This is a genomic window from Mycolicibacterium tokaiense (genome assembly GCF_010725885.1).
GTDB lineage: Bacteria > Actinomycetota > Actinomycetes > Mycobacteriales > Mycobacteriaceae > Mycobacterium > Mycobacterium tokaiense.
The window spans coordinates 4,604,638-4,660,961 of sequence record NZ_AP022600.1; the positions used below are offsets into that span (position 1 = coordinate 4,604,638).

52 protein-coding genes (2 of these 52 only partly in view) are annotated in these 56,324 nt (G+C 69.2%); 36 read left to right on the forward strand and 16 right to left on the reverse strand.

Annotation, left to right across the window (positions count from 1 at the left end; all coding sequences use genetic code 11):
* From G6N58_RS22425 to G6N58_RS22435, 3 genes are all read right to left on the reverse strand, one after another.
* Positions 1 to 246, reverse strand: partial view of a DeoR/GlpR family DNA-binding transcription regulator gene (locus G6N58_RS22425; protein ID WP_068916752.1) — the 5' end (the start) only. It extends 555 nt beyond the left edge of the window; 246 of the gene's 801 nt are visible here — the first part of the coding sequence; its start codon is at positions 244 to 246; its stop codon lies off the left edge, out of view.
* Between the two features lie 9 nt (positions 247 to 255).
* Positions 256 to 1,299 (reverse strand): substrate-binding domain-containing protein, encoded by a 1,044-nt coding sequence (locus G6N58_RS22430; protein ID WP_163908324.1) that lies wholly within the window; start codon positions 1,297 to 1,299, stop codon positions 256 to 258.
* A 95-nt stretch (positions 1,300 to 1,394) separates the two neighbouring features.
* On the reverse strand, positions 1,395 to 2,051 hold the full coding sequence (locus G6N58_RS22435) for a class II aldolase/adducin family protein (RefSeq protein ID WP_172544950.1): 657 nt from the start codon (positions 2,049 to 2,051) through the stop codon (positions 1,395 to 1,397).
* Positions 2,052 to 2,174: 123 nt separating this feature from the next.
* Between G6N58_RS22435 and G6N58_RS22440 the strand changes: the two genes are divergently transcribed.
* The gene (locus G6N58_RS22440; RefSeq protein WP_163908326.1) at positions 2,175 to 3,677 is read left to right on the forward strand and encodes an FGGY-family carbohydrate kinase; all 1,503 of its coding nucleotides are present in this window, start codon (positions 2,175 to 2,177) and stop codon (positions 3,675 to 3,677) included.
* A 16-nt stretch (positions 3,678 to 3,693) separates the two neighbouring features.
* A complete protein-coding gene (locus G6N58_RS22445) occupies positions 3,694 to 5,073 on the forward strand; it encodes a DNA polymerase IV (RefSeq protein ID WP_115277236.1) in 1,380 nt (459 codons plus the stop codon).
* Here G6N58_RS22445 and G6N58_RS22450 read toward each other — a convergent pair.
* Complete coding sequence (locus tag G6N58_RS22450) at positions 5,038 to 5,967, reverse strand: asparaginase (RefSeq protein WP_115277235.1); 930 nt, start codon at positions 5,965 to 5,967, stop codon at positions 5,038 to 5,040. The two genes, G6N58_RS22445 and G6N58_RS22450, sit on opposite strands and share 36 nt — an antisense overlap.
* 45 nt (positions 5,968 to 6,012) lie before the next feature.
* Here G6N58_RS22450 and lspA point away from each other — a divergent pair, with 45 nt between their 5' ends.
* From lspA to dnaE, 5 genes are all read left to right on the forward strand, one after another.
* Complete coding sequence (lspA, locus tag G6N58_RS22455) at positions 6,013 to 6,615, forward strand: signal peptidase II (RefSeq protein ID WP_115281340.1); 603 nt, start codon at positions 6,013 to 6,015, stop codon at positions 6,613 to 6,615.
* A complete protein-coding gene (locus tag G6N58_RS22460) occupies positions 6,612 to 7,535 on the forward strand; it encodes an RluA family pseudouridine synthase (protein WP_068916757.1) in 924 nt (307 codons plus the stop codon). The genes lspA and G6N58_RS22460 overlap by 4 nt, the downstream gene beginning before the upstream one ends.
* Positions 7,535 to 8,449, forward strand: coding sequence for an EamA family transporter RarD (gene rarD, locus G6N58_RS22465; protein WP_115277234.1), 915 nt, complete (start codon positions 7,535 to 7,537; stop codon positions 8,447 to 8,449). Before G6N58_RS22460 ends, rarD begins: the two co-directional genes overlap by 1 nt.
* A complete protein-coding gene (locus G6N58_RS22470) occupies positions 8,449 to 9,057 on the forward strand; it encodes a SecDF P1 head subdomain-containing protein (RefSeq protein ID WP_115277233.1) in 609 nt (202 codons plus the stop codon). Before rarD ends, G6N58_RS22470 begins: the two co-directional genes overlap by 1 nt.
* Before the next feature lie 67 nt (positions 9,058 to 9,124).
* The gene (dnaE, locus tag G6N58_RS22475) at positions 9,125 to 12,673 is read left to right on the forward strand and encodes a DNA polymerase III subunit alpha (protein WP_115277232.1); all 3,549 of its coding nucleotides are present in this window, start codon (positions 9,125 to 9,127) and stop codon (positions 12,671 to 12,673) included.
* 120 nt (positions 12,674 to 12,793) lie between these two features.
* Here dnaE and G6N58_RS22480 read toward each other — a convergent pair whose 3' ends face one another.
* Positions 12,794 to 13,033, reverse strand: a complete 240-nt coding sequence (locus G6N58_RS22480; protein ID WP_115277231.1) for a hypothetical protein — start codon at positions 13,031 to 13,033, stop codon at positions 12,794 to 12,796.
* Positions 13,034 to 13,132: 99 nt separating this feature from the next.
* Here G6N58_RS22480 and ilvA point away from each other — a divergent pair, with 99 nt between their 5' ends.
* From ilvA to G6N58_RS22495, 3 genes are all read left to right on the forward strand, one after another.
* The gene (gene ilvA, locus G6N58_RS22485) at positions 13,133 to 14,416 is read left to right on the forward strand and encodes a threonine ammonia-lyase IlvA (RefSeq protein ID WP_163908330.1); all 1,284 of its coding nucleotides are present in this window, start codon (positions 13,133 to 13,135) and stop codon (positions 14,414 to 14,416) included.
* 111 nt (positions 14,417 to 14,527) lie between these two features.
* Positions 14,528 to 15,466 carry a methionyl-tRNA formyltransferase gene (locus G6N58_RS22490; protein WP_163908332.1) on the forward strand — a complete coding sequence of 313 codons (939 nt, stop codon included), beginning with the start codon at positions 14,528 to 14,530 and terminating at the stop codon, positions 15,464 to 15,466.
* A gap of 16 nt (positions 15,467 to 15,482) precedes the next feature.
* Positions 15,483 to 16,367 carry an ATP-grasp fold amidoligase family protein gene (locus G6N58_RS22495; protein ID WP_115281339.1) on the forward strand — a complete coding sequence of 295 codons (885 nt, stop codon included), beginning with the start codon at positions 15,483 to 15,485 and terminating at the stop codon, positions 16,365 to 16,367.
* A gap of 15 nt (positions 16,368 to 16,382) precedes the next feature.
* Here the strand turns inward: G6N58_RS22495 and treZ are convergent, their stop codons facing one another.
* Genes treZ through sucT form a run of 4 tightly spaced genes read right to left on the reverse strand, consistent with a single transcriptional unit; the run spans position 16,383 to position 24,794 of the window.
* Complete coding sequence (gene treZ, locus G6N58_RS22500) at positions 16,383 to 18,110, reverse strand: malto-oligosyltrehalose trehalohydrolase (protein WP_115277230.1); 1,728 nt, start codon at positions 18,108 to 18,110, stop codon at positions 16,383 to 16,385.
* Entirely contained in the window at positions 18,103 to 20,403 is a 2,301-nt protein-coding gene (gene treY / locus G6N58_RS22505; RefSeq protein WP_115277229.1) for a malto-oligosyltrehalose synthase, read from the reverse strand. Before treY ends, treZ begins: the two co-directional genes overlap by 8 nt.
* Before the next feature lie 6 nt (positions 20,404 to 20,409).
* Positions 20,410 to 22,596, reverse strand: a complete 2,187-nt coding sequence (gene glgX / locus G6N58_RS22510; protein WP_115277228.1) for a glycogen debranching protein GlgX — start codon at positions 22,594 to 22,596, stop codon at positions 20,410 to 20,412.
* A gap of 44 nt (positions 22,597 to 22,640) precedes the next feature.
* Positions 22,641 to 24,794 carry an acetyltransferase SucT gene (gene sucT / locus G6N58_RS22515; RefSeq protein WP_172544949.1) on the reverse strand — a complete coding sequence of 718 codons (2,154 nt, stop codon included), beginning with the start codon at positions 24,792 to 24,794 and terminating at the stop codon, positions 22,641 to 22,643.
* Positions 24,795 to 24,864: 70 nt separating this feature from the next.
* On the opposite strand from sucT, the gene G6N58_RS22520 reads away from it, so the two are divergent.
* From G6N58_RS22520 to G6N58_RS22535, 4 genes are read left to right on the forward strand one after another with little or no spacing between them, the layout of a single operon-like run.
* Positions 24,865 to 26,169 (forward strand): adenosylmethionine--8-amino-7-oxononanoate transaminase, encoded by a 1,305-nt coding sequence (locus tag G6N58_RS22520; RefSeq protein WP_172544948.1) that lies wholly within the window; start codon positions 24,865 to 24,867, stop codon positions 26,167 to 26,169.
* A 31-nt stretch (positions 26,170 to 26,200) separates the two neighbouring features.
* Positions 26,201 to 27,343 (forward strand): 8-amino-7-oxononanoate synthase, encoded by a 1,143-nt coding sequence (locus tag G6N58_RS22525; protein WP_115277226.1) that lies wholly within the window; start codon positions 26,201 to 26,203, stop codon positions 27,341 to 27,343.
* The gene (bioD, locus tag G6N58_RS22530; protein WP_115277225.1) at positions 27,334 to 28,026 is read left to right on the forward strand and encodes a dethiobiotin synthase; all 693 of its coding nucleotides are present in this window, start codon (positions 27,334 to 27,336) and stop codon (positions 28,024 to 28,026) included. Before G6N58_RS22525 ends, bioD begins: the two co-directional genes overlap by 10 nt.
* A gap of 7 nt (positions 28,027 to 28,033) precedes the next feature.
* The gene (locus tag G6N58_RS22535) at positions 28,034 to 28,546 is read left to right on the forward strand and encodes a 2'-5' RNA ligase family protein (RefSeq protein WP_068916771.1); all 513 of its coding nucleotides are present in this window, start codon (positions 28,034 to 28,036) and stop codon (positions 28,544 to 28,546) included.
* On the opposite strand, the gene G6N58_RS22540 is transcribed toward G6N58_RS22535, so the two are convergent.
* Positions 28,543 to 29,112 carry a TetR/AcrR family transcriptional regulator C-terminal domain-containing protein gene (locus G6N58_RS22540; protein WP_115277224.1) on the reverse strand — a complete coding sequence of 190 codons (570 nt, stop codon included), beginning with the start codon at positions 29,110 to 29,112 and terminating at the stop codon, positions 28,543 to 28,545. The genes G6N58_RS22535 and G6N58_RS22540 overlap by 4 nt on opposite strands.
* A gap of 55 nt (positions 29,113 to 29,167) precedes the next feature.
* On the opposite strand from G6N58_RS22540, the gene bioB reads away from it, so the two are divergent.
* From bioB to G6N58_RS22555, 3 genes are read left to right on the forward strand one after another with little or no spacing between them, the layout of a single operon-like run.
* On the forward strand, positions 29,168 to 30,175 hold the full coding sequence (gene bioB, locus G6N58_RS22545; protein ID WP_115277223.1) for a biotin synthase BioB: 1,008 nt from the start codon (positions 29,168 to 29,170) through the stop codon (positions 30,173 to 30,175).
* Positions 30,176 to 30,199: 24 nt separating this feature from the next.
* A complete protein-coding gene (gene bsaP, locus G6N58_RS22550; RefSeq protein ID WP_115277222.1) occupies positions 30,200 to 30,445 on the forward strand; it encodes a biotin synthase auxiliary protein BsaP in 246 nt (81 codons plus the stop codon).
* Between the two features lie 56 nt (positions 30,446 to 30,501).
* Positions 30,502 to 31,086, forward strand: coding sequence for a DUF2567 domain-containing protein (locus G6N58_RS22555; protein WP_115281337.1), 585 nt, complete (start codon positions 30,502 to 30,504; stop codon positions 31,084 to 31,086).
* Here G6N58_RS22555 and G6N58_RS22560 read toward each other — a convergent pair.
* Positions 31,060 to 32,442, reverse strand: coding sequence for a lipase family protein (locus tag G6N58_RS22560; RefSeq protein ID WP_115277221.1), 1,383 nt, complete (start codon positions 32,440 to 32,442; stop codon positions 31,060 to 31,062). The genes G6N58_RS22555 and G6N58_RS22560 overlap by 27 nt on opposite strands.
* 64 nt (positions 32,443 to 32,506) lie before the next feature.
* Positions 32,507 to 33,202 (reverse strand): NUDIX hydrolase, encoded by a 696-nt coding sequence (locus G6N58_RS22565; RefSeq protein ID WP_115281336.1) that lies wholly within the window; start codon positions 33,200 to 33,202, stop codon positions 32,507 to 32,509.
* 45 nt (positions 33,203 to 33,247) lie between these two features.
* Between G6N58_RS22565 and nadA the strand changes: the two genes are divergently transcribed.
* The 4 genes from nadA to G6N58_RS22585 all read left to right on the forward strand — a co-directional run bounded on the left by nadA (position 33,248) and on the right by G6N58_RS22585 (position 38,633).
* Positions 33,248 to 34,285, forward strand: a complete 1,038-nt coding sequence (gene nadA, locus G6N58_RS22570; protein ID WP_068916777.1) for a quinolinate synthase NadA — start codon at positions 33,248 to 33,250, stop codon at positions 34,283 to 34,285.
* Positions 34,282 to 35,859, forward strand: a complete 1,578-nt coding sequence (locus G6N58_RS22575) for an L-aspartate oxidase (RefSeq protein ID WP_115277220.1) — start codon at positions 34,282 to 34,284, stop codon at positions 35,857 to 35,859. Before nadA ends, G6N58_RS22575 begins: the two co-directional genes overlap by 4 nt.
* Positions 35,859 to 36,716: a carboxylating nicotinate-nucleotide diphosphorylase gene (gene nadC, locus G6N58_RS22580; protein ID WP_115281335.1), complete on the forward strand. Its 858-nt coding sequence runs from the start codon at positions 35,859 to 35,861 to the stop codon at positions 36,714 to 36,716. The genes G6N58_RS22575 and nadC overlap by 1 nt, the downstream gene beginning before the upstream one ends.
* Positions 36,717 to 36,980: 264 nt before the next feature.
* A complete protein-coding gene (locus G6N58_RS22585) occupies positions 36,981 to 38,633 on the forward strand; it encodes a DUF222 domain-containing protein (RefSeq protein ID WP_115277219.1) in 1,653 nt (550 codons plus the stop codon).
* 12 nt (positions 38,634 to 38,645) lie between these two features.
* On the opposite strand, the gene G6N58_RS22590 is transcribed toward G6N58_RS22585, so the two are convergent.
* Positions 38,646 to 39,281 carry a LysE family transporter gene (locus G6N58_RS22590; RefSeq protein ID WP_115277218.1) on the reverse strand — a complete coding sequence of 212 codons (636 nt, stop codon included), beginning with the start codon at positions 39,279 to 39,281 and terminating at the stop codon, positions 38,646 to 38,648.
* Positions 39,282 to 39,360: 79 nt separating this feature from the next.
* Here G6N58_RS22590 and hisD point away from each other — a divergent pair, with 79 nt between their 5' ends.
* From hisD to G6N58_RS22635, 9 genes are all read left to right on the forward strand, one after another.
* Positions 39,361 to 40,689 carry a histidinol dehydrogenase gene (gene hisD / locus G6N58_RS22595; RefSeq protein ID WP_115277217.1) on the forward strand — a complete coding sequence of 443 codons (1,329 nt, stop codon included), beginning with the start codon at positions 39,361 to 39,363 and terminating at the stop codon, positions 40,687 to 40,689.
* On the forward strand, positions 40,686 to 41,822 hold the full coding sequence (locus G6N58_RS22600; protein ID WP_068916782.1) for a histidinol-phosphate transaminase: 1,137 nt from the start codon (positions 40,686 to 40,688) through the stop codon (positions 41,820 to 41,822). Before hisD ends, G6N58_RS22600 begins: the two co-directional genes overlap by 4 nt.
* Complete coding sequence (gene hisB / locus G6N58_RS22605; protein WP_115277216.1) at positions 41,819 to 42,442, forward strand: imidazoleglycerol-phosphate dehydratase HisB; 624 nt, start codon at positions 41,819 to 41,821, stop codon at positions 42,440 to 42,442. Before G6N58_RS22600 ends, hisB begins: the two co-directional genes overlap by 4 nt.
* Positions 42,439 to 43,056, forward strand: a complete 618-nt coding sequence (gene hisH, locus G6N58_RS22610; RefSeq protein WP_115277215.1) for an imidazole glycerol phosphate synthase subunit HisH — start codon at positions 42,439 to 42,441, stop codon at positions 43,054 to 43,056. The genes hisB and hisH overlap by 4 nt, the downstream gene beginning before the upstream one ends.
* A 5-nt stretch (positions 43,057 to 43,061) precedes the next feature.
* Positions 43,062 to 43,790: a bifunctional 1-(5-phosphoribosyl)-5-((5-phosphoribosylamino)methylideneamino)imidazole-4-carboxamide isomerase/phosphoribosylanthranilate isomerase PriA gene (priA, locus tag G6N58_RS22615; RefSeq protein ID WP_068919826.1), complete on the forward strand. Its 729-nt coding sequence runs from the start codon at positions 43,062 to 43,064 to the stop codon at positions 43,788 to 43,790.
* Complete coding sequence (locus tag G6N58_RS22620; RefSeq protein WP_115277214.1) at positions 43,787 to 44,593, forward strand: inositol monophosphatase family protein; 807 nt, start codon at positions 43,787 to 43,789, stop codon at positions 44,591 to 44,593. The genes priA and G6N58_RS22620 overlap by 4 nt, the downstream gene beginning before the upstream one ends.
* Positions 44,590 to 45,378, forward strand: coding sequence for an imidazole glycerol phosphate synthase subunit HisF (gene hisF / locus G6N58_RS22625; protein WP_068916786.1), 789 nt, complete (start codon positions 44,590 to 44,592; stop codon positions 45,376 to 45,378). Before G6N58_RS22620 ends, hisF begins: the two co-directional genes overlap by 4 nt.
* Positions 45,375 to 45,719 carry a phosphoribosyl-AMP cyclohydrolase gene (hisI, locus tag G6N58_RS22630; RefSeq protein WP_115277213.1) on the forward strand — a complete coding sequence of 115 codons (345 nt, stop codon included), beginning with the start codon at positions 45,375 to 45,377 and terminating at the stop codon, positions 45,717 to 45,719. The genes hisF and hisI overlap by 4 nt, the downstream gene beginning before the upstream one ends.
* 70 nt (positions 45,720 to 45,789) lie before the next feature.
* Positions 45,790 to 46,887: an ABC transporter substrate-binding protein gene (locus G6N58_RS22635; RefSeq protein WP_115277212.1), complete on the forward strand. Its 1,098-nt coding sequence runs from the start codon at positions 45,790 to 45,792 to the stop codon at positions 46,885 to 46,887.
* A gap of 13 nt (positions 46,888 to 46,900) precedes the next feature.
* Here the strand turns inward: G6N58_RS22635 and G6N58_RS22640 are convergent, their stop codons facing one another.
* Together G6N58_RS22640 and G6N58_RS22645 are read right to left on the reverse strand one after the other, a co-directional pair.
* The gene (locus G6N58_RS22640; RefSeq protein ID WP_115277211.1) at positions 46,901 to 48,277 is read right to left on the reverse strand and encodes an FAD-dependent oxidoreductase; all 1,377 of its coding nucleotides are present in this window, start codon (positions 48,275 to 48,277) and stop codon (positions 46,901 to 46,903) included.
* 29 nt (positions 48,278 to 48,306) lie between these two features.
* Entirely contained in the window at positions 48,307 to 48,768 is a 462-nt protein-coding gene (locus G6N58_RS22645; RefSeq protein ID WP_163908334.1) for a peroxiredoxin, read from the reverse strand.
* A gap of 51 nt (positions 48,769 to 48,819) precedes the next feature.
* On the opposite strand from G6N58_RS22645, the gene G6N58_RS22650 reads away from it, so the two are divergent.
* The 6 genes from G6N58_RS22650 (at position 48,820) to lgt (ending at position 55,981) form a co-directional block, all read left to right on the forward strand.
* Entirely contained in the window at positions 48,820 to 50,349 is a 1,530-nt protein-coding gene (locus G6N58_RS22650) for an anthranilate synthase component I (RefSeq protein ID WP_115281334.1), read from the forward strand.
* Between the two features lie 2 nt (positions 50,350 to 50,351).
* Positions 50,352 to 50,963, forward strand: a complete 612-nt coding sequence (locus tag G6N58_RS22655) for a TIGR02234 family membrane protein (protein ID WP_115277209.1) — start codon at positions 50,352 to 50,354, stop codon at positions 50,961 to 50,963.
* A gap of 67 nt (positions 50,964 to 51,030) precedes the next feature.
* Positions 51,031 to 51,849, forward strand: coding sequence for an indole-3-glycerol phosphate synthase TrpC (gene trpC / locus G6N58_RS22660; protein WP_115277208.1), 819 nt, complete (start codon positions 51,031 to 51,033; stop codon positions 51,847 to 51,849).
* A gap of 36 nt (positions 51,850 to 51,885) precedes the next feature.
* The gene (trpB, locus tag G6N58_RS22665) at positions 51,886 to 53,154 is read left to right on the forward strand and encodes a tryptophan synthase subunit beta (protein WP_068916793.1); all 1,269 of its coding nucleotides are present in this window, start codon (positions 51,886 to 51,888) and stop codon (positions 53,152 to 53,154) included.
* Positions 53,151 to 53,948: a tryptophan synthase subunit alpha gene (gene trpA, locus G6N58_RS22670; RefSeq protein WP_115277207.1), complete on the forward strand. Its 798-nt coding sequence runs from the start codon at positions 53,151 to 53,153 to the stop codon at positions 53,946 to 53,948. Before trpB ends, trpA begins: the two co-directional genes overlap by 4 nt.
* The gene (gene lgt / locus G6N58_RS22675; RefSeq protein WP_115277206.1) at positions 53,945 to 55,981 is read left to right on the forward strand and encodes a prolipoprotein diacylglyceryl transferase; all 2,037 of its coding nucleotides are present in this window, start codon (positions 53,945 to 53,947) and stop codon (positions 55,979 to 55,981) included. Before trpA ends, lgt begins: the two co-directional genes overlap by 4 nt.
* Before the next feature lie 6 nt (positions 55,982 to 55,987).
* Here lgt and G6N58_RS22680 read toward each other — a convergent pair whose 3' ends face one another.
* On the reverse strand, positions 55,988 to 56,324 hold the 3' portion of the coding sequence (locus G6N58_RS22680; RefSeq protein WP_115277205.1) for a DUF427 domain-containing protein. The gene runs 158 nt beyond the window's last position; only the last 337 of its 495 coding nucleotides appear in the window; the start codon falls outside the window, past its right edge; its stop codon occupies positions 55,988 to 55,990.

A 56,324-nucleotide genomic window follows, 5' to 3' on the forward strand; every position in this document is an offset into this window, starting at 1 on the left:
GCGGTAGGCGTCGTTGGATTCCACGGTGGAAGACGGCAGCGCCGTGGCGACCCCGCGCGCCTTGCGCAGGACGTTCTGGGCCTCGAGCCGGTCCAGATCGCGATGAATGGTCATGACGCTGACGTCGAACATCCGGGCCAGATCCTCGATGGCGACGGACCCCGCCGCCATCACCGCATCGGTGATCTCGCGGTGGCGCTCTTCCTGCCGCGCCGCCGCCTTGCCGTTCTGACCCGGACTGCTCACAGCCCGACTCTAGTTCTCGTTGGCCATGTCGCCGCTGGCGATGTTCTTGTCGATCACCTCGGGCAGCCGGTCCAGCAGGGCCTGCCGGTCGGTGACGACGTTGCCGAGCACCTCGTCGATGTTGGTCGAATCCACCGGCGGCATGGTGTAGATGAACTTGCGCGACATGTCCTCACCGTCGGCCACCCGTGTGGCGACGCCCAGGCCGCCGGCCAGTTCGACGGTGCCGTGCTGCAGTGAGGTGCCGATGAAGTCGCCACTCTTGACGGCGTTGAGACCGTCCTCGATGCCGTCGATGCCCACGATCGGGATGGCCAGCCCGGATTCCTTGATGGCCTGCAGCGCGCCCAGTCCCATGTCGTCGTTCTGGGCGACGATGCCGTCGATTTCGGGCCCGAACGCGGTGATCCAGTTGCGCATCTTGTTCACCGCGATGTCGCGGGTGTTGTCGCCGGTGTCCATGGCCAGCACGTTGATCCCCGGATTGGCGGCCAGCACCTCCTGATTGCCTGCGGTGCGGTCGATTTCGTACGACGAGCCCAGCTTGGTCTGCAGCACCACGATGTTGCCCTGACCGCCCAGGTGATCGACCATCTGCTGCATCTGCTGCCGGCCGGCAGCCACGTCGTCGGGCAGGACGGTGGCCGCCAGGCCGCTGCTGTCGGCCAGGGCGGCGTTGACGGCCAGCACCGGGACGCCCGCGTTGTTGGCCGAGGTGATCTGCGGGCCCAGCGAATCCGCCTGCACCGGAACGATGATGATGGCGTCGACGCCCTGGCTGATGTACTGGTCCACCTGGTCGGCCTGGGTGCTCACGTCGCCGCCGGCCGACTTCCACACCAGGTCGATGTCGTTGGCGTCGGCGTAGGTCTGCATGCCGCTCTGGCCCGCGGTGATGAACGAGCTCATGTCATAGACCGTGACGCCGATGGTCTTGCGGTCGCTGTCGGCACTGGTGTCGCCGGCGCCGCAGGCGGTCACCGCGCCCATGGTCAGCACCGCTGCTCCCGCCAGTACCGACAGCATCCGTGGCCGCACTCTCCGAAATGTCATCTCGCCCCTTCGTGCTGGAGTTCTTCACATTTTGATGTGAGAAATCACATGCTAGCCGTGATGTATATCAAGTCAAGGGCGGGATGTGGGTGGTGTCACGCCGGCCGGGGCTGACCGTAGGTGCCGAACTTCTCCACCACCCGGTCCAGCTCCGCGGGGCTGATCTCGCGGGGGCTGCCGACGGCGGCGGCCCGTAGCCAGACGTCGCAGAGCCACTCCAGCTGGCTCACCTTGTCGAAGGCGTGGCCCAGCGAGTGGGAGTAGGCGATGGTGCCGTGGTTGGCTAGGATCGTGGCACTGCGCCCGCGCAGCGCGGCGGCCATCGCGTCGGCCAATTCCGGTGTGCCGTACGTGCAGTAGGGCGCCACCCGAACCTGGCCACCGAACATGGCCAGCTGGTAGTGCACCAGCGGCACCTCGTCGCGCAGCAGCGACAGTGCCGTCGCCGCCGCCGAATGGGTGTGTACCACGGCGGCGGCGTCGGAGTCGGCGTAGCAGCGCAGGTGCATCGGCAGCTCACTGGTGGGCTTGAGGGAACCGGCCACCACGGTGCCGTCCAGGCGCACCACCGGGATGTCCTCCGGCGTCATGGTGGCGTAGTCGACCCCCGACGGCGTCACCGCGATCAGGTCGTCCACCCGCAGCGAGATGTTGCCGGAGGTGCCCACGACCAGGCCGTCGGAGGTCAGTCGCTGGGCGTACTGCACCACCTCGGCGCGGGCCGAGTCTAGGTTGGTGGGTGCGGAGGTCACGGTGGCGCCTTTCGTCGAGAGACAACGGGCCGCGGCACGCGGTCCCGCGCAAGCATCTAACACAATGCATGTTATAACTAACACTGTTGCATGGATCACTGTGTCACGAGGAGGACCTCGCCGATGGCCGAACGCGATCTGGTGCTCGCCGTCGACTGTTCGACCAGCGGTGCCAAGGCCGTGGTGTTCGGGCCGGACGGGCGCTCACTGAGTTCGGGCCGGGCCACGTTCACGATGGCCAAGACACCCGAAGGCAGGCACGAGCAGAACGCGCACGACTGGTGGCGCACCACCAGCGCCGTGATCGCCCAGGCCATGGCCGGGGTCGACCGCACCCGGGTGGCCGCCATGACGGTGACCCACCAGCGCGAGACGTTCGTCTGCGTCGACGCCGCGGGTGAACCGCTGCGCCCCGCGATCGTGTGGGCGGACAACCGGTCCGTCCCGCAGGTCGAGGAGTTCGGCTCCGACGAGACCCACCGCATCTCCGGCCGCGTCCCGGACATCACCCCGGCCATTTTCAAACTGGCCTGGCTCAACCAGCACGAGCCCGCCATGCTGCGCTCGGCCACCCGCGTCGCCGACGTGGCGGCCTACCTGCACTGGCGGCTGACCGGACGCTGGATCACCAGCGCCTCCAGCGGCGACTCGCTGGGACTGATGGACCTGGCGTCGCGGCAGTGGTCCCCGACACTCTGCGAGATTGCCGGTGTCGAGATCCACCAGCTGCCCGAGATCGCCACGCCCGGAACCGTCATCGGCGCGGTCGACGGCGCGGTCGCCGAGCAGCTGGGCCTGACTCCCGGCACGCCGGTGATCGCCGCGGCCGGCGACGGCCAGTGCGCCGCCCTGGGCACCGGCGTCTCCGACGCCGACACCATGTATCTCAACGTCGGCACCGCCCTGGTCGCCGGCTACGTCTCCCCGGAGTACCGCTGGTCCCGCAAGTACCGCACGGTGCTCGACGCCGCCGGACAGGGGTTCCTGCTGGAGGCCTTCACGCTCTCGGGCGCCTACCTCATCACCTGGTTCGTCGACACCTTCGCGCCCGCCCTGCTGGCTCAGGGCGCCGACCCGTCCTGCGCGGCCCGCGAACAGGACCTGGAAGCCGGTGCCGCGTCGGTGCCGCCGGGCAGCGACGGCCTGTTCACAGTCCCGTATTGGAACGGCTCGCAGACGCCGTACTGGGAGGGCAACGCCCGCGGCACCGTGCTCGGCTGGTCCGGCATCCACACCGGCGCGCACTTCTACCGCTCGATCCTGGAGGGGTCCGCCTTCGAGGTGCGGCTGCAGGTGGAGGGCGTGATCGCCGACACCGGCGTCCCCGTGCGCCGGTTCCTGGCCACCGGCGGCGGCTCCCGCAGCCCGCTGTGGTCGCAGATCATCGCCGACGTCACCGGAATCCAGGTCGACATCTGCGCCGAGACCGAGACCACGGCGCTGGGCGCGGCGATGATGGCCAGCTGCGCCGCGGGCATCCACCCCGACCTGCGCACCGCCGCGGCGGCCATGACCCGCACCGTGCAGTCCATCGCCCCGCAGCCCGCGGTGGCCCAGCAGTACGACGAGCTCTACAAGCGCTACCTCACGATCTACCCGGTGGTGCGGGAGATCTGTCAGCGCTGAAGCCTACGATGCCCTCGTGAGCGACAGGTGGGTCCTGCACCTGGACATGGACGCCTTCTTCGCCTCGGTCGAGCAGCTCACCCGGCCCACCCTGCGCGGTCGCCCGGTGCTGGTCGGCGGGCTCGGCGGGCGCGGCGTGGTGGCCGGCGCCAGTTACGAGGCGCGGGTGTTCGGAGCGCGCTCGGCGATGCCCATGCACCAGGCCCGCCGCCTGGTCGGTACCCACGCCGTCGTGCTGCCCCCACGCGGTGTCGTCTACGGCGTGGCCAGCCGACGGGTGTTCCAGACCATCCGCGCGGTGGTCCCGGTGCTCGAACAGCTGTCCTTCGACGAGGCGTTCGGCGAGCCGGCCGAGCTGGCCGGCGCCGACGCCGCTGCCGTCGACGCGTTCTGCGAGCAGCTGCGCGCGCGGGTACGCGAGGAGACCGGCCTGGTGGCCTCGGTGGGTGCGGGGTCGGGCAAGCAGATCGCCAAGATCGCCTCGGGGCTGGCCAAACCCGACGGCATCCGGGTGGTCCGTCGCACCGAGGAACGGCTGCTGCTCGACGGGCTCCCGGTGCGCAAGCTCTGGGGCATTGGCCCGGTGGCCGAGGACAAATTGCACCGCCTCGGCATCGAAACCGTGGGCCAGTTCGCCGCTTTGGCGGAATCCGAGGCCGCCAGCATCCTCGGCGCCACCGTCGGGCCCGCCCTGCACCGGCTGGCCCGCGGCATCGACGACCGCCCGGTCGCCGAGCGCGCCGAGGCCAAACAGATCAGCGCCGAATCGACCTTCGCCGCCGACCTGATCACCCTCGAACAGCTGCGGGAGGCCACCGGCCCCATCGCCGAACACGCCCACCGCCGGCTGCTGCGCGACGGCCGCGGCGCCCGCACCGTCACGGTCAAGCTCAAGAAGTCCGACATGAGCACGCTGACCCGCTCGGCCACGCTGCCGTACGCGACGGCCGAGGCGTCCACGCTGACCGCCACCGCCCGCAAGCTGCTGCTGGACCCCGTCGACATCGGCCCGGTCCGGCTGCTCGGAGTGGGATTCTCCGGCCTCTCCGACGTCCGGCAGGAATCCCTGTTCCCCGACCTCGACCAGGGCGAGCCGGCGGAGATCACCATGGGGGAGTCGCGGCTGCCGCTGCCCGGTCCCGCGATCGGCGCCCGGCGCATCGGCGATGACGTCCGCCACCCCGAGTTCGGGCACGGCTGGATCCAGGGCGCCGGCCATGGCGTCATGACGGTGCGCTTCGAGACCCGGGCCGGGGGTCCCGGCTTCGCCAGGACGTTCCCCGTCGACAGCGCCGACGTGCTGGGCGCCAATCCGGTGGACAGCCTGGACTGGCCGGACTACGTCGACGAGATCGAGGCCTCAGCCGAACCGGGAGATGATCTCGGCGGGCGGTGAGTCGGCCGCCAACGCGGCCATCAGCAACACCCTGGCCTGCGGTGGCCGCAGCCGCGACGCCACCAGCGCCCCGGCGTCGACCAGCGCGCGGCCGGGTCCGTACCCGGGGCTGACGTGCCCGCCGGGTACCCGGGTGGACACCACCACCGTGACACCGTCGGCGCACAGCCGAGCCACCCCGTCGATCACCGCGGGCCCGGCATTGCCCGACCCCAGCGCCTCGAGCACCAGCCCGCGCGCGCCCGCGGCCACGAACGCCTCCATCGCCGTCGCGTCGGCACCGGCGTACACCGTCACCACGTCCACCCGCGGCGCCCCGGCGGCGCGCAGCCGGCCCAGGTACAGGCGTTCCTTGGCGGCCACCTGTGCCACCTCACCCGCGGTCACCGTGCCCACCAGCCTCCCGGCGAACCCGGTCAGGTCGGTGGTGGCCACCTTCTGCAAGCCCAACGGCTGCAACACGTTTCCGGCAAAGCAGACAGCGACTCCCGGCACCGTCGCCGCGGCGGCCACCGCCAGCGCGTCACGCAGATTGCCCGGACCGTCCGCATCGGGGGCATCGGCACTGCGCTGAGCGCCGGTCAGAATCACCGGAGCCGGGCTGTCATGGGTGAGCTCCAGCCACAGCGCCGTCTCCTCCATGGTGTCGGTGCCGTGGGTGATCACCACCGCGTCGGCACCGCCGGCCACCGCGGCGCGCACCGCGTCGGCGATGACGTCCCATTCGGCCGGACCCAGCGCGGAGGAGTCGACCGACATCAGCTCCACGGTCTCGACATCCACACCGGCGGCGGCGACCAGGTCGGTCGCGCTGCGAGTGGGCCGTTTCACCCCGTCGGCGTCGGTGCTGGTGGCGATGGTGCCTCCGGTGCTGATCACGGATAGCCGCGGCATGCGCCGATCATGCCTGACGCGGGGCGGGCTCCGGCCTAGGGGATGATGGTCGGCGTGAGTGATGAGACACCCGACTCCCCGGAGCCGGCGGCCGAGCCTGCCGGACCGCAGGCCGCGGCTGCCACCGCACCGCCACCGCGCAAACGGTTGACGCTGCTGTTGTCGGTGGCGGCCGTGGTGTGGGTGCTGGACGTCATCACCAAGATCGCCGCCGTGCACTACCTGACCCCGGGCCAGCCGGTCTCGATCATCGGCGACACCGTCACCTGGACTCTGGTGCGCAACTCCGGGGCCGCGTTCTCGATGGCCACCGGCTACACCTGGGTGCTGACGCTGGTGGCCACCGGCGTGGTGGTCGGCATCATCTGGATGGGCCGTCGGCTGGTCTCGCCCTGGTGGGCGCTGGGACTGGGAATGATCCTCGGCGGCGCGCTGGGCAACCTGGTGGACCGGTTCTTCCGCTCGCCCGGGCCGCTGCGCGGCCACGTGGTGGACTTCCTGTCCATCGGCTGGTGGCCGGTGTTCAACGTGGCCGATCCGGCGGTCGTCGGCGGGGCCATCCTGCTGGTGGTGCTGTCGTTGTTCGGATTCGACTTCGACGCTCCTGCCCGCCGCAAGGCGGAACCCGATCCCGAGCCGCAGACATGACCGAACGCGCGATGCCGGTCCCCGAGGGTCTGGCGGGCCTGCGCGTCGACGCCGGGCTGGCACGGCTGCTGGGCCTGTCGCGGACCGTCGCCGCCGAGATCGCCGAGGGCGGCGGGGTGTCGCTCGATGGCGCCCCGGCGGGCAAGTCGGACAAGCTGAGCGCGGGAGCCTGGCTGGAGGTCCGGTTGCCCGAGGCGCCGCCCCCGGTGGAGAACGTGCCCGAGGAGATCGAGGGCATGGCCATCTTGTACTCCGATGACGACATCGTCGCCGTCGACAAACCCCCCGGGGTGGCCGCGCACGCCACCGTCGGCTGGCACGGCCCCACCGTGCTGGGCGGGCTGGCCGCCGCCGGCTTCCGGATCAGCACCTCGGGCATTCACGAGCGCCAGGGCATCGTGCACCGCCTCGACGTCGGCACCTCCGGGGTGATGGTCGTCGCGCTCTCCGAACGGGCCTACACGCTGCTGAAGCGGGCGTTCAAGGAACGCACCGTGGACAAGCGCTACCACGCGCTGGTGCAGGGCCATCCCGATCCGAGCAGCGGCACCATCGACGCACCCATCGGCCGCCACCGCGGGCACGACTGGAAATTCGCGGTCACCGAGGACGGCAGGCACAGCGTCACCCACTACGACACCGTCGAGGCGTTCCAGGCCGCCAGCCTGCTCGACGTGCACCTGGAGACGGGCCGCACCCACCAGATCCGGGTGCACTTCGCCGCGCTGCACCACCCCTGCGCCGGCGACCTGACCTACGGCGCCGATCCGACGCTCGCCAAACGCCTCGGGCTGCAGCGCCAATGGCTGCACGCCCGGTCGCTGGCCTTCGCGCACCCCGCCGACGGCCGCCGCATCGAGATCACCAGCCCCTATCCCGCTGACCTGCAGCACGCGCTCGACGTCCTGGCTGCGCACTAGTGCCTCGATCTGCCCCGTCCGCGGGACTGCTCTACGGGCTGGGCGCCTACGGCGCCTGGGGGTTGTTCCCGGCCTTCTTCCCGCTGCTGCAGCCCGCCGGGGCGTTCGAGATCCTGGCCCAACGCATCGCGTGGACGTGTGTGTTCATGGTCATCGTGCTGGCCGTGGTGCGCCGCCTCGGCGACCTGCGCCGGATCTCCGGCCGGACCTGGCTGCAGCTGCTGCTGGCCTCGGTGCTGATCTCGGTGAACTGGCTGACCTACATCTACGCCGTCAACAACGGCCATGTGGTCGACGCCGCGTTGGGCTATTTCATCAACCCCCTGGTCAGCGTGGCCGTCGGGGTGCTGCTGTTCAAGGAGCGACTGAACCGGGCGCAGATCTGCGCCCTGGTGATCGCCGTGGCGGCGGTGCTGACGCTGGGGGTGCAGTTCGGCGCGCCGCCGTGGATCGCGCTGGCCCTGGCGTTCTCGTTCGGGCTCTACGGCGCGGTGAAGAAGGTGGTGCCGACGGACCCGCGGGTCAGCGTCGGGGTGGAGGCGGCCATCGCCGCGCCGGTGGCCCTGGTCTACCTGGGGGTCATCGAGGCCACCGGCGCCGGCCACTTCGCCAACTCGGGCTCCACCCACATCGTGTTGACCATCGCCTCCGGGGTGCTGACTGCGGTGCCGCTGCTGCTCTTCGGCGCCGCGGCGCAGCGACTGCCGCTGGTCACCCTCGGCCTGCTGATGTACATCACCCCGGTCATGCAGATGACATGGGGCATCCTGGTGGGTCATGAACCGATGCCGCCGTTGCGCTGGGTGGGCTTCGCGCTGATCTGGCTGGCGCTGGCGGTGTTCAGCACCGATGCGATCCTGCGGGCGAGGCGGGCCCGGACGTCGGCGACCGGACGTGGTACACAACTCGTGTGATGGACCAGCGCACCCGCGCCGCGGCCGACCGCAGACGCAAGTTCACCATTGCCATCGTGGCCGCGGTGGTGGGCGTGGCCATCGTGGTGCCCATCGCGGGTTCGCTGCTGGTGCAGATGTTCAGCTCCGACGCGGCCTCCGAGCAGAGCAACCAGACGCCGACGTCCACGGCGCCGCCGGTGTACACCATCAAGCCGCTCTCGGTGCGTCCGGTGATCGCGGTGGAGGGCGTGCTGCCGGAGACCTGCCCGCCGCCGGGACCGTCGGATCCGGCCGTGGAGGTGCGCGTCTGTGACTTCACCCGCACGGCTCTCTACACGCTGGGGCCGCAGGGGGTGGCGCTGCAGTTGGTCCGGGTGGACTCGCTGCTGTCGCCGATCACGAACGGCTACATCGTCCAGGTCGCGATGAACAGCGAGTCGGCGTCGGCGTTCGCCGACTACACCAGGACCCAGGTCGGCAAGCAGATCGCGTTCGTGCGCGCGTCGACGGTGGTGTCCGCGCCGCAGATCTCCGAGGCGGTGGTCGGCGACCTGTTGCAGCTGTCCGGCAACCTCACCGAGCAGCAGTCCGACGAGATGGCGCGGCTGCTGCAAGACGAGACCTGACGCCACGCGCGACACGTCGTCCGACACGCCCGACGGTGTCGGTGCCCGGCCCTAGACTGGGCGGCCTATGGGTACCAATGACTCCTTCGTGCATCTGCACAACCACACCGAATACTCGATGCTCGACGGTGCCGCGAAGGTCAAACCCATGCTCGCCGAGGCGCAGCGCCTCGAGATGCCCGCCATCGGCATGACCGACCACGGAAACATGTTCGGCGCCAGCGAGTTCTACAACGCGGCCACCTCGGCGGGCATCAAGCCGATCATCGGTATCGAGGCCTACATCGCCCCGGCGTCGCGCTTCGACACCAAGCGCGTGCTCTGGGGGGATCCGAGCCAGAAGTCCGATGACGTCTCCGGCAGTGGTTCGTACACGCACATGACGATGGTCGCCGAGAACGCCACCGGTCTGCGCAACCTGTTCAAGCTGTCGTCGCTGGCCTCGTTCGAGGGCCAGCTGGGCAAGTGGTCGCGCATGGACGCCGAGATCATCGCCGAGCATGCCGAGGGCATCATCGCCACCACCGGCTGCCCGTCGGGGGAGGTGCAGACCCGGCTGCGCCTCGGTCATGTCGATGAGGCAATCGCCGCGGCGGCCAAGTGGCAGGAGATCTTCGGCAAGGAGAACTTCTTCCTGGAACTGATGGACCATGGCCTCGACATCGAGCGCCGGGTCCGCGAAGGGCTGCTGGAGGTCGGCAAGAAACTCGGCATCCGGCCGCTGGCCACCAACGACTGCCACTACGTCACCCGCGACGCCTCCCAGAACCACGAGGCGCTGCTGTGCATCCAGACCGGCAAGACCCTCTCGGATCCCAACCGGTTCAAGTTCGACGGCGACGGCTACTACCTGAAGTCGGCGGCCGAGATGCGGGCGCTGTGGGATGCCCAGGTGCCCGGCGCCTGTGATTCCACGCTGCTGATCGCCGAGCGGGTGCAGCCCTACACCGATGTGTGGGCGCCCAAGGACCGGATGCCGGTGTTCCCGGTGCCCGAAGGCCACGACCAGGGGTCCTGGCTCACCCACGAGGTGATGACCGGGTTGTCCCAGCGCCGCTTCCCGGGCCAGGAGGTACCCCAGGAGTACGTCGACCGGGCCAACTACGAGATCAAGGTCATCTGCGACAAGGGTTTCCCGGCCTACTTCCTGATCGTGGCGGACCTGATCAACTACGCCCGCTCGGTCGGCATCCGGGTGGGTCCGGGCCGAGGTTCGGCGGCGGGTTCGCTGGTGGCCTACGCCATGGGCATCACCAACATCGACCCCATCCCGCACGGTCTGCTGTTCGAGCGGTTCCTCAACCCGGAACGCCCGTCGGCTCCCGATATCGACATCGACTTCGACGACCGTCGCCGCGGTGAGATGCTGCGGTATGCCGCCAACAAGTGGGGCAGTGACAGGGTGGCCCAGGTCATCACCTTCGGCACCATCAAAACCAAAGCAGCGCTGAAGGATTCGGCGCGGGTGCATTACGGTCAGCCCGGCTTCGCGATCGCAGACCGCATCACCAAGGCGCTGCCGCCGCCCATCATGGCCAAGGACATCCCGGTGTCCGGCATCACCGATCCCAACCACGAGCGGTACAAGGAAGCCGCCGAGGTGCGCGCGCTGATCGACACCGATCCCGATGTGCGCACCATCTTCGAGACCGCCCGCGGGCTCGAGGGCCTGGTCCGCAACGCCGGTGTGCACGCCTGTGCGGTGATCATGAGCTCCGAGCCGCTGATCGACGCCATCCCGCTGTGGCGCCGGCCGCAGGACGGCGCTGTCATCACCGGCTGGGACTACCCGTCGTGTGAGGCCATCGGCCTGCTGAAGATGGACTTCCTGGGTCTGCGGAACCTGACGATCATCGGCGACGCGATCGAGAACATCAAAGCCAACCGCGGTGAAGACCTGGATCTGGAGTCGCTGGAACTCGACGACCCCAAGGCCTACGAACTGTTGGGCCGCGGCGACACGCTGGGGGTGTTCCAGCTCGACGGCAGCGCCATGCGGGATCTGCTGCGGCGCATGCAGCCCACCGAGTTCAATGACATCGTGGCGGTGCTGGCGCTGTACCGCCCCGGCCCCATGGGCATGAACGCCCACAACGACTACGCCGACCGCAAGAACGGCCGTCAGCCCATCAAGCCCATCCACCCCGAGCTGGAAGAACCGCTCAAGGAGATCCTGGCCGAGACCTACGGCCTGATCGTCTACCAAGAGCAGATCATGTTCATCGCCCAGAAGGTCGCCTCGTACTCGATGGGCAAGGCCGATGCGCTGCGCAAGGCCATGGGCAAGAAGAAGCTGGAGGTCCTCGAAGCCGAGTACAAGGGCTTCAAGGAGGGCATGACGAACAACGGGTTCTCCGAGGCCGCGGTGAAAGCGTTGTGGGACACCATCCTTCCGTTCGCCGGTTACGCGTTCAACAAGTCCCACGCCGCCGGCTACGGCCTGGTGTCCTACTGGACCGCCTACCTCAAGGCCAACTATCCGGGCGAGTACATGGCGGGCCTGCTCACCTCCGTCGGCGACGACAAGGACAAGGCCGCCATCTACCTCGCCGACTGCCGGCGCCTGGGCATCACGGTGCTGCCGCCGGATGTCAACGAGTCGGTGCAGAACTTCGCCTCCGTCGGTGACGACATCCGGTTCGGCCTCGGCGCCGTGCGCAACGTCGGAGCCAATGTGGTTGCCTCCCTGGTGAACACCCGCAAGGAGAAGGGCAACTTCACCGACTTCTCGGACTATTTGAACAAGATCGACATCGCCGCCTGCAACAAGAAGGTGACGGAATCACTGATCAAGGCCGGTGCGTTCGACTCCCTCAAGCACCCCCGGAAGGGGCTGTTCCTGGTGCACACCGACGCGGTTGATTCCGTGCTGGGCACCAAGAAGGCCGAGGCCATGGGGCAGTTCGATCTGTTCGGTGGGGGAGACGACGACGGCGGCACGGACGCGGTGTTCACTATCCGGGTGCCCGACGAGGAGTGGGAGGACAAGCACAAGCTCGCCCTCGAGCGCGAGATGCTGGGTCTCTACGTCTCGGGCCACCCCCTCAACGGCATCGCCCACCTGCTCGCCGCGCAGGTCGACACCCAGATCCCGGCGATTCTGGAGGGTGCCATCCCCAACGACACCCAGGTGCGCATCGGCGGCATCCTGGCGTCGGTGAACCGGCGGGTGAACAAGAACGGACTGCCGTGGGCGTCGGCGCAAATCGAGGATCTGGCCGGTGGGGTCGAGGTGCTGTTCTTCCCGCAGACCTATTCGGCGTTCGGGGCGGACATCGCCGACGACGCGGTGGTGCTCGTCGGCGCCAAGGTCGCCATCCGGGATGACCGGATCTCGTTGATCGCCAACGAGCTGGTGGTGCCGGACTTCTCGAGTGCCCAGGCGAACCGGCCGATCGCGGTCAGTCTGCCCACCCGCCAGTGCACCATCGACAAGGTCACGGCGCTCAAGCAGGTGCTGTCGCGACATCCGGGCACCTCGCAGGTGCATCTACGGTTGATCAGCGGCGAGCGGATCACCACGCTGGAATTGGATCAGTCGCTGCGGGTCACGCCGTCGTCGGCGCTGATGGGCGACCTCAAGGCGCTGCTCGGACCGGGCTGCCTGGGCGGCTGACACTCCACCCGCCTGGGCGTAGCTTGTCCCGCGGGGAATGCGGCGCGAGTGGCTGTCGATCGACGCGTGCTCCTGCGGGAGTCATCCCCGCGTGGGTCGCCGGTGTCCGGGACCCGTCAGTCAGCGAGTGCGGTGGGCGTGTCCCGCGGTCAGCCACACCAGGGTGGCTGCGGCCGCGCCGCCGAGGACTGCGGGTGAGGCGGTGGCAGTGACCACGAACACGGCGGTGAAGACCACCAGTCCGAGCACGAGCGCCCACACCTTGTAGGCAGGCCAGGGGACACCGGCCACCATGATCTCGCCCACCCCGAGCTCCGGGGTGGGGCCTGCTGCGTCCCGGAAGTGCTCGGCGGTGGTCATCTGTTCACGATAGCTCGCAGACAAAGTTTCGGCTACCCGAAACCCCGGATCGGGGTCAGCCTTTTTCTGGCCGTGACACCCGCGTGGCACCATTGATCGGTGTCTGCTGAACTGAGCCAGGATCCCCGTACGGTTTCGCCGCTGTCCGCGGCGGACATCGACGCGGCGGCTCAGCGTATTGCCGGCGTGGTGAGCGCCAGCCCACTGCAGTTCAGCGACCGGCTGTCGCAGCTCACGGGCGCGCTGGTGTACCTCAAACGCGAGGACCTGCAGTCGGTGCGGTCCTACAAGCTGCGCGGCGCCTACAACCTGCTGATGCAGCTGACGCCGGAAGAGATCGCGGCCGGGGTGGTGTGCTCCTCGGCCGGCAATCACGCGCAGGGTTTTGCGCTGGCGTGCCGGTCCATGGGCATCCACGGCCGGGTGTACGTGCCGGCCAAGACGCCCAAGCAGAAGCGTGACCGCATCCGCTACCACGGCGGCGACTTCATCGAGCTGATCGTCGGTGGAGCCACCTACGACCTGGCAGCCGAAGCCGCCCGCGACGACGTGGCCCGTACCGGAGCCACCCTGGTCCCGCCGTACGACGATCCGCGCACCATGGCCGGCCAGGGCACCATCGCCGTGGAGATCCTCGACCAGCTCGACGGCGAGCCCGATCTGGTGATCGTGCCCGTCGGTGGCGGGGGCTGCATCAGTGGCATCACCACCTACCTGGCCGACCGGACCAGCCGCACCGCGGTGCTGGGTGTCGAACCCGCGGGGGCGGCGTCCATGGTGGCGGCCATGGCGGCCGGTGAACCCGTCACCCTCGACCATGCCGACCAGTTCGTCGACGGAGCCGCCGTCAACCGGGCCGGGGCCAACCCTTTCGCCGCACTGTCGGCCGTCGGCGACATGGTGTCGCTGACCACGGTCGACGAGGGCGCAGTGTGCACCGCCATGCTAGACCTCTACCAGAACGAGGGCATCATCGCCGAACCGGCGGGAGCGCTGTCGGTGGCGGGGCTGTTGGAGGCGGACGTGACGCCGGGCTCGGTGGTGGTGTGCCTGATCTCCGGCGGCAACAACGACGTGTCCCGCTACGGCGAGGTGCTGGAACGGTCCCTGGTGCATCTGGGACTCAAGCACTACTTCCTGGTGGACTTCCCGCAGGAGCCGGGGGCGCTGCGCCGCTTCCTGGACGAGGTGCTTGGACCCCACGACGACGTGACACTCTTCGAGTACATCAAGCGCAACAACCGCGAGACCGGAGAGGCGCTGGTGGGCGTCGAGCTGGGTTCGGCGGCGGGTCTGGAGGGCTTGCTGGAGCGGATGGAGGCCTCGGAATGCCACGTCGAGGCACTGGAGCCGGGCTCGCCGGCCTACCGCTACCTGACCTGAGCCACAACACAACGCGTTGGTAGCTTAGCCAAACCTAACCTGATCTGGTTGACTGTCCGCTGACAGGCAGCTGTCCACAGCTGCTCCATAGCTCAGTCGGGGGTTCGGTCCATGCGCGTCGTCTTCTTCGGTTTCCAGACCTGGGGAGTCCGGACACTGCACGCTCTGCTCGATCTGAACCACGACGTTCCGCTGGTGGTCACCCATCCGTCCAGCGCGCAGACCTACAAGGCCATCTGGTCGGACTCAGTGGAGGAGCTCGCCGGCGACCGCGGTATCCCGGTGCACCTCACCGACCGCATCGACGGCGAGACCGTCGATCTGGTGAAGCGAGCCGAGCCGGACGTCATCGTGGTCAACAGCTGGTACACCTGGATGCCCGCCGAGCTCTACGACCTCCCCCCGCACGGCACCCTGAACTTCCACGACTCGCTGCTGCCCAAGTTCACCGGCTTCTCCCCGGTGCTGTGGGCACTGATCAGCGGTGAGAGCGAATTCGGGCTGACGGTGCACCGGATGGACGAGGGCCTGGACACCGGCGACATCCTGGTGCAGCGCGCGTTGCCCATCGGCCCGTGCGACACCGGCACCGATCTGGTGCTGCGGGGCATGGAGCTGATCCCGGGGGTTCTCGACGAGGCGTTGACGGCGCTGGCCGGCGGCAGCCCGGCCTGGCAACCGCAGGACAAGGCGCAGCGGACCTACTTCCACAAGCGCTCCGATGTGGACAGCCGGCTCGACCTGTCCTGGCCGGCAACCGATCTCGAACGGTTCGTCCGGGCCCTGTCGGCGCCGTACCCCCGCGCCTACACCCACTACCGGGGCCGACGCATCGAGATCCTGGAGGCCAGGGTGTCGCAGGCGCGCTACGGCGGCACCGCAGGCCGGGTGATCGTGCAAGAAGGCGGTGGCGCTGTGGTGTGCGGACCGCAGCCCTTTCGCGGCACCAACGCGGGTCTGGTCATCACCCGGGTGCGCACCGCCGACGGTACCGAACACGAGGGCGCGGAGTTCTTCCTGCCCGGCGGCTACCTCACCGAAGCGCCCTGAGGCAGAAGTGCCCGAGATGCTGCTGCGGGACCGGCCCGCCCCTGCCTTCGTCGAGGCCATCAGCCGCCGCCTGCTCGGTGCGCTGCCCGTGCCGGCACTGCGCCACTTCAAGCACTGGCAGATGATCGGCACGTTCGGCGACTTCCAGAACCCGACCACGTTCAACGAAAAGGTGAACTGGCGGATCCTCTACGACCGCCGCGACCGTATCGCCGCCGCCTGCGACAAGCTGCGGATGAAACAGATGGCCCGGGCCGCGTACCCGGGTACCGATCTTCTGATACCCGAAACATTCTGGGCGGGAACAGATCTGCGTGACGCACCGGCTCTGGCGACGCTGCCGCCGTGTGTGCTGAAACCCAACCACAGCAGCGGTCAGGTGATCCTGGACCCGCAGCAGCACGACTTGACCGAGCTGACCCGCCGCACCGCCGAGTGGTGGACCCGCACCCCGGTCGAACTGGGGGAGTGGGGCTACACCCAGGCCCAGCCGCTGCTGCTGCTCGAACAGCGCATCCCCGCCCCGGACGCAGCCGGGTTACCCGACTACAAGTTCTACGTCTTCGACGGCCGGGTCGAGCTGATCCAGGTCAACCGGGGCCGGTTCGGCGCGCAGACCGCCACCTTCCTCGACGCCCGGTGGAACCGGTTGCCGGTCAAGTGGCGGATCATGGACGTCGCCGACGAGCCACAGCCGCCCGAGTTGGACGCCATGCTCGACCTGGCGTCCGCACTCGGGGCGGACTGGGACTTCGTCCGCGTCGACCTCTACGCCGTCGACGGTGCCGTCTGGTTCGGCGAATACACCCCGTATCCCGGCGGCGGCCTGCTGCGTTACGACCCGATCGACTTCGATCGCGAACAGGGGCTGTGTTGGAAGCTGCCGGACCTCGCCGGCTGACCTCCGCCGGTCAGTTCAGCGCCGCAGCACCGCGAACGAATGTGCTTGCAGCACCGTGCTGTCCGCGCCGATCTCCGGGTCGCCCCAGGCCAGCAGCACTTCACCGGTGACCGGCACCGCCACCGCGTTCTCACCGAGGTTGCAGGCGATGTCCAGCCCACCGCGGCGCAGCACGATCCAGCGCGCGTCCTCGTCGAACTCGACAGCCAGATGGTCCAGCCAGAAATCGGCCAGGTCGGGTTCGCGTTTGCGCAGCGCGATCAGATCCCGGTAGAGCTCGAACATGGCGGCGTGCTCACCCGAGCCGACTTCCGCCCACTCCAGTTTGGACCGTTCGAAGGTGGCCACGTCCTGCGGATCCGGGATGTCGTCGGCATCCCAGCCGTGCGAGGCGAATTCGGCCTTGCGGCCCTTGCGGGTGGCCTCGGCCAGCTCCGGCTCCGGATGGGAGGAGAAGAATTGGAACGGCGTGGACGCCGCCCACTCCTCGCCCATGAACAACATGGCGGTGAACGGCGTCAACAGGGCCAGCGCCGCACTCACCGCGAGCTGTCCGCCGTCCAGGTACGCCGACGGACGGTCGCCGATGGCCCGGTTGCCGATCTGGTCGTGGGTGCACGTGTAGGCCAACAGGCGGTAACCCGGAATCTTGCTGGTATCCAACGGTTTACCGTGACGCCGATGCCTGAACGACGAGTACGTCCCGGCGTGGAAGTAGCCGTGCTGCAGCGTGTCGGCCAGCGTCTTCATCGAGCCGAAGTCGTGGTAGTAACCCTGCCGTTCCCCGGACACCGCGGTGTGCAGGGCATGGTGGATGTCGTCGTCCCACTGGGCCGTCATGCCCAGCCCGCCGTCGGCGCGCGGCGTGATGAACCGCGGGTCGTTGCGGTCGGTCTCGGCGATCAGTGACAGTGCGCGGCCCACTTGCGCTGACAGCGCGTCGGTTTCGGTCGACATCTCCTCGAGGATGTGGATGGCGGTGGTGTCCACCAGCGCGTGTACGGCATCCAGGCGTAGGCCGTCGGCGTGGAAATCCCGCATCCAGCGCAGTGCGCAGCCGATGATGAGGTTGCGCACCTCATCGGAGTCGGCGTCGGCGATGTTGATGCCCTCGCCCCACGGGTTGCTCGCCGACGACAGGTACGGACCGTACCTCGGCAGGTAGTTGCCCGACGGGCCGAGGTGATTGAACACCGCATCGATCAGTACGCCCAGACCTCGGGTGTGGCAGGCGTCGATGAACCGCACCAGACCGTCGGGGCCGCCGTAGGGCTCGTGGACCGCCCACCACAGCACCCCGTCATAACCCCAGCCGTAGGTGCCGCTGAAGGCGTTCACCGGCATCAGTTCCACGAAGTCGACGCCCAGGGCCATCAGGTGATCCAGCTTGTCGATCGCGGCGTCGAACGTACCCTCGGCGGTGAACGTGCCGATGTGCAGTTCGTAGATCACCGCTCCCTCGATAGAGCGACCCGACCAGGCCTCATCGGTCCACGTCGCGGCCGCCGGATCCCACAGCTGAGACCGCGCGTGCACGCCGTCGGGTTGCCGAGGGGAGCGCGGATCCGGCAGCACCGTGGGGTCGTCGTCGAGCAGGAAGCCGTACCGCACGTCCGGGGCCACGTCCAGCGTGGTGCGCCACCAGCCGTCATCATGGCGGGTCATCGCGTGCACGGTGCCGTTGACGTCGAGGCGGACCAGGTCGGGTGTGGGTGCCCACACCGCGAATTCGTGCTCAGACAACGGTTCTCTCCAAGAGGGTGACGGGAAGCTCGGCGAACAGGGTGTCGGCGGGCACGGTGCCGCTGTGCACCGCTCCGGAGATGCGGTCGGTCCAGGTGCCCGGGGGCAGGGTCAGCGCGGTGTCGCCCCACCCGGTCTCCTCCAGGTGCACCGTCCACCGGCTGGCGGCCACCACCACGTCCTCGCCGCGCAGGTAGGCCACCAGGTTCGCGTGTGCCGAACCGGCGGCCAGCAGCGCGCGGTACTGCGACGACAGGAAGGTCTCCGGCCGGTCGCGACGCAGCCGCAGTGCCGCCGCGGTGACGCGCATCTTGGGGTGTGTCGACTCGGCCAGGGCGGCGCGGCGGGCGTCGTAGTCCACCGGCCGACGGTTGTCAGGGTCCACGAGGCTGTCATCCCAGAGTTCGGTGCCCTGGTAGACGTCCGGGATTCCCGGTCCGGTGAGCTGAAACAGCTTCTGGCCCAACGCATCACTGCGACCGTGCGGGTCCAGCCGGGCCACCAGTGCGGTGAGTTCGGTCGCGACCGGGCCGTCGAAGATCGTGTCCAGCCAGGTGTGCAGGGCGTTCTCGACATCCTCGGAAGGGTCGTTCCAGGTGGTGTGCACGGCCGCTTCGCGGCTGGCCTTCACGGCGTAGTCGTGCACCCGCCGGCGAAGTTCACCGGTGATGGCTCCGTCGGCAGGCCACACCCCGAAGAGGTTCTGCCACAGGAACAGTCCGGCCTGCGCGTCGTGAGACGGTGCCATCGTCTCCCAGGTGCGCACCAGCTCGGTCCATAACCCCGGCACCTGGGAGAGCACGCCGATCCGCGCGCGCACGTCCTCCCCGCGTTTGGTGTCGTGGGTGGTCAGCGTCGTCATCGCCGTCGGCCACAGCTGCGCCCTGGTGGCGGCACTGTTGTGGAACTCCGCGGCGCTGACCCCGAACCGGTCCAGCTCACTGCCCACCTCGTTGACCGAGACCAGCGTCGGATCCCGGTAGAACAGGGAGTCCTCCACGGCCTTGGCGGTGGTGGCACCACACAGCTGCTGCAGCCGGGTGGCGGGCTCGACATCCTGCAGGGCGACGGCCAGCACCTCCAGCGCCTCACTCAGATCCGGTCGCGCAGCGGCACTCTCGGCGAATGCGGTCGATCCCATCGCCGAGAGGCTGGGGTAGTCGTAGCGGTAGACGTGGATGTGTGTCAACACCTCGGCGATGGCGTCGGGCAGCAGAGGGTGATCCACGCCGGTGGCGGCTTCCACCGTCCGGCACAACCGGTTCAGTTCGCTGGTCAGGGTGTGTTCCACCACGTTGACCTTGGACTCCGCCACCAATTCGGCGGTGCGCCCGGAACTGAGGTGTCCCTCGCCGGTGGCGGTGCTGTCCACCAGGGCGTCCAGCGTCGCCCTGCCCGCGGGGTCGACGAACAACCCGCCGATCTCGCGCAGCGCGTCGTACCCGGTGGTGCCGGCCACCGGCAGGCTGAGGTCCAAGGCCTCATCGGGGGCCAGGATCTTCTCGATGACGATCCAGGCCTCGGGGCCCACGAGCTCACGCAGCCAGGTCAGATAGCCGGCCGGGTCGGCGAGGCCGTCGGGATGGTCGATGCGCAGCCCGTCCACCAGGCCGTCGTCGAACCAACGTTTCACCTCGGCGTGGGAGGCGTCGAAGACCTCCCGGTCCTCCTGGCGCAGCCCGGCCAGTGAGGTGATGGAGAAGAACCGGCGGTATCCGCAGACGTTGTTGCGCCAACCGATCAGCCGGTAGTGCTGGCGGTCGTGGACCTGCGTCCCGGTACCGTCGCCGGTGCCCGGGGCCAGCGGCCAGGTGCGGTCACCGAGTCGCAGCACGTCGCCGTCGACCTCCAGATCGTCGACGTCGGAGTCGTCACCCAGAACCGGCAGGACGATGCGGTGGTTCTGATCGAGGTCCCAGTCGATGTCGAAGAACTTCGCGTAGGGGGAGTCGCGGCCCAGCCGCAGCACATCCCACCACCACGGGTTCTGGGAGGGGTCGTCGACGCCGACGTGGTTGGGCACGATGTCCACCACCACGCCGAGGCCACGCGACTGGGCGGCGGCCGCGAGTGCCGAAAGCCCTTCGGCGCCACCGAGTTCGGCGGAGACCGTGGTGGGGTCGGTGACGTCGTAGCCGTGGGTGGAACCGGCGGCCGCGGTCAGGATGGGGGACAGGTACAGGTGGCTGACCCCGAGGGAGTCCAGGTAGTCCACCAGCGCCTCGGCGTCCGGGAAGCGAAAAGCGTCGCCGCGCAATTGCAGTCGGTAGGTCGACAGCACAGGTCGTGTCATGGGGTTTCAGTCCGTCTTACGTAGGATCAACACAGAGCGGGGGTGTACCGAGACCGGGCGGCCGGCTTCGACCACCAGATCGCTGTCGCCGCGGGGATGGGCGGTGTCCAGGATGGCGGTCCACTCGTCGGCATAAGTGCCGTCGGGGGTGGTGAATTCCACCGGGACGTCATGGGCGTTGAAGCACAACAGGAACGAGTCGTCGAGCACCTGCTCGCCGCGGGCGTTCGGCGCCGGGATGGCGTCGCCGTTGAGGAACACCGCCACGCACTTGCCGAAATCCGAGCCCCAGTCCTCGGGAGTCATCTCCAATCCCGCAGTGGTGAGCCAGGCGATGTCCCGCACCTGCTCGCCGGTGCGGATGGGCTTGCCCTCGAAGAACCGGCGGCGTCGAAACGCCGGGTGCGCCTTGCGGAATGCGGTGACCTTGCGGGTGAACGCCAGCAGGTCGGGGTTGGTGGCGCACATCGTCCAGTCCATCCAGGACAGAGGAGAGTCCTGGCAGTAGGCATTGTTGTTGCCGTGTTGGGTGCGGCCGATCTCGTCCCCGTGGCTGATCATCGGGGTGCCCTGGCTGACCATCAGGGTGACCCACATGTTGCGCATCTGGCGGGCGCGCAACTCGAGGATCTCGGGATCGTCGGTGGGGCCCTCGACACCGCAGTTCCACGACCGGTTGTGGCTCTCGCCGTCGCGGTTGTCCTCCCCGTTGGCCAGGTTGTGCTTCTCGTTGTAGGAGACCAGGTCGTTGAGGGTGAAACCGTCGTGCGCGGTGACGAAGTTGATGGACGCACTCGGTCGTCGGCCGGTGGCCGCGTACAGGTCGGAGGAACCGGTGAGGCGGGAGGCGAACTCCCCCAGGGTCGCGGGCTCGCCGCGCCAGAAGTCGCGCACGGTGTCGCGATACTTGCCGTTCCACTCGGTCCACAACCCGGGGAAGTTGCCCACCTGGTAGCCGCCCTCACCGACGTCCCAGGGTTCGGCGATCAGCTTCACCTGGCTGATCACCGGGTCCTGCTGGACCAGGTCGAAGAACGCCGAAAGCCGGTCCACATCGTAGAACTCACGAGCCAGGGTCGAGGCCAGGTCGAACCGGAAACCATCCACATGCATCTCCAGTACCCAATATCGCAGCGAATCCATGATCAGCTGCAAAGTGTGGGGATGTCGGGCATTGAGGCTGTTTCCGGTGCCGGTGAAATCCTTGTAGTAGCGCAGGTCACCGTCGAGCAGCCGGTAGTAGGCCGCATTGTCGATGCCCCGGAAGTTGATGGTGGGACCCAGGTGGTTGCCCTCGGCGGTGTGGTTGTAGACCACGTCGAGGATCACCTCGATCCCCGCCTCGTGGAAGGCTCGGACCATCGCCTTGAACTCGGCCACTGCGCCGCCGGCGTACCGGCTGGCGGCGTACTGGAAATGCGGGGCGAAGAAGCCGACGGTGTTGTAGCCCCAGTAGTTGTGCAGGCCGAGGTCCAGCAGTCGGTGATCGTGCATGAACTGGTGCACCGGCATCAGTTCGATCGCGGTGACGTTGAGTGACTTGAGGTGCTCGATGATCACCGGATGTCCCAGGCCTGCATAGGTTCCGCGGAGTTCCTCGGGCACCCCGGGGTGATTCTGCGTCATACCCTTGACGTGGGCTTCGTAGATGATCGTCTCGTGGTAGGGCGTGCACGGGGCACGGTCGGACTGCCAGTTGAAGAACGGGTTGATCACCACGCTGGTCATGGTGTGGCCCAGGGAGTCCACCTGGGGTGGCACGCCTCCGGAGGCCAGATCGTCGGCCTGCAGGTCGTAGGAGTACAGCGCCTGGGTGAAGTCGAAGTCGCCGTGGAAGGCCTTGCCGTAGGGATCCAGTAGCAGCTTGCTGGGATCACACCGGTGGCCGGCGCTCGGGTTCCAGGGTCCGTACACGCGGAAGCCGTAGCGCTGGCCCGGGCTGATGGTGGGCAGGTATGCGTGCCAGACGTAGCCGTCCACCTCGTCGAGGTTGATGCGCGTCTCGGTGCCGTTCTTGGCGATCAGGCACAACTCGACCTTGGTGGCCACCTCGGAGAACACCGAGAAGTTGGTGCCGGCGCCGTCGTAGGTGGCGCCCAGCGGGTACGGGCTTCCCGGCCACACCGTGGTGACGGTGGGTGCGGGCGTCAAGGGGGCACTGGCGGGGGGTCCGGGTGGCTCGCTCGACGACATCACAGCACCCTATCGGTCCAGGTGCCGCCCTGCCGCCGAGACGTTCACCACCACCCGGTGGCGGGTCCCATCTGCCGGCCCAGTTCATCGGTCAGCGTGCGCATGTAGGTGGCGGTCAGGTGATGAGAGTCGTGATACAGCAGCACATTTCCCTCGACGGCGCGGCAGGTGTCCCGGCGGCACACGGCATCGCTGAGGTCCAGCGGCTTGAGGTTGGGGAACTGTTTGATGAAGTCGAGGGTGGGATTGTGGTCGGACAGGGCCTGGGAGCGTTTCATGCCGCACGAGATGGCGTCGCCGCCGCTGGCCAGGCAGTCCGCCGGCAGAAAGGGCTTGCCGTCGGAGTCCAGGATCCACGGGGTGTCGCGCATGGCCAGCACCGGAATGTCATTGTCTGCCAACGATTGCCAGATCCCGATGTAGGTGGCCGGCATGACGTCGCCGTCCTTGATGTTCCACGGCCGCGTCGAGGTGGTGAACACGAAGTCCGGCCGGTCGGCGATCAGCTTGCTCATCGCCCGCTCGTTCCAGGTGTGGCAGTTCGGGTACTCCCGGTTGCTGCCCATCACCAGCGGGAGCTCTTCGGTGGTCAGCGGGCAGCCCATCTTCAGATAGGTCACCACCTTGAAGCCGTGCTGCTTGCCCAGCAGGTCCAGCGCGGTGATCCAGTGCTCGGCGTGCGAGCCGCCGGCCAGGGCGACGGTCCGGGTGGCCTGCTGGTCACCGTAGGTGCAGTTGATGACGCGGATGTTGCTGAAGTCGCTGATGCAGCCGTCGATGGTGGACTGCGGCAGGTCGTCCTTGGCCTCCAGCACCGTGGGCCGCATCGGCAGGTCCGGTACCCGGGTGCCGTGCAGCAGGGCGTCGGCGCCGGGGTAGTCGCGCAGCGCCAGCCCGGCCAGTTCCTCGCCGTTGTTGCGCTGGACGGTCATGTGCTCGCGCCAGGTGAACGACGTCGCGGTCAGCGCGACGCCGAGCAGGATCACGAACGTGCCCGGGGCCATCGTGGGCCGGCGCAGCCGCGTGCGCAGGGTGGGCTTCACGGCCCCGGCCGCGGGCGCCCGGTAGCGCAGGGGCTCCTCGACGAAGCGCATGGTCAGGTACGCCAGCAGGCCGGAGATCAGCAGGATCACCGCGCCCTCGACGAAGTTGGCGTGCTCGTGGCCGGTGAACACCAGCCAGAAGATCAGCAGCGGCCAGTGCCACAGATACAGCGAGTAGGCCATCGAGCCCAGCGTCACGAACGGTTTCCAGGCGAGCATCCGGCTGGGCAGCGGCAGCTTCTGCCCGGGCTGGCGGTTGGCCGCGGCCAGGATCATCAACACTGCAGCACCCACCGGCACCAGCGCCCACGGCCCGGGGAATTCCTGCACCCCGTCGATCAGCCAGCCGCAGCACAGGATGGCCACCAGGCCCACGGTCGCAGCGAGCAGGCGCAGCCACCCGGGCCAGCGGATGCGGCCCACCAGCGCCCCTGCCGCGGCACCGAGCAGCAGCTCCCATGCCCGGGCGAAGCTGTTGTAGTAGGCGGTGGTCTGGTCGGTGTTGTGGGCGATGATCGCGTACACGAACGAGGCGACGGTCAGCGCCGCCAGCAGCACGATGAACAGCGTCCGCAGGTGTTTGCCCAGCGGTCGGCGCAGCAACGCGGTCAGCCCCACGACCAGCAGCAGGAACGCCAGGTAGAACTGGCCCTGCACCGACATCGACCAGATGTGCTGCAGCGGGCTCACCGCCTCGCCGGCCCGCAGGTAGTCCGACGCGGTGTTGGCCAGCTCCCAGTTCTGGTAGTAGCCCAGGCTGGCCAGACTCTGGTCGGCGAAGGTCTCCCAGCGGGTCTCCGGCTGCACCAGCACCGTCAGTACCGCCGACGCGGCGAGCACCACCACCAGCGCGGGGAGCAGGCGGCGCACCAGGCGGCTGATCTCGCGGACCGGGTTGGGGGTGGCGCCGGGAGACAGGGCATTGCGCAGCAAGCGGCCGCCGAAGAAGAAGCCGGACAGCACGAGAAAGACGTCGACACCGCCGGAGACCCGGCCGAACCAGACGTGGAAGACAGCCACCAGCGCGATGGCCACACCGCGCAGTCCATCGAGATCGTGTCGGTAGAAACCCGATTTCCTGGTCCCCATCGCGGCCGGGGTAACAGGTTCCGGAGTGGTAGCCGGCTCCGGCCTGGTCGGGGTCAAGAACATCATGATCGCCTGACAATGTACCCAACCGCGCTGCAAGGCTCCTGGTGAGCAAAGCGGGCTACGCTCTGTGTCCGTGCCGAATGAGTCGCGCTTGACGCCCGCCGAGATCAGCGCCATCGACACCGCGCACGTCTGGCATCCCTACAGCACGATCGGTGCGCCGGGCAGCCGGCCCGCGACGGTGGTGCGCAGCGCCAAGGGCGCCTGGTTGACGGTGGTGCGCGACGGCGCGGAGATCCAGGTGCTCGACGGGATGGCGTCGTGGTGGACGGCGGTCCACGGGCACGGTCATCCGGTGCTGGACGAGGCGGTGATCCGCCAGGTGGGCACCATGAGTCACGTCATGTTCGGCGGCTTGACCCACGAACCGGCGGCGCGCCTGGCGCAGCTGTTGGTGCAGATCACCCCGGCCGGGCTGGAGACGGTGTTCTTCAGCGACTCCGGATCGGTGTCGGTGGAAGTGGCCGTCAAGATGGCGGTGCAGTACCAGCGCAGCCGGGGCCGGGCCGCCAAGACGCGGTTGATGACGTGGCGCGGCGGGTACCACGGCGACACCTTCACCCCCATGAGCGTGTGCGACCCCGACGGCGGCATGCACACCCTGTGGACCGACATCCTGACCCACCAGGTGTTCGCGCCACCGGTCCCCAGCGAGTACGACCCGGCCTACAGCGCGGCGTTTGACCTGCAGCTGGCCGAACACGCCGGCCAGGTGGCCGCCGTCATCGTCGAACCGGTGGTCCAGGGGGCCGGCGGGATGCGGTTCCACGACCCGCGGTACCTGCGGGATCTGCGGCAGATCTGCGACCGGCGCGACGTGCTGCTGATCTTCGACGAGATCGCCACCGGGTTCGGCCGCACCGGGGAACTGTTCGCCGCCGACCACGCCGGCGTCAGCCCCGACATCATGTGTGTCGGCAAGGCGCTCACCGGCGGCTACGTCACCCTGGCGGCCACGCTGTGTACCGCGGAGATCGCGCACGTCATCAGCACTTCCGACGCCGGGGCCCTGATGCACGGTCCCACTTTCATGGCCAACCCGCTGGCGTGTGCAGTGTCGGTGGCCAGCGTGGAGCTGCTGCTCGGGCAGGACTGGCGCACCCGGGTGGCCGAGATCGAGTCGGGCCTGCGGTCCGGGCTGGCGCCCGCCGCCGCGGTGCCGGGGGTGGCGGACGTGCGGGTGTGCGGCGCCATCGGGGTGATCGAGATGGCGGCCCCGGTCGACCTGGCCGTCGCCACCGAGGTGGCCCTGGACCATGGTGTGTGGCTGCGCCCCTTCCGCAATCTGGTGTACGCCATGCCACCCTTCGTCTGCACGCCCGCCGACATCGAGCAACTCACCACCGCGATGGTGGCGGTGGCGCGTGCGTTAACCTGAACGCTGTTCAAGTCCGACCCGGGAGGCCGCCGTGTTCACCACCGACGTCGCACCGCTGGCATGGCTCGCCGACACCGAACAGCAGCGCCGCGCCGCGGGACTGCGCCGGTCCCTGCGCCCGCGGGGCGCCGCGCCCGTCGATCTGGACCTGGCCTCCAACGACTACCTGGGGCTCTCGCAGCATCCCGAGGTCATCGAGGCCGGCATCGCCGCCTTGCGCACCTGGGGCGCCGGATCCACGGGCTCGCGGCTGGTCACCGGGGACACCGAGCTGCACCAGGAGTTCGAGCGGACGCTCGCCGAGTTTGTCGGCGCACCTGCTGCGCTGGTGTTCTCCTCGGGATACACCGCCAACCTCGGCGCGGTGGTGGCGCTGTCGGGTCCCGGTTCCCTGATCGTCTCCGACGCGTACTCGCACGCCTCGCTGGTGGACGCCTGCCGGCTGTCGCGGGCCCGGGTCCACGTCGCCGCACACCGCGACGTCGACGCCGTCGCCACCGTGCTGGCCGCGCGCACCGAGGACCGGGCGCTGGTCATCACCGACTCGGTGTTCAGCGCCGACGGTGCGTTGGCGCCGTTGCAGCAGCTGCACGACGTGTGCCGACGCCACGGCGCGGTGCTGTTGGTCGACGAGGCCCACGGCCTCGGGGTCCGCGGAGACGGCGGTCGCGGCCTGCTGCAGGAGGCCGGCCTGGCCGACGCCCCGGACGTCGTCATGACGACGACGCTGTCCAAAGCACTGGGCAGCCAGGGCGGCGCGGTACTGGGCTCGGTGGCGGTGCGTGACCACCTGATCGACGCCGCCCGGACCTTCATCTTCGACACCGGGCTGGCACCCGCCGCCGTCGGTTCGGCGCTGGCCGCGCTACGCCTGTTGGCCGCCGAACCGCAGCGGGCGGACGCGGTGCTGCGCCACGCCCGGGTGCTGGCGCAGATGTGCGGTGTCACCGGGGAACCGCAGTCGGCCGTGGTGTCGGTGATCCTCGGTGAGGCGGATGTCGCGGTGGCTGCCGCGCAGGCCTGCCTGGACCGCGGTGTCCGGGTCGGATGCTTCCGGCCGCCGACGGTGCCTGCCGGGACGTCGCGGCTGCGCCTGACGGCCAGGGCGTCGCTGACCCCCGACGAGCTGGCGCTGGCGCAGGCCGTGCTCACCGAGGTGTTGGCATGTCGGTAGTGGTGATCACCGGTACGGGCACCGGTGTCGGCAAGACCGTGGCCACCGCCGCGCTGGCCTGCCACGCCCGGTTCACGAATCTGCCGGTGGCGGTGTGCAAACCGGTGCAGACCGGCACCGACCCGGCAGACGGCGGCGCCGGTGATGACGACCTCGCCGAGATCGGCCGGCTCGCCCAGGTCACCGCACTGCGCGGCGTCGCCCGCTACCCGCAGCCGTTGGCGCCCGCGGCGGCGGCCGAGCTGGCCGGGCTGCCGTTGCCCACCGCCGACGAGCTGGTCACCGCCATCCGGGACCTCGACGCCCCGGGGCAGTTGACCCTGGTCGAGGGGGCCGGGGGACTGCTGGTCCAGCTCGCCGCGGACGGGGTGACCCTGCGCGAGCTGGCCGCCGAGCTGACCGCCCCCGTCGTCGTGGTGGTCTCCGCGGAGCTCGGCACCTTGAACCACACCGCGCTCACGCTGGAGGCGCTGGCGCACCGGGGGCTGGACTGCGCCGGGCTGGTGATCGGCTCCTGGCCGGCGGCGCCCGGGTCCGCGGAGATCTCCAACCGCGGTGCGCTCGCCGAGCTGGCGCCGGTGCGGGCCGCCCTGCCCGCGGGCGCGGGGTCGCTGTCAGCCCAGGATTTCACCACGCTGTGTTCGGCGGCGTTCGACACCGCCTGGGTGGCCGGGCTGATCTGATGACACCGTGGCGCATTCCATCGAATTGACCTTCGACGATCAGACCGACGCCGCGCTGCGGGCGGTCTGGGACGCCCTCGACGCCGCCGGGGTGCCGAGCCAGAACCGGGTCCAGTCGGACACCAACCGCCCGCACGTCACCGTGACGGTGGCCGGGCATCTCGACGCCGGCGTCGACGCCGGGCTGGCCACCCTCGGCGACCGGTTCCCGCTGCCGTGCACCGTCGGGGCGCCGCTGCTGTTCGGCCACGGCCGATTCGTGCTGGCGCAGTTGATCGTGGCGTCCGCGCCGCTGCTGGACCTGCACCGCGACATCCACACGCTCTGCGCGCCCTACCGGGACGTCAGCGTCCCGCACACCGAGCCGGGGCAGTGGACCCCGCACGCGACGCTGGGCCGGCGGTTGTCCGCCGAGCAGATCGGCGTGGCCCTGGCGTGTGTGCCCGGTGACCTGTCGGCCGCCTTCGTGGGGTTGCGCCGCTGGGACGGCGACGCCAAGGTCGAACACCGGCTGATCTAACTGGTGGCGCGGACCGCCATCCCGTCGATCAGCAGCGCGAGGCCGAAGCCGAAGGTGTCCGGGCGGTCGAACGCCGGCCCGCCGGTCGGCAGCGCCCCGGCCGAGTCCAACTGGAGACGGGACTGCTCGTCGACGGTGAAGCCCAGCGTGTAGTAGATGATCGTGCGCGCCGCCAGCTCGGCTTCGGCCTCCGGCATGCCGGCATCGCGGGCGGCGGCCGTCAGCAGCCCCACCACCAGCGGCATGGCCGCGGACTGGCCGGAGGCGAAGCTGGCCGATACCAACTCGGCGCCGTCGGTGTGGGAGAGCAGGGCGTCGCGCAGCCGGGTGCACACCGTGGCGATGCGCTCACGCCAGCCCAGCCCGTCGACGCAGCGGCAGGCCGGGCGCAGCAGCTCATCGGCCACCGCGCCCAGCAGTTCCTGCTTGTTGGCGAAATGCCAGTACAGGGCGCCGGCGGTGACGTCGAGCTCGCGCGCCAGTCGGCGCATCGTCAGGTCGGCGATCCCGAAGTTGTCCAGGATCCGGGTGGCTGTGGCGATCACGTCGCGTTTGTGCAGCTGCACACCGCTAGCCTAACCTGAACACCGTTCAAGTGGCAGACAGGGATGGAGCCCAGCCGTGACACAAGCCGCACTCGACATCCTCACCGAGGCCCGCCAGCAGGTGCTCGACAGAGGTCAAGGCCTCGACCGGGACCAGGTGCTGCAGGTGCTGCAGCTGCCCGACGACCAGCTCGAGGAGCTGCTGGCGCTCGCCCATGACGTCCGGATGCGCTGGTGCGGCCCCGAGGTCGAGGTCGAGGGGATCATCAGCCTCAAGACCGGCGGCTGCCCGGAGGACTGTCACTTCTGCTCGCAGTCCGGGCTGTTCGCCTCGCCGGTGCGCAGTGCCTGGCTGGACATCCCCAGCCTGGTGGAGGCGGCCAAGCAGACCGCCAAATCCGGTGCCACCGAGTTCTGCATCGTGGCCGCGGTGCGCGGCCCCGACGAGCGGCTGCTGACCCAGGTGGCCGCGGGCATCGAAGCCATCCGCAACGAGGTCGACATCCAGATCGCCTGCTCCTTGGGCATGCTGACCCAGGAACAGGTGGACCGCCTCAAGGACATGGGCGTACATCGCTACAACCACAACCTGGAGACCGCGCAGTCGTTCTTTCCGAACGTTGTCACCACCCACTCGTGGGAAGAGCGCTGGAGCACCCTGGAGATGGTGCGCGAGGCCGGTATGGAGGTCTGCTGCGGCGGCATCCTGGGCATGGGTGAGACGCTGGAGCAGCGCGCCGAGTTCGCCGCCAACCTGGCCGAGCTGAACCCCCACGAGGTCCCGCTGAACTTCCTGAATCCCCGTCCGGGCACCCCGTTCGGTGATCTGGAGGTGCTGCCGGCCAACGAGGCACTCAAGGCGGTCGCCGCCTTCCGGCTGGCGCTGCCCCGCACGATGCTGCGCTTTGCCGGTGGCCGCGAGATCACCCTCGGCGACCTGGGCGCCAAGCAGGGCATCCTCGGCGGCATCAACGCCGTGATCGTCGGCAACTACCTGACCACGCTGGGCCGCCCGGCCGAGGCCGACCTGGAATTGCTCGAAGACCTGCAGATGCCCATCAAGGCTCTCAACGCGAGCCTCTGACTCGATCTGTACAAAGGCAAGGTGATGGTTTACTCGACTGCCTCGCCGGAGCCGGTGGCCGCCGGCGCCTACAACGTCTACACCGGTGTCGCCACCGAGGACGCTGCCGGTGCCGCCGTGCCCACCGCCGCGCAGCTGGGCCTGGAGCCGCCGCGGTTCTGCGCGGCCTGCGGGCGCCGGATGATCGTGCAGGTGCGCCCGGACGGGTGGCGGGCGGCCTGCTCGCGGCACGGCCAGGTGGACTCCCGGGATCTGGACACCCGCCGGTGACGGCCGACGCGCCGCGCACCGGGCGGGGTCGCGCCGCACTGACGGTGGTGGCGGGAATGACCGTCGTCGGGGCCGTGGTGGGCGCGCTGTGGGCCTGGTGGGCGCCGCCGGTCCACGGAGTCTTCGCTCTGACCCGCGCCGGCCAACGCGTGCAGAGCTATCTCGGCGAGGAAGCCGACCACTTCTTCGTCGCGGCGTTCCTGATGCTGGGGATGCTGTGGGTGGTGGCGGTGGTGGCACCCGTGTTGGTCTGGCAGTGGCGGGCGCATCGCGGACCGCTGCTGGCCGCAGCACTGTCGCTGGGTGCGGTGCTGTCGTCGGCGGCGGCGTGCGCCGTGGGAGCGCTGCTGATGTCGTCGCGTCACCCGGCCGTCTCACTGGACACCGCGCCGATCAGTCCCGAGGCGCGGGTGTACTACTACACCGAGGCGCCGTCGGTGTTTTTCGGTTCCTCACCCCTGCAGGCGGCGGCGACACTGTTGTTGCCTGCCGCCACGGCCGCGCTGGTGTACGCGCTGTTCGCGGTGGCCACTGCCCGTGACGATCTGGGGGCCTACCCGCCGGTGGAGCCGGTGTATCTGCCGTATCCGCTGCCGGCGCAGCAGGCGCCCACCTCAGCGGTCGAAACGGGAGAGCGGTAGCCGCTCGAGCTGGCGGCCGGTGATCACCTTGGTGGCGATCACACCGAGGCGCAGCATCCCGCGGTAGGTGGACGGGTTCAGCAGCGTCGGCCACTTGGTGCGGGCCAGGTGCTCGCCCAGCGGCCGGTCGGCGAAGCGGTCGCGCAGCCAGCGCAGGGTCATCGGTGCCGACATCGGGTGCAGCAGCATGTGCTCGCTGAACATGTCGCGGTGATAGGTGACTTCACACCCGCCGGCGGTGTAGACCTCGGCGAGGGTGTCGATGTCGTCGACCGACACGATGCGGTCGTGCACCGCCTGCACGATCAGCACCGGCACCCGGGGCGCTGCGGTGCCCAGCTTGATGTCGGCAAACACCTGCTGGACCTCGGGGCCGGCCAGGATCTCTTCCAGCGGCAGATCCACCAGGTTGTCCATGTCCTTCCGGACGAGCCGCAGGATGGCGCTCATCGTGGTCTGGGTCTCCAGCTTGCGCAGCATCGCCTTGCCCTCGTCGGTGGCGTGCTGCTGGATCAGCCGGTCCAGGTCGGGGTAGATGTGGGTCAGGGCGGCGACCACCATGGCGGGCAGGCCGGAGTAGATGCTGCCGTTGAGCCGGCGGAACGCGTGGCCTAGATCGCCCACCGGCGAACCCAGGACGGCGCCGACGATGTTGAGTTCCGGGGCGTAGTCGGCGGCCACCTCGGCAGCCCAGGCGGTGGCCAGTCCGCCGCCGGAGTACCCCCACAGCCCCAGCGGGGACGTCTCCGACAGACCCAGGCGGTCCAGGCTGGTGGCGGCCCGCAGCCCGTCGAGAATGTGGTAGCCCGGTTCCACCGGTGCGCCCCACAACCCGCGCAGACCCTCGTGATCGGGGACGGACACCGCCCAGCCCTCGGCCAGGGCGGCGGCGATCAGCAGCAGCTCCAACTGTGCCAGCGAACCCGCGGCACGGGCGCCGCGGCGCAGGGCGTAGGACGGGAAGCACCGGTCGGACACGGCGTCGATGGCGCACTGGTAGGAGACCACCGGGCACGGTGTCTGTGCGGTGCGCTCGGTGGGCACCAGCAGGGTGGTGACGGTGGCCTCTGGCTCGCCGTGCAGGTCGGTGGTGCGGTAGAGCAGTTGCGTGGCGGTGAACTGCTGGGGGATCAAGCCCAGGAAGGCCAGCTCGACGTCGCGGGAGCGCAGCACGGTGCCGGGCTCGGCGTGCTCGAAGCCGGCGGGCGGCAGGTAGAAGGGATCGTCCTGGGGAAGCTGCGGGCGGGGGAGCAGCGGCCTACGGCCACGTGGCAGCTCCTCGTGCGGTGCGGCGCCGATCCACGCGGCACCCATGGTGTCGGTGGCGGTCGCTGTGGCGGCGTTGCCCACGTCCATGCCTGTCCTCCTCGCAGCCGAAGCAGCCATTCTCTCTCAGAGAACCCTTAGGAAACCACTCGGGTCAGCTTGGCGGACGGAAAGCGGCAAACTCGTCAGTGACACGCAGCCGGGATTCGGTGAATTTGTAGAAGGCGGCCGGCCTGCCCCCGCTGCGGCCCGACTGCGCGGTGGTGCCGGTCCGGGTGATCACGCCGCGCCGGGCCAGCACCCGCTGCAGGTTGGTGGCATCCACCTGGTAGTCCAGGGCCGCACTGTAGATGTCGCGCAACGTCGAGAGCGCGAATTCTCTTGGCGCCAGCGCAAATCCGATGTTGGTGTAGGAGAGCTTGGCGGCCAGCCGGCTGCGCGCGTGCGCCACCATGGGGCCGTGGTCGAACGCCATCGGTGGCAACTGATGCACCGGGTGCCAGCGGGTGTCGGCGGGCAGTTCCGGGGTGGCGGGCGAGGGCACCAGGCCCAGGAATGTGGTGGCGATGGTGCGGGTGTCGCCCGGTACCCGCTGCGGATCGGAGAAGACGGCCAGCTGCTCCAGGTGAGCGATCTCACGCAGGTCCACCTTCTCGGCCAGTTGACGGCGCACCGAACGGATCATGTCTTCGTCGTGCTCCAGCCGGCCGCCGGGCAGTGCCCAGGCCCCGCGCTCGGGGTCCAGGGCCCGTTCCCAGAGGAGCACGCTGAGCTGCGGGTTCCTCGATTCGAGGTGGCGGACCTGGAAGACGACGGCGAGCACTTCATGGGCAGTGCTACGATGTGGCATGTTTTCGATCATAAGTCGAAAACCTCGATGGCGAAAGGAGCGGTCATGACAGTCCTCGATCGCATGGACGCATTGACGGCCCAGATCACCAACGGCCCGGACGGCTACTCCGGTGTCATCGGCGACGAGGCGTGGGCGCAGCAGATCCGCCGGCTGGTCGAGATGCGCGGCGCCACGCTGCTGGCGCACAACTACCAGCTGCCCGCCATCCAGGACGTCGCCGACCACGTGGGCGACTCGCTGGCCCTGTCGCGCATCGCGGCCGAGGCGCCGGAGGACACCATCGTCTTCGCCGGTGTGCACTTCATGGCCGAGACCGCCAAGATCCTCTCGCCCGAGAAAACCGTCCTGATCCCTGATCAGCGGGCCGGCTGCTCGCTGGCGGACTCCATCACCGCCGACCAGCTCCAGGAATGGAAAGCCGAACACCCCGACGCCGTGGTGGTGTCCTACGTCAACACCACCGCCGCGGTGAAGGCACTCACCGACATCTGCTGCACGTCGTCCAACGCCGTCGAGGTGGTGGCCTCGATTCCCGAGGACCGTGAGGTGCTGTTCTGCCCGGACCAGTTCCTGGGCGCGCACGTGCGACGCGAGACCGGGCGCCAGAACCTGCACATCTGGGCCGGCGAGTGCCACGTGCACGCCGGAATCAACGGCGACGAACTGGCCGAGCAGGCCCGCACCCACCCCGACGCCGAACTGTTCGTCCACCCTGAATGTGGTTGCGCCACTTCGGCGTTGTACCTGGCCGGCGAAGGCTCGTTCCCGGCCGAGCGGGTCAAGATCCTGTCCACCGGCGGCATGCTCGATGCCGCCCGCGACAGCAGCGCCCGCCAGGTGCTGGTGGCCACCGAGGTCGGGATGCTGCACCAGTTACGCAGGGCCGCACCGGACATCGACTTCCAGGCGGTCAACGATCGGGCGTCGTGCCGGTACATGAAGATGATCACCCCCGCGGCGCTGCTGCGCTGCCTGGTGGAGGAGGCCGACGAAGTGCACGTCGACGCCGAGACCGCCCGGCTGGCCCGGCGCAGCGTCACGCGGATGATCGAAATCGGACAGCCCGGCGGCGGGGAATGAACCGACCCCTCGCCGCCTGCGGCGGCAGCCGATTCTGGCAGCTGCGCACCGACGTCGTGGTCATCGGCACCGGCGTCGCCGGTCTGACCGCGGCCCTGGCCGCCCACCGGCAGGGGCGCCGGGTCCTGGTGCTGAGCAAGACGGCCGACACCTCGACCGCCTACGCCCAGGGCGGTATCGCCGTGGTGATGCCCAGGACCGACGATTCCGTGGATGCCCATGTCGGCGACACGCTGGCCGCCGGCGGCGGACTGTGTGATCCCGACGCGGTGCGCTCCATCGTCGCCGACGGTCACCGCGCCGTTCGCACCCTGGTGGCCGACGGGGCCCGTTTCGACGAAAAGCGAGGCGGCAGTTGGGCACTGGGGCGCGAAGGTGGGCACACCCGGCGCCGCATCGTGCATGCAGGCGGCGACGCCACCGGGGCCGAGGTCCAGCGCGCCCTCACCACCGCCGCCGCCCAGCTGGACATCCGGACTGAGCACGTTGCCGTGGCCCTGCTGCGCGACGATGACGCGATCACCGGGGTCTCGGTGCTCAGCCCGCAGGGGCCGGGCATCATCCACGCCCCCGCGGTGATCCTGGCCAGCGGTGGACTCGGGCAGCTGTACACCGCCACCACCAACCCCGAGGGTGCCACCGGTGACGGCATCGCCCTGGCGCTGTGGGCCGGCCTGCCGGTCGCCGACCTGGAGTTCATCCAGTTCCACCCCACGATGCTGTATTCGGCGAACGGGGGCCGACGCCGGCCGCTGATCACCGAGGCGCTGCGCGGTGAGGGAGCCGTCCTGGTCGACGCGCGCGGTGAGCCCGTCATGGCCGGTGTGCACCCGATGGGAGATCTCGCGCCGCGCGACGTGGTGGCCGCCGCCATCGATGCCCGCCTGCGGGATACCGGTGCGGAGTGTGTGTATCTCGATGCGCGGCACGTGGACCGGATCGCTCAGCGATTCCCGACCGTCACCGCCGCCTGCCACACTGCCGGCATCGACCCCACCCGCCGGCCCATTCCCGTGGTGCCCGGCGCGCACTACTCCTGCGGTGGGGTGGTCACCGACGTATTCGGGCGGACCGAGCTGGCGGGGCTGTATGCCGCAGGCGAGGTGGCCCGCACCGGGATGCACGGCGCCAACCGGCTGGCCTCCAACAGCCTGCTCGAAGGCCTGGTCGTCGGTGGCCGGGCCGGTGTGACCGCCGCCGATTTCGCCGCCGGGTCGCCGGCCCGCACCGCGCAGATCTCCGACGACGCGGTTGTCCCCACCTTGAAGCGGCCGGCGCTGCAGCAGGCCATGACCCGGTGGGCCTCGGTGGTGCGCGACGCCGACGGATTGCGAGCGCTGCGCAACACGGTCGAGTCCGCCGCGTCCGCTCGGGCCCGTACCCGCGGGCAGTTCGAGGATGGCGCGCTCACCACCACCGCGGCGGCGCTGGCCGCAGCGGCGACCGCGCGCACCGAGAGCCGCGGTGCGCACCACCGCGGCGATCACCCGGACGCCGACGATGCGCTGGAACACAGCGCGACGGTGCGACTGGTCGACGGCCGGGCCCTTGTCGAGACGGTGGTGGTGTGCTGATGAGACTCACTGACACCGAGTTCGTCGAAGCCCGGGCAGCCATCGCCCGCGCGCTCGACGAAGACCTCCGCTACGGGCCCGACATCACCACGTTGGCAACGGTTTCCGCAGACGCCACCACCACGGCGGCGGTGGTGACCCGCCAGCACGGCGTGGTCGCGGGCATCGACATCGCCCTGCTGGTGCTCGACGAGGTTCTCGGACCCGACGGGTACCGGGTGCTGGGCCGTGCCGACGACGGCGACACCCTGCTGCCCGGCGACGCGCTGTTGACCCTGGAGTCGAAGACCCGGGGGCTGCTGACCGCCGAGCGCACCATGCTGAACCTGGTGTGCCACTTGTCCGGCATCGCGACCGCCACCGCGGAATGGGTGGCCGCGGTCGAGGGCACCCACACCCGCATCCGCGACACCCGCAAGACCATGCCCGGCATGCGGGCATTGCAGAAGTACGCGGTGCGCGTCGGTGGGGGAGTCAACCACCGGATGGGCCTCGGTGATGCGGCACTGATCAAGGACAACCACGTGGCGGCCGCCGGATCGGTGGTGGCTGCACTGCGGGCGGTCCGCGAGGCGGCTCCGGACCTGCCCTGTGAGGTCGAGGTGGATTCCCTGCAGCAGCTCGACGAGGTGCTCGCTGAGGACATCGAGCTGATCCTGCTGGACAACTTCGCGGTGTGGGAGACCCAGATTGCGGTGCAGCGCCGCGACTCCCGCGCTCCCAAGGTGCAGCTGGAGTCCTCCGGCGGCCTGTCGGTGGACTCTGCGGCGGCCTATGCCGGCACGGGCGTGGACTACCTGGCGGTCGGTGCCCTCACCCATTCGGTGCGGGTGCTCGACGTCGGTCTGGACTTCTGACGGGCTCGACCTTGGTCGTCGAGTCCTTGGCTCGTGCACCGCGGCTCGTGCACCGGTCGTGACGCGTCAGCGCTGTGCTGGGCGCAGAACGTCGAGACGGCCCGCGAGGGGTGTCGTCGGGTCACTGCGAGATGCACACGCTGCGGCGTCGTTGTCACCAACGCCAAATCGGTATCCCTGTCTGGTCGGCACACAGTCTGGACTTCATCCACAACTGGCTATTTTTGCTGGCAGGCGCGGTGCGACGATGATAAAATCGAATGTATGTTCGAAGGATGCGATCCCGGAGCGCTGCTCACCGAGGTGGAATCTTCCCGCCTTGATGAGTCCGCGGTGTGGGCGCATCGGATGGCCGCCATCGCTGCGTTGTTGGCTCAGCGGATGAACGAGGGCTACGACCAACAAGCCCTGTTGCCCGACGGCGACCCCGGTTTCGGGTTGATCTCCGGGTTCGTGCGCACCGCCGCCGAAGTCGGGCCCGCGCTGGGGGTGCCGCCGGCGGTGGCCATGACGATCGTGGGCTATGCCGATGCCCTTGATGAGCGGTTGCCGCAGATCTACGGCCTGCTGGCCTCCGGGCGGTTGGACTGGGAATCGACAAGAACCATCATCAATCGCACCGCCAACGTCACCGAGGACGCCATCAAAGACCTGGACCGGAACCTCGCCGCGAAGATCGCGACCTGGGAGTGCTGGTCCCGTACCCGGCTGCAGGGTGCGGTGGATCGGGCGATCTTGCATGTGGATCCCGAGGGTGCGAAAGAACGCCGCGTCGCCGCCGACACCGAACGCCGAGTCAGCGCGAAGGCGCTGCCCAATGGGATGGGTGAGATCCGGCTCTACGCCGGCGCTCCGGTGATCGCCAAAGTGGATGCCCGGCTGGATCAGATGGCCAAGGCGGTGTGCGCCCAGGATCCGCGAACGTTGGTGCAGCGCCGCGTGGATGCGGCGGAGGCCATCGCCGACGGCAGCTTTGTGTTGGCGTGCGCGTGTGGGCGTGAGGACTGCCCCGCCCCCAGACCCGAACCCAACACCACGCCGGCGGCGGCGGCGCAGTACGTCATCAACGTGATCGCCCCGGCCGCCACCGTCACCGGCGACAGCGACGAACCTGGCTTCCTGCAGGGCTACGGCGTCATCGACGCCGACCAAGTCCGAGAACTCGTTGACCAGCCGGGCACCGTGTGCCGCGATGTGCGCAATCCTGACACCAACCCCACCGCGGCGACCGAAACTCGCGACGGCACCTCGGTGCTGCTGCGCCACAGCTGGTCGGCGGCGATGGACCGCTGGGTGCGGGTGCGGGGGTTGACGTGTTCGTTCCCGTTCTGCAACCAGCCCGCCTGGAACGCGGACCTCGATCACAGCATCCCGTTCAACCATCAACATCCACTCAGCGGTGGCTGGACCGCCGGGTTCAACCTGGATCCGAAATGCCGCACCCATCACCGGATCAAGACGTTCCTCACCGGCGAGGGCGGCTGGACGACCAGACAACTCACCGGCGGCACCATCGAGTGGACCTCACCCACGGGGCGCACGTACCGGTGCACCCCGGATGGGGCGGAGTTGTTCGACGACCTCGCCGAGGCGTGTCGCCCGAAACCGTGGACCCGACCGCGGGACCCCCAGGTTGAGAAAGCCACCCGGATCGCTGCCGCCCGCGCCGGGTTGGCCGCCAAACAGGCCGCCAACCAGCAGACCCGGTGGATCAACCAGGGGCGGGCGCATGAGATCAAGCAGCGGGGGCGGCGCAACGACGTCCGCTTCAAGCGACTGGTCCTCAGTGGCAGGCGCCGCACCGCCAGCTGGTGTCCCTGGATCAACGACCCCTGGGAAGACGAATCCATTACCGCCGACTGGCGACCACCGCCCCCGCCGCCACCGCGCGACGACGATGACGAACCACCCTTCTGAGCCGGACCTGGCTCAGGCAGTCGCCGCACGCCGCACGAACGCCAGCACCACGGCCGCCGTCGCGAACAGGCCGGAGAACGTCCGGTTGACGGCGCGTTGCTGGCGGGGGGTGGACAGCCAGCCCAGCAACCGGGACGCCAGGCCCGCGTAACCGCCCATCACCACCAGGTCCACCGCCACCATGGTGAACCCGATCGCCAGGTACTGCGCCAGCAGCGGTGCTGCAGGGTCGACGAACTGCGGGACCACCGCCAACAGGAACACCAGGCCCTTGGGGTTGGTCAGATTGACCAGCGCGCCGCGGGTGATCAGGGCCGTCGCGCCGGCGGCGCCAGCAGGCGACATCTGCGTCCGCAGATCCGCCCCGGCCAGCCGCCACTGCCGCACCGCCAGATAAACCAGATAGGCCACCCCCAGCCACTTGATGACCGTGAAGGCCAGCGCCGAGCTCGCCAGCGCAGCGCCCAACCCCACTGCGACCAGCGCCAACTGCACCATCAGCCCGATCTGCAGGCCCAGAATCGTCCAGTAGGTGCGGCGCACACCGAGGGTCAGCCCGGTGGCCATCGACAGGATCGCACCGGCGCCCGGCGACACACTGATGAGGATCGAGGCGCCCACGAAGGCAAGCCAGACTTCCCACTCCATGGCGGGAGTCTGGCAGTGGCGAACACCGCAGTTCAATCAATTTTCATTCAGGTGCCCCGATCAGGGACAATCGACGGTGATGGCCAGTTTTGAGATGTCCCGGATCGACCTGCGCAACCGCGCCCTGTCTGCGGCGCAGTTGCGCGCCGCCCTGCCCCGCGGCGGTGTCGATGTCGACGCGGTGGTGCCCACGGTGCGCCCCATCGTCGACGCGGTCGCAGCGCGCGGCGCCGAGGCGGCCCTGGAGTTCGGGGAGAAGTTCGACGGGGTCCGCCCGCAAGCCGTCCGCGTGCCGGCCGCGGCCCTGCAGCAGGCCCTCGACGAACTCGACGCCGACATCCGCTCCGCTCTGCTGGTCGCGATCGAGCGCACCCGCATCGTCCACGCTGATCAGCGCCGCACCGACACCACCACCGAACTGGCGCCCGGCGCCACCGTCACCGAACGCTGGGTGCCCGTCGAGCGGGTGGGCCTCTACGTGCCCGGCGGCAACGCGGTCTACCCGTCCAGCGTCATCATGAACGTCGTCCCGGCCCAGACCGCGGGCGTCGATTCGCTGGTGATCGCCAGCCCGCCGCAGGCCCAGTTCGGTGGCCTGCCGCACCCGACCATCCTGGCCGCCGCCGCGCTGCTCGGCGTTGACGAGGTCTGGGCGGTCGGTGGTGCACAGTCGGTCGCTCTGATGGCCTACGGCGGCACCGACACCGATGGGGCCGAGCTGGCACCGGTGGACATGATCACCGGCCCGGGCAACATCTACGTGACCGCCGCCAAGCGCATCTGCCGCTCGCAGGTGGGCATCGATGCCGAGGCCGGCCCCACCGAGATCGCCATCCTGGCCGACGATTCCGCCGATCCCGTCCACGTCGCGGCTGACCTGATCAGCCAGGCCGAGCACGACGAGATGGCCGCCAGCGTGCTGGTGACCCCCAGCAGTGACCTGGGGGTGGCCGTGGACGCCGAGCTGGCCCGCCAGTTGCAGACCACCGTGCACCGCGACCGCGTGCTGACGGCGCTGCTGGGCAAGCAGTCGGCCATCGTGCTGGTGGACGACATCGATGCCGGTGTGCGCGTGGTCAACTCCTATGCCGCCGAACACCTGGAGATCCAGACCGCCGACTCGCACCAGGTGGCGGGCCGGATTCGTTCGGCGGGAGCCATTTTCGTCGGGGCGTGGTCGCCGGTGTCGCTGGGCGACTACTGCGCCGGGTCCAATCACGTGCTGCCCACCGCCGGGTGCGCCCGCCACTCCAGCGGCCTGTCGGTGCAGACCTTCCTGCGCGGCATCCACGTCGTCGACTACTCCGAGGCGGCGCTCAAAGACGTTTCCGGACACGTGATCACCCTGGCCGAAGCCGAGAACCTGCCCGCTCACGGTGAGGCCGTGCGCCGGAGGTTCGAGCGATGAGCACACCGGGTGCCCGCATCGGGCTCGATGACCTGCCGCTGCGCGACGACCTGCGCGGCAAGTCGCCCTACGGCGCACCGCAGTTGCAGGTACCGGTGCGGCTGAACACCAACGAGAACCCGCATCCGCCCACGCAGGCGCTCATCGACGACGTCACCGCGTCGGTGGCCGCCGCCGCCGCCGAGTTGCATCGCTACCCCGACCGCGACGCCGTGGCGCTGCGCGCCGACCTGGCCGCCTACCTGAGCGTGCAGACCGGTGTGGCGCTGGGCGTCGAGAACCTGTGGGCGGCCAACGGATCCAACGAGATCCTGCAGCAGTTGCTGCAGGCATTCGGCGGCCCCGGCCGCAGCGCCATCGGGTTCGTGCCGTCCTACTCGATGCACCCCATCATCGCCGACGGCACCCAGACCGAGTGGGTGCAGGCTACGCGGGCCGAGGACTTCGGCCTCGATCTCGACGTGGTGCTGAGTGCGATCGACAACCGTTCTCCCGACGTGATTTTCGTGACCAGCCCGAACAACCCCTCAGGGCAGAGTGTGCCGCTGGCGGATCTGCGGCGCATCCTCGAACGCATGACCTCCGGCGTGCTGATCGTCGACGAGGCCTACGGTGAATTCTCCTCGCAGCCCAGCGCGGTCGCCCTGATCGACGAGTTCCCCACCCGGGTGATCGTCAGCCGCACCATGAGCAAGGCCTTCGCCTTCGCCGGCGGGCGGCTCGGGTACCTGGTCGCCGCCCCGGCCGTCATCGACGCCATGCTGCTGGTGCGCCTGCCGTATCACCTGTCGGTGGTCACCCAGGCCGCCGCCCGGGCCGCCCTGCGCCACGCCGATGACACCCTCGGCAGCGTCGCCACTCTGATCGCCGAGCGGCAGCGGGTCACCGAAGCGTTGACCGGCATGGGTTTCCGCGTCATCCCCAGCGACGCCAACTTCGTGCTGTTCGGCGAATTCGTCGACGCCGCCGCCACCTGGCAGCGCTACCTCGACGCCGGGGTCCTGATCCGTGACGTCGGGATCCCCGGCTACCTGCGCGCCACCACCGGACTGGCCGCGGAGAACGATGCCCTGCTGACCACCAGCGCCACCCTCGCCGCCACCGAACTGGCCCAGCCGCTAGGAGCCTCATGACCCAGACCCTCACCGACCGGCGTGCCCGTGTGCAGCGCACCACCAAAGAGTCCGACATCGTGGTCGAACTCGACCTCGACGGCACCGGCGTCGTCCAGATCGATACCGGCGTTCCGTTCTTCGACCACATGCTGACCTCGCTGGGCACCCACGCCAGCTTCGATCTGACCGTGCGTGCCACCGGCGACGTACACATCGAGGCGCACCACGTCGTCGAGGACACCGCCATCGTGCTGGGTCAGGCACTCGGGCAGGCTCTGGGCGACAAGAAGGGCATCCGCCGCTTCGGTGACGCCTTCATCCCCATGGACGAGTGCCTGGCGCATGCCGCGGTCGACGTGTCCGGCCGGCCGTACTGCGTGCACACCGGGGAGCCGGAGTCGATGGTGAGTTTCACCATTGCCGGGTCGTCGGTGCCCTACCACACAGTGATCAACCGCCACGTCTTCGAGGCGCTGGCTTTCAACGCCCGCATCGCGCTGCACGTGCGCACCCTCTACGGCCGCGACCCGCACCACATCACCGAGGCCGAATACAAGGCCGTGGCCCGCGCACTGCGCCAGGCCGTCGAGTTCGATCCCCGGGTCAGCGGGGTCCCGTCAACCAAAGGCACACTGTGACAGCCAAAGTCGTGGTGCTGGACTACGGGTCCGGCAATCTGCGATCGGCGCAGCGCGCGGTGGAACGCACCGGAGCAGACGTCGAGGTCACCGCTGACCCGGGTGCGGCGGCCGAGGCCGACGGACTGCTGGTGCCCGGCGTGGGGGCATTCGAGGCCTGCATGACCGGGCTCCGCGCGATCGGCGGGGAGAAGATCATCGCCGACCGGTTGCAGCGCGGCCGGCCGGTGCTCGGGGTGTGTGTCGGGATGCAGATCCTGTTCGCCAGGGGCGTCGAGTTCGGGGTCGAATCCACCGGGTGCGGTCAATGGCCCGGAGCCGTCACGCACCTGGATGCGCCGGTCGTCCCGCACATGGGCTGGAACACCGTGCAGGCACCGGCCGACAGCGTGCTGTTCCGGGGGCTGGATTCGCAGACCCGGTTCTACTTCGTGCACTCCTATGCCGCCCAGGACTGGGCAGGCAACCCCGATGCCTTGCTCACCTGGGCCCGGCATCACGTGCCGTTCCTGGCGGCCGTCGAGGACGGACCGCTGTCGGCGACACAATTTCATCCGGAAAAGAGTGGTGACGCCGGCGCGACACTGCTCGCCAATTGGGTTGAGGGACTGTGACTTCTCTGATTTTGTTGCCCGCCGTCGACGTGGTGGACGGCAAGGCGGTGCGGCTGGTGCAAGGCCAGGCCGGCAGCGAGACCGACTACGGTTCGGCGCTCGACGCCGCGCTGCAGTGGCAGAGTGACGGCGCCGAGTGGATCCACCTGGTGGACCTCGACGCCGCGTTCGGCCGCGGGTCCAACCGCGAGCTGCTGGCCGAGGTGGTCGGCAAGCTCGACGTGGACGTGGAACTGTCCGGTGGCATCCGCGACGACGAGTCGCTGAGGGCCGCGCTGGCCACCGGGTGCCGCCGGGTCAACCTGGGCACCGCGGCGCTGGAGAACCCGGTCTGGTGCGCCAAGGCCATCGCCGAGCACGGCGACAAGGTGGCGGTGGGCCTCGACGTGCAGATCGTCGACGGGCAGCACCGCCTGCGCGGGCGCGGCTGGGAGACCGACGGCGGGGACCTGTGGCCGGTGCTGGAACGCCTCGACGGTGAAGGCTGCTCGCGGTTCGTCGTCACCGACGTCACCAAGGACGGCACCCTGACCGGGCCCAACCTGGAGCTGCTCTCGGCGGTGGCCGCGCGGACCGAGGCCCCGGTGATCGCCTCGGGCGGTGTCTCCAGCATCGAGGACCTGGTGGCCATCGCCACGCTCACCGGGGAGGGCGTCGAGGGCGCCATCGTCGGAAAGGCGCTCTATGCGGGTCGTTTCACCTTGCCGGAGGCTCTGTCCGCGGTCAGCCGATGACCGATTTTGCCGCGCTGGTCGCCGAGGCGTCGACGATCCTGGACGGCGTGGTCGACCGGTTCCTGGTCGGTCACCGCGCCGATTCGGCGGTCAGTAAGAAGGGCAACGACTTCGCCACCGAGATCGACCTGGCCATCGAGCGCGAGGTGGTTTCCGCGCTGACCGAACGCACCGGTATCGAGGTGCACGGCGAGGAGTTCGGCGGCGCCCCTGTCGATTCCGATCTGGTGTGGGTGCTCGATCCGATCGACGGCACGGTCAACTACGCCGCCGGCTCGCCGATGGCCGGGATCCTGCTGGGATTGATGAGTCACGGCGAACCGGTCGCCGGGCTGACCTGGCTGCCGTTCACCGACCAGCGTTACACCGCCGTGGTGGGCGAGCAGCTGTTCGTCAACGGCGAGGTTCAGCCGCCGCTGGAATCGCCGACCCTCAAGGACTCGATCCTGGGCTTCGGCACGTTCAACGTCGACTGGCGCGGGCGCTACCCGGGCCGGTACCGCCTCGCGGTGCTGGAGAACATGAGCCGGGAGTGCTCGCGGCTGCGCATGCACGGCGCCACCGGGGTGGACCTGGCCTTCGTGGCCGACGGAATTCTGGCCGGCGCAGTGACGTTCGGTGATCATGTGTGGGATTACGCCGCCGGTGTGGCCCTGGTCCGTGCGGCCGGTGGCATCGTGACCGACCTGACCGGCGAGCCGTGGACGCCGGCGGCCAGTTCCGCACTGGCCGCCGCCCCGGGTGTGCACGGGGAGATCCTCGACATCGTGAAATCGGCAGGCGACCCGGAGGACTACCGATGACCGTTGCGGACAGCACTCTGGCCACCCGGGTGATCCCGTGTCTGGACGTCGACGCGGGCCGGGTCGTCAAGGGGGTGAACTTCGAGAACCTGCGTGACGCAGGCGATCCCGTCGAGCTGGCGGCCGTCTACGACGCCGAGGGCGCCGATGAGCTGACCTTCCTGGACGTCACGGCGTCGTCGTCGGGCCGGGCCACCATGCTCGAGGTGGTCCGCAGGACGGCCGAGCAGGTGTTCATCCCACTGACCGTCGGTGGGGGAGTGCGTGCGGTCGCCGATGTGGACGTGCTGCTGCGCGCCGGTGCGGACAAGGTGTCGGTCAACACCGCTGCCATCGCCAGGCCGGAACTGCTGGCCGAGATGTCCCGACAGTTCGGCTCCCAGTGCATCGTGCTGTCGGTCGATGCCCGCACCGTGCCGCCCGGGGAGGCTCCGACGCCGTCCGGGTGGGAGGTCACCACCCACGGCGGGCGCCGCGGCACCGGCATCGACGCGGTCGAATGGGCCAGGCGTGGCGCGGAACTCGGTGTCGGTGAGATCCTGCTGAACTCGATGGACGCCGACGGCACCAAGGCCGGGTTCGATCTGGCCATGCTGGCTGCGGTGCGCGCCGCGGTGACGGTGCCGGTGATCGCCAGTGGCGGCGCCGGCGCGGTGGACCACTTCGCCCCCGCCGTGCACGCCGGTGCCGATGCGGTGTTGGCGGCCAGCGTCTTTCATTTCAAGGAGCTGACCATCGGTCAGGTCAAGGCGGCCATGGCCGCGGACGGGATTTGTGTGCGATGAGCCTGGATCCCGCGATCGCCGCCCGGCTCAAGCGCAACGCCGACGGGCTGTTCACCGCTGTGGCGCAGGAGCGCGGTTCCGGTGATGTGCTGATGGTGGCGTGGATGGACGACGACGCCCTGGCCCGAACCCTGGCCACCCGCGAGGCCACGTATTTCTCCCGATCGCGTGGTGAGCAGTGGGTCAAGGGTGCGACGTCGGGGCACACCCAGCATGTGCACTCGGTGCGCCTGGACTGCGACGGCGACACCGTGCTGCTGGTGGTCGACCAGACCGGCGGTGCGTGCCACACCGGCGATCACACCTGCTTCGACGCCGACGTGCTGCTGCCCTCGGAATAGCGCAACCGACCGGTGGCAGCGGCCCGGGCGCGGTAGTGTCCGCTCCGTGGGAAGTTCACGGTTGTTCACCATGGTTGCCGTCGTCGCGCTCGCCCTGGCGGGGTGTGCGCCTCCCGAGAAAGAGAGCAGCAGCACCCAGTCCGAGGGCGGTGTTGATGCCAGGACCGCCACCTCCGCCGAGGACTTCGGCGGCATGGATGCCCTGGTCGAGGCCGCCAAGGCCGAGGGCGAGCTCAACGTCATTGCGCTGCCGCCGGATTGGGCGAACTACGGCGAGATCATCAGCACGTTCTCGGACAAGTACGGGATCAAGGTGAACTCGGCGCAGCCCGACGCCAACAGTCAGGACGAGATCAACGCCGCCAACCAGCAGAAGGGCCGCAGCACCGCCCCCGATGTCTTCGATCTCGGTCAGGCCATCGCACTGGCGAACACGCAGATGTTCGCGCCGTACAAGGTGGCCACCTTCGACGACATTCCCGAGCAGTTCAAGGACCCCGACGGCACCTGGGTCAACGACTACGGCGGCTACATGTCCATCGGCTACGACTCGTCGAAGGTCCCCGACGTCACCGCTGTCGCGGACCTGCTCAAGCCGGAGTTCGCGGGCAAGGTCGCTCTCAACGGCGACCCCACCACCGCCAGCGCCGCGGCCAACGGTGTGCTGATGGCGTCGCTGGCCAACGGCGGGTCCGCCGACGATCTGGCCCCCGGCGTCGACTTCTTCCGCCAACTCAAGCAGGCCGGCAACTTCCTGCCGGTGGACCCGACGCCGGCGACCATCGAGTCGGGTCAGACCCCTGTCGTCATCGACTGGGACTACCTCAACGCCGCCGAGACCGCCAAGCTGCCGAGCTGGAAAGTGTTCGTTCCCAACGATGCCCTGGTCGGGGGCTACTACTTCCAGGCCATCAACAAAGACGGCCCGCACCCCGCGGCGGCCCGGCTGTGGCAGGAGTTCCTCTACAGCGACGAGGGTCAGAACCTCTATCTCGAGGGCGGGGCCCGCCCGGTGCGCGCAGACACGATGGCCGAGGCCGGGACGATCGACAAGACCGCGTTCGACGCCCTGCCGCCGGTCGACGGCACCCCGGTGATCCCCACGGATGAGCAGACCACCAAGAACGCCGAGTTCCTCGGTGCCAACTGGGCCGCGGCGATCGGGTGACCCGCAGCGTCGGTCAGTCGATCCGGACGTCCTGGCGCACCAGTTCCGCTTGGACGGCGTCGATCTCGACGTCGGCGAAGGTCCGGCCGGTCCGGATCGACAGGGCGGCGGCCACGCCGGCGCCCTGACCGGTGACCGCGCAGCACGACATGTTCCGGGTTGCCGCATGAGCTATCCGGTCACCGCCGGTGGCACGCCCGGCCACGATCAGATGGTGCACGGACTTCGGCAGCAGTGACCGGTAGGGGATCTGCAGGTAGCGCCCGGTGGTCGGCAGCACCAGGACGCCGTAGCCGTCGATGAACTCGGGGTAGATCCCGATGCTGTCGTCGAACCGGCCCTGATGGCGTACATCCGCTTCGGTCAGGTTGTAGACGGCATCGATCTTGCGGGTGTCGCGGATACCGATCGTCATACCGAAGTTGCGCAACCGGGCGGTGCGGCAGCCCGGGGTGTAGCGGCGCAGGGCCTCGATGGCCAGCATGGTCTGCCGTCGGCCCTCGATCTCGAACCGGGTCAGACTGTCCGGATCGGTGCCGTCGCACCCGGCCAGGTGCACCAGGTTCATGTACGTCAGTTCACCGGTGTCGTGCATCGCGCCCCAGGTGCCGCCGATGGTGTTCAGATCGGCAGGCAGCACCCCGTCGGCGATGGCCTTGGCGAACGGCTTTCCGAGGTAGGGCGAATAGAGGTCGGCGTCCTTGTCCGCGGTCTCGTCGGCGCTGAACTCGCCGGCCGACCAGTCGCGGTAGGTCTGCGGATCCTCGGCGACCCCGGCCAGGAACGCGGCCTTGTCGACGCCGGCGAGGTGGAACATCACCGACGCCGCCATCATCTCCTCGACCGGGGTCCGGTGTGTCGGCGCACCGGCGCGTGTCGCCACGTCGGCGTCACCGGTCGCGTCGACCACCCGCCGGGCCAGGATCGCCTCGCGCCCGGCCTTCGACTCGGTGACGATGCCGATGATCGTGTCGCCGTCCATGAGCGGCGCGACGAACTGGCGGTGCAGCATGGCGCGCACGCCCGCTTCCTCCACCAGCCGGTCGGCGACCACCTTGAAGCCCTCGGAGTCCAATTCGTAGGACAGCGACTGGCTTTCGGGCACCGCCGCGCCCATCGCCTTGGCGCGCTCTTCGAACTCCCAGCCCAGGCCGCCGGCCTCCACGGTCTGCTCGTGGCGATACCAGGCGAAGCCCTCGACGCCGACGGCGGTGATGTTGCCACCGAAACAGCCGAAGCGTTCCACCAACGTCACCTGCACGCCGGCCCTCGCGGCGGAAAGGGCGGCGGCCAGGCCACCCGGACCGGAACCCACCACCAGGACGTCGGTTTCGTGGATGACGTCGAGCTCACGTGCTGGCTCGGTGATGGTCCGTGGCGGCGCAGGCATGGTCGGCGATGATAGACCCCGCCGGTGAACTACCGGACGCGCTGACGCAGCACCTCGAGGGCCTTGTCGGCGTGGGTGTCCATGCTGATCTCGCTGGCGATGACGTCGAGCACCTTACGGTCGGTGTCGATCACGAACGTCGTCCGCTTCACCGGCATGAATTTGCCGAGCAGCCCGCGCTTCACCCCGAAAGCCGTGGCCACCGCGGCGTCGACGTCCGACAGCAGCGGATAGTCGAAGTTCTCCTTGGCGGCGAACTGTGCCTGCTTGTCCGGGGCATCGGTGCTGATCCCGACGCGCTGCGCACCGAGGGCAGCGAACTCGCCGGCCAGATCTCGGAAGTGGCAGGCCTCCTTGGTGCACCCCGGCGTCATGGCTGCCGGGTAGAAGAACAGCACCACCGGACCCTGCGCCAGGAAGTCGCTGAAGCGCCGCTGCGCACCCGTCTGATCAGGTAGAACGAAGTCGTCGATGAAGTCCCCGCGTTTCATGGAGGTCACGCTACGCCGCAGCCGCTGCGGGCCGTCTGGGAGGATGTGCCGGTGTCCACGAACGCCACCGTCACCGCCGTGACCACCACCCGGGAGGACTTCACCGCCCTGGCTGCCGAGCACCGCGTCGTGCCGGTCACCCGGAAGGTGCTGGCCGACAGCGAGACTCCGCTGTCGGCGTACCGCAAGCTGTCCGCCAACCGGCCCGGCACCTTCCTGCTGGAGTCCGCGGAGAACGGGCGCTCGTGGTCGCGGTGGTCGTTCATCGGCGCGGGCGCGCCGTCGGCGCTGACGGTCCGTGACGGCGAGGCCGTCTGGCTGGGCACCGTCCCGCAGGACGCACCCCGGGGCGGAGATCCCCTCACCGCCCTCCGGCAGACCCTCGAGCTTCTCGAGACCGCCGCTCTGCCCGGGCTGCCGCCGCTGTCGAGCGGCATGGTCGGCTTCTTCGCCTATGACCTGGTGCGCCGGCTGGAACGGCTGCCCGAACTGGCCGTCGACGATCTGCAGTTGCCTGACATGCTCATGCTGCTGGCCACCGACCTGGCCGCCGTCGACCACCACGAGGGCACCATCACCCTGATCGCCAACGCGGTGAACTGGAACGGCACCAGCGAGCGGGTCGACTGGGCCTACGACGACGCGGTGGCCCGTCTGGACGTGATGACCGAAGCGCTGAGCCAGCCGCTGCCGTCCACGGTCTCGACGTTCAGCAGGCCCACGCCGACACATCGCTCGCAGCGCACCGTGGCGGAGTACACCGCCATCGTCGACAAGCTCGTCGGCGACATCGAGGCCGGCGAGGCCTTCCAGGTGGTGCCCTCGCAGCGCTTCGAGATGGACACCGCAGCCGATCCCATCGATGTCTACCGGATGCTGCGGGTGTCCAACCCCAGCCCGTACATGTACCTGCTGCACGTCCCCGACGGTGTTGGTGGAACGGCGTTTTCGGTCGTCGGGTCCAGCCCGGAGGCGCTGGTCACGGTCAAGGACGGCTGGGCGCAGACCCACCCCATCGCTGGTACCCGGTGGCGTGGTGACACCGAGGAAGAAGACCAGCTGCTCGAGAAGGAGCTGCTGTCCGACGAGAAGGAACGCGCCGAGCACCTGATGCTGGTGGACCTGGGCCGCAACGACCTGGGCCGGGTGTGTGTGCCGGGCACCGTCCGCGTCGACGACTACAGCCATATCGAGCGCTACAGCCACGTCATGCACCTGGTGTCGACCGTCAGCGGGCAGCTCGCCGACGGCCGCACCGCACTGGACGCGGTGACGGCCTGTTTCCCGGCGGGCACCCTGTCCGGGGCGCCGAAGGTGCGGGCCATGGAACTCATCGAAGAGGTGGAGAAAACCCGCCGCGGGCTCTACGGCGGCGTCCTCGGATACCTCGACTTCGCCGGCAACGCCGATTTCGCGATCGCCATCCGGACCGCCCTGATGCGCGGCGGCACCGCTTACGTCCAGGCCGGCGGTGGTGTGGTGGCCGACTCGAACGGTCCCTACGAGTACACCGAGTCCGCCAACAAGGCCAAGGCCGTGCTCAGCGCGGTGGCCGCCGCCGAAACCCTGCAGGCACCCTGATGATGATCCGGGTGGCGCAACTGCTCCTGGTGCTGGCGGCGCTGGCGCTGTGGGGGGCATCGCGGCTGCCCTGGGTGCAGGTCACCTCGTTCGACGGGCTGGGCCAGCCCAAGACCGTCATCCTCGACGGCGCCACCTGGGTCAGTGCACTGACGCCCCTGGCGCTGCTGTTGGTGGCGGCCGCGGTCGCGGTGCTGGCGGTGCGGGGCTGGCCGCTGCGGGCGTTGGCGGTGCTGGTTGCCCTCGCCAGCGGCCTGACGGCCTACCTGGCGATCACCCAGTGGGTGATGCGGGACGTGTCCATCCGGGGCGCCGGCCTGGCGGAGGTCACGGTGGCCTCGCTGGTGGACAGCCAGCGGTTCTACTGGGGTGCGGTGCTGGCGCTGGCCGCCGCGGTGGTCGCGCTGGCGGGAGCGGTGCTGCTGATCAGGTCCGCAGGCACGGCCAGGGCCGCCACCACCAAGTACCGGGCCCCGGCTGCCCGCCGCGCCGCCGCGCAGGACGACGCGGTGCGCGACACTGATGACGGGATGTCCGAGCGGATGATCTGGGACGCCCTGGACCAGGGCCGGGATCCCACGGCGGGGCCGGGTCCGGAGAAGGAGGGCCGGTGAACCGTTCGGGCCGCTCAGCCGTTACCCTTACGAGACAGCTTTTGAGGTACAGAAGGGACCGGCAGGGATGAGTGCGGCGACTGTCCTCGACTCCATCATCGAGGGAGTCCGCGCTGACGTCGCCGCCCGCGAAGCGATCATCAGCCTGGCTGAGGTCAAGGAAGCGGCCCACGCCGCTCCGCCGCCTCGCGACGTGATGGCTGCGCTGCGGGAACCCGGAATCGGCGTCATCGCCGAGGTGAAGCGGGCCAGCCCGTCCCGGGGGCAGCTGGCCAACATCGCCGATCCCGCGGACCTGGCCCGCGCATACCAGAGCGGCGGCGCTCGGATCATCAGTGTCCTCACCGAGGAACGCCGCTTCCACGGATCACTGGCCGACCTCGACGCTGTTCGCGCCGCGGTGACCATCCCGGTGTTGCGCAAGGACTTTGTGGTACGTCCGTACCAGATCCATGAGGCCCGCGCCCACGGTGCCGACATGCTGCTGCTCATCGTCGCCGCCCTCGAACAGCCGGCCCTGGAGTCACTGCTCGAGCGCACGGAGTCTCTCGGGATGACCGCTCTGGTGGAGGTCCACACCGAGGAAGAAGCCAGCCGTGCACTGCAAGCCGGGGCCAAGGTGATCGGGGTCAATGCCCGTGACCTGAAGACCCTGGAGGTGGACCGCGACTGCTTCGCCCGCATCGCACCCGGTCTGCCCAGCGACATCATCCGGGTCGCCGAATCCGGGGTCCGAGGTACCGCAGACCTCCTGGCCTACGCCGGCGCCGGTGCTGACGCCGTGTTGGTGGGCGAAGGCCTGGTCACCAGCGGCGACCCGCGTTCTGCGGTCGCCGACCTGGTGACTGCCGGAACCCATCCGTCCTGCCCGAAACCCTCCCGCTAGCGCGCTCATGGCCCGCTCGCGCGAAACCCGATTCTGATGGTGGATTTGTCCAACAACACCGTGCCGCGCATGAGCGCGGCCATCGCCGAGCCCACATCCCACGACCCCGACGCCCGCGGGCACTTCGGCCGCTACGGCGGCCGTCTGGTGCCCGAGGCGCTGATGGCCGTCATCGAAGAGGTCACCGCCGCCTACGAGAAGGCGCGCAGCGACCAGACCTTCCTCGACGAGCTGGACCGGCTGCAGACCCACTACAGCGGTCGGCCGTCTCCGCTGTACGAGGCCAAGCGGCTTTCCGAACATGCCGGCGGCGCCCGGCTGTTGCTCAAGCGGGAAGACCTGAATCACACCGGTTCTCACAAGATCAACAACGTGCTCGGACAGGCGTTGCTGGCCAAGCAGATGGGCAAGACGCGGGTCATCGCCGAAACCGGTGCCGGCCAGCACGGCGTGGCCACCGCCACCGCCTGCGCGCTGCTGGATCTGGAGTGCGTCATCTACATGGGGGCCGTCGACACCGCGCGCCAAGCCCTGAACGTGGCGCGCATGCGTCTGCTCGGGGCTGAGGTGGTGGCCGTCGAGTCGGGCTCCAAGACGCTCAAGGACGCCATCAACGAGACCTTCCGCGACTGGGTGGCCCACGCCGACGACACCTTCTACGCCTTCGGTACCGCCGCCGGACCGCACCCGTTCCCCATGATGGTGCGTGACTTCCAGCGGATCATCGGTCTGGAGGCCCGTGCCCAGATCCAGAACCAGCTGGGCCGGCTTCCCGACGCGGTCACCGCCTGCATCGGTGGGGGATCCAACGCCATCGGCATTTTCCACGCCTTCATCGATGACCCCGGGGTGCGGCTCGTCGGCTTCGAAGCAGCCGGCGACGGTGTCGAAACCGGAAGGCACGCAGCGACGTTCACCGGCGGCACACCCGGTGCGTTCCAGGGCTCGTTCTCCTACCTGCTTCAGGACGAGGACGGCCAGACCATCGAATCCCATTCCATTTCAGCGGGTTTGGACTATCCCGGCGTGGGCCCGGAACACGCACTGCTCAAGGACATCGGCCGGGCCGAGTACCGGCCCATCACCGACTCCGAAGCCATGGACGCGTTCCGGCTGCTGTGCCGCACCGAGGGCATCATCCCCGCCATCGAATCTGCCCACGCCGTCGCGGGCGCGGTGAAGCTCGGCATCGAGATGGGCCCGGGTGCGGTCATCATGATCAACCTCTCGGGCCGAGGCGACAAGGACGTCGCCACCGCGGCCAAGTGGTTCGGCCTGCTCGACGACGAAGCCGTGCAGTCATGAGCCGGCTCGGTCCGCTGTTCGAACGCTGCCGTGCCGAAGGCCGCGCCGCGTTGATCGGATACCTGCCCACCGGCTACCCGGACGTGCAGACCTCCATCGAGGCGATGACCACGCTGGTGGACTCGGGTTGCGACCTGATCGAGGTCGGCATCGCCTACTCCGATCCGGGCATGGACGGCCCCACCATCGCGGCGGCCACCGACGTCGCACTCAAGCGCGGGGTGCGGGTACGCGACGCACTGGCGGCCGTCGAGGCCATCAGCGCCCGCGGCGGCCAGGCCGTCGTGATGTCCTACTGGAACCCGGTGCTGCGCTACGGCGTCGACGCGTTCGCGCGCGATCTGGCCGCGGCGGGCGGCGCCGGCATGATCACTCCCGATCTGATCCCGGACGAGGCCGACGACTGGTACGCCGCCTCCGACGAGCACAACCTGGACCGGATCTTCTTGGTCGCACCCTCCTCCACCCCGGAGCGCCTGGCGGCCACGGTGGCGGCCTCGCGCGGGTTCGTCTACGCGGCCTCCACCATGGGGGTCACCGGTGCGCGGGACGTGGTGTCCAATGCGGCCCCGGAATTGGTGGCCCGGGTCAAAGAGGTCTCCGACATCCCGGTCGGCGTGGGTCTGGGTGTGCGCTCCCGCGCACAGGCCGCTGACATCGGTGCCTATGCCGACGGTGTGATCGTGGGCTCGGCGCTGGTCTCCGCGCTGGAGAGCGGGCTGCCCGCGGTGGCTGCTCTGACCGAAGAACTCGCAGCCGGTGTCCGGCAGAAAGTGACCGAGGTCCCTGGGTGACCACAACCCTTCTGGCCGCCTTCCCCAGCCCGCCGCAGGGCGTCTGGCATCTCGGCCCGTTCCCGCTCCGTGCCTATGCGCTGTGCATCATCGCCGGCATCATCGCCGCGCTGATCATCGGTGACCGCCGCTGGGAAGCCCGCGGCGGTGAGCGCGGCGTCATCTACGACGTCGCCCTGTGGGCGGTGCCGTTCGGCCTGATCGGTGGCCGTATTTATCACGTCCTGACCGACTGGGAGAAGTACTTCGGTCAGGGCGGCGCGGGATTCGGTGCGGCGCTGAAAATCTGGGAGGGCGGTCTCGGCATCTGGGGTGCGGTGGCCCTCGGCGGTGTCGGCGCGTGGATCGCGTGCCGGCGTCGTGGAATTCCGCTGCCGGCATTCGGTGACGCCATCGCTCCCGGCATCGTGCTGGCTCAGGCCATCGGCCGGCTCGGCAACTACTTCAACCAGGAGCTCTACGGCAGGCCCACGGATCTGCCCTGGGGCATGGAGATCTTCTACCGGGTGGATCCGTCGGGCATCGTCGACGTGAACTCGCTCAACGGTGTGTCCAACGGCGAGGTCGCCGCCGTGGTGCATCCGACGTTCCTCTACGAACTGCTGTGGAACCTCGCCGTTTTCGCCCTTCTGATCTACGTGGACCGCCGGTTCAGGATCGGCCACGGACGGCTGTTCGCGCTCTACGTCGCCGGGTACTGCATCGGCCGCTTCGGCGTCGAGCTCATGCGCGACGACTACGCCACCCTGATCGCCGGCATCCGGGTCAACTCGTTCACCTCGACGTTCGTCTTCCTCGGCGCCGCCGTGTACTTCATCTTGGCGCCCAAGGGCCGCGAGGCCCCGGAGACGCTGCGCGGCAATGCGCCCGAGTCCGAGGGTGTGGTCGAGAAAGCCGAGAAGGAGATGGCGGCCGCGGCGGCCACCACCGGTGTGGTGGCGGCGGCGACGGCTGCGGCCGCGGACGAAAAGGCCCACGAAAAGGCCGACGATGATACGGCCGATGCCGGCGAGGCCGACGACAGCGACACGAAGGCGCTGATCGAGCAGCTCGACACCGAAGAGGTGCCGGAGCCCGAGCCGGTCGACGAGGACGATCTCGTGACCGTCGAAGATCCGGACGACGAAGCCGACCGAGAAGCCGAGATCACGGCGGACGGTGAGGTGGCTGTGGAGACGGTCGCCGAGGCCGAGGAAGCCCAGCTGATCGACGAGGATCACGATCCGGTTGATGAGGAGGATCTCGAGAGCCTGGAGGCACCGGTCGCGGTGGCGCCGGTGTCCGAGCAGCAGGAGGAGCTCAGCGAGCCGGACGCCAAGGCCGAGGTGGACGAGCAGGCGGCCGACGAGGAAGAGGCCGCCGAGGGCGAGGCGCTGATCGTCGATGATCCTGAGGTTGATGGTCCCGAGGTTGACGAGGCCGACCGTGAGGCTGAGGTCACCGCGGATGCGGGTGTGGTGGTCGAAACCGCCGCTGAGGCCGAGCAAGCTCAGCTGATCGACGAGGACCACGATCCGGTTGATGAGGAGGATCTCGAGAGCCTGGAGGAGTCGATCGCCGTGGCGGGGCCGGTGTCCGAGCAGCAGGAGGAGCTCAGCGAGCCGGACGCCAAGGCCGAGGTGGACGAGCAGGCGGCCGACGAGGAAGAGGCCGCCGAAGGGGAGGCGTTGATCGTCGATGATCCTGAGGTCGGGGAGCCCGAGGTCGACGAGGCCGACCGCGAGGTCGAGGTCACCGCGGATGCGGGTGTGGTGGTCGAAACCGCCGCTGAGGCCGAGCAAGCTCAGCTGATCGACGAGGACCACGATCCGGTCGACGAGGAGGATCTCGAGAGCCTCGACGAACAGGTCGCCGTGGCGGATGCCACGGTCGAGGTGGATGAGCAGGCCGCCGACGACAACCCGTTCGACGAGCCCGAGGAGCAGCCCGCCGAATCCGCCACATCGGCCGGTGACTACACCGTGGTCACTGAGCCGGAACCGGACCGTCAGCAGGGCTCACGGCTGAGCCGGCTGCTGCGCCGCCGGCGCTAGGCCGCGCTACCAGCCCATCGACCCGGGCACACCCTTGAACGGGCCGGCCACGGTGCTGGTGATCCAACCGCCGTAGAACCCGCCTGGCTGGGGACGAACGGTCTCGCCGTTGACGGTGCACCGGTCCACCGCGGCCGCCATCACGGCCACCGCGTTCGCGATCACCTCGAACCCCGCCGTCGGCCGCGGATAGGTCCAGGCTGCCCGTTCGGCGGTGATCAGCGGACTCTCCAGGTCGAAATAACTGGCCTGCCCTTTCCACTCACACCAGGACGACCCCGAAGTGGGCACCAGCACGCCCTCGCCGAACGACTCACGCGGCAGGTAGTAGGTGGGTGGATGG

Bases quoted from the DNA above. Each gene is read 5' to 3' on its own strand.
- bioD (WP_115277225.1), top strand. From the start codon at position 27,334: ATGTCGGTAGTGGTGATCACCGGTACGGGCACCGGTGTCGGCAAGACC.
- hisI (WP_115277213.1), top strand. From the start codon at position 45,375: ATGAGCCTGGATCCCGCGATCGCCGCCCGGCTCAAGCGCAACGCCGAC.
- lspA (WP_115281340.1), top strand. From the start codon at position 6,013: ATGGTCGGCGTGAGTGATGAGACACCCGACTCCCCGGAGCCGGCGGCC.
- G6N58_RS22460 (WP_068916757.1), top strand. From the start codon at position 6,612: ATGACCGAACGCGCGATGCCGGTCCCCGAGGGTCTGGCGGGCCTGCGC.
- G6N58_RS22600 (WP_068916782.1), top strand. From the start codon at position 40,686: ATGAGCACACCGGGTGCCCGCATCGGGCTCGATGACCTGCCGCTGCGC.
- nadC (WP_115281335.1), top strand. From the start codon at position 35,859: ATGAGACTCACTGACACCGAGTTCGTCGAAGCCCGGGCAGCCATCGCC.
- sucT (WP_172544949.1), bottom strand. From the start codon at position 24,794: ATGATGTTCTTGACCCCGACCAGGCCGGAGCCGGCTACCACTCCGGAA.
- G6N58_RS22440 (WP_163908326.1), top strand. From the start codon at position 2,175: ATGGCCGAACGCGATCTGGTGCTCGCCGTCGACTGTTCGACCAGCGGT.
- G6N58_RS22640 (WP_115277211.1), bottom strand. From the start codon at position 48,277: ATGCCTGCGCCGCCACGGACCATCACCGAGCCAGCACGTGAGCTCGAC.
- G6N58_RS22635 (WP_115277212.1), top strand. From the start codon at position 45,790: ATGGTTGCCGTCGTCGCGCTCGCCCTGGCGGGGTGTGCGCCTCCCGAG.
- G6N58_RS22645 (WP_163908334.1), bottom strand. From the start codon at position 48,768: ATGAAACGCGGGGACTTCATCGACGACTTCGTTCTACCTGATCAGACG.
- G6N58_RS22560 (WP_115277221.1), bottom strand. From the start codon at position 32,442: ATGGACGTGGGCAACGCCGCCACAGCGACCGCCACCGACACCATGGGT.
- G6N58_RS22620 (WP_115277214.1), top strand. From the start codon at position 43,787: ATGACCGATTTTGCCGCGCTGGTCGCCGAGGCGTCGACGATCCTGGAC.
- trpA (WP_115277207.1), top strand. From the start codon at position 53,151: ATGAGCCGGCTCGGTCCGCTGTTCGAACGCTGCCGTGCCGAAGGCCGC.
- G6N58_RS22585 (WP_115277219.1), top strand. From the start codon at position 36,981: ATGTTCGAAGGATGCGATCCCGGAGCGCTGCTCACCGAGGTGGAATCT.
- hisD (WP_115277217.1), top strand. From the start codon at position 39,361: ATGGCCAGTTTTGAGATGTCCCGGATCGACCTGCGCAACCGCGCCCTG.
- G6N58_RS22565 (WP_115281336.1), bottom strand. From the start codon at position 33,202: ATGCCACATCGTAGCACTGCCCATGAAGTGCTCGCCGTCGTCTTCCAG.
- G6N58_RS22575 (WP_115277220.1), top strand. From the start codon at position 34,282: ATGAACCGACCCCTCGCCGCCTGCGGCGGCAGCCGATTCTGGCAGCTG.
- G6N58_RS22555 (WP_115281337.1), top strand. From the start codon at position 30,502: ATGACCGTCGTCGGGGCCGTGGTGGGCGCGCTGTGGGCCTGGTGGGCG.
- G6N58_RS22655 (WP_115277209.1), top strand. From the start codon at position 50,352: ATGATCCGGGTGGCGCAACTGCTCCTGGTGCTGGCGGCGCTGGCGCTG.
- hisB (WP_115277216.1), top strand. From the start codon at position 41,819: ATGACCCAGACCCTCACCGACCGGCGTGCCCGTGTGCAGCGCACCACC.
- bsaP (WP_115277222.1), top strand. From the start codon at position 30,200: ATGGTTTACTCGACTGCCTCGCCGGAGCCGGTGGCCGCCGGCGCCTAC.
- hisF (WP_068916786.1), top strand. From the start codon at position 44,590: ATGACCGTTGCGGACAGCACTCTGGCCACCCGGGTGATCCCGTGTCTG.
- G6N58_RS22470 (WP_115277233.1), top strand. From the start codon at position 8,449: ATGGACCAGCGCACCCGCGCCGCGGCCGACCGCAGACGCAAGTTCACC.
- treY (WP_115277229.1), bottom strand. From the start codon at position 20,403: ATGACACGACCTGTGCTGTCGACCTACCGACTGCAATTGCGCGGCGAC.
- G6N58_RS22490 (WP_163908332.1), top strand. From the start codon at position 14,528: ATGCGCGTCGTCTTCTTCGGTTTCCAGACCTGGGGAGTCCGGACACTG.
- dnaE (WP_115277232.1), top strand. From the start codon at position 9,125: ATGGGTACCAATGACTCCTTCGTGCATCTGCACAACCACACCGAATAC.
- nadA (WP_068916777.1), top strand. From the start codon at position 33,248: ATGACAGTCCTCGATCGCATGGACGCATTGACGGCCCAGATCACCAAC.
- G6N58_RS22590 (WP_115277218.1), bottom strand. From the start codon at position 39,281: ATGGAGTGGGAAGTCTGGCTTGCCTTCGTGGGCGCCTCGATCCTCATC.
- G6N58_RS22495 (WP_115281339.1), top strand. From the start codon at position 15,483: ATGCTGCTGCGGGACCGGCCCGCCCCTGCCTTCGTCGAGGCCATCAGC.
- glgX (WP_115277228.1), bottom strand. From the start codon at position 22,596: ATGTCGTCGAGCGAGCCACCCGGACCCCCCGCCAGTGCCCCCTTGACG.
- trpB (WP_068916793.1), top strand. From the start codon at position 51,886: ATGGTGGATTTGTCCAACAACACCGTGCCGCGCATGAGCGCGGCCATC.
- trpC (WP_115277208.1), top strand. From the start codon at position 51,031: ATGAGTGCGGCGACTGTCCTCGACTCCATCATCGAGGGAGTCCGCGCT.
- G6N58_RS22430 (WP_163908324.1), bottom strand. From the start codon at position 1,299: ATGACATTTCGGAGAGTGCGGCCACGGATGCTGTCGGTACTGGCGGGA.
- G6N58_RS22450 (WP_115277235.1), bottom strand. From the start codon at position 5,967: ATGCCGCGGCTATCCGTGATCAGCACCGGAGGCACCATCGCCACCAGC.
- G6N58_RS22480 (WP_115277231.1), bottom strand. From the start codon at position 13,033: ATGACCACCGCCGAGCACTTCCGGGACGCAGCAGGCCCCACCCCGGAG.